The sequence below is a fragment of the Stenotrophomonas sp. STEN240 genome (assembly GCF_056756175.1).
On record NZ_JBRRBO010000020.1, the window covers coordinates 1 to 57,671 of the forward strand.

At 64.0% G+C, this 57,671-nt stretch carries 44 protein-coding genes (1 of these 44 running past the window's edge); 5 read left to right on the forward strand and 39 right to left on the reverse strand.

Translation table 11 applies throughout. The annotated features are described in order from the left end of the window. Positions 1-231 precede the first annotated feature (231 nt). The 5 genes from ribD to glyA all read right to left on the reverse strand — a co-directional run bounded on the left by ribD (position 232) and on the right by glyA (position 4,885). Positions 232-1,341 carry a bifunctional diaminohydroxyphosphoribosylaminopyrimidine deaminase/5-amino-6-(5-phosphoribosylamino)uracil reductase RibD gene (ribD, locus tag ACVOKO_RS10780; RefSeq protein ID WP_346498912.1) on the reverse strand — a complete coding sequence of 370 codons (1,110 nt, stop codon included), beginning with the start codon at positions 1,339-1,341 and terminating at the stop codon, positions 232-234. A 95-nt stretch (positions 1,342-1,436) separates the two neighbouring features. Then, on the reverse strand, positions 1,437-1,904 hold the full coding sequence (locus tag ACVOKO_RS10785) for a GNAT family N-acetyltransferase (protein WP_346498913.1): 468 nt from the start codon (positions 1,902-1,904) through the stop codon (positions 1,437-1,439). Between the two features lie 48 nt (positions 1,905-1,952). Then, complete coding sequence (locus ACVOKO_RS10790) at positions 1,953-2,864, reverse strand: hypothetical protein (protein WP_346498914.1); 912 nt, start codon at positions 2,862-2,864, stop codon at positions 1,953-1,955. 78 nt (positions 2,865-2,942) lie between these two features. Beyond that, a complete protein-coding gene (gene nrdR, locus ACVOKO_RS10795; RefSeq protein WP_062169334.1) occupies positions 2,943-3,476 on the reverse strand; it encodes a transcriptional regulator NrdR in 534 nt (177 codons plus the stop codon). A 155-nt stretch (positions 3,477-3,631) separates the two neighbouring features. After that, positions 3,632-4,885 carry a serine hydroxymethyltransferase gene (glyA, locus tag ACVOKO_RS10800; protein ID WP_062169336.1) on the reverse strand — a complete coding sequence of 418 codons (1,254 nt, stop codon included), beginning with the start codon at positions 4,883-4,885 and terminating at the stop codon, positions 3,632-3,634. Between the two features lie 241 nt (positions 4,886-5,126). Here glyA and ACVOKO_RS10805 point away from each other — a divergent pair, with 241 nt between their 5' ends. Both ACVOKO_RS10805 and ACVOKO_RS10810 read left to right on the forward strand, forming a co-directional pair. Further along, positions 5,127-6,815, forward strand: coding sequence for a ShlB/FhaC/HecB family hemolysin secretion/activation protein (locus ACVOKO_RS10805; RefSeq protein ID WP_346498915.1), 1,689 nt, complete (start codon positions 5,127-5,129; stop codon positions 6,813-6,815). A gap of 11 nt (positions 6,816-6,826) precedes the next feature. Continuing rightward, positions 6,827-12,412 carry an MBG domain-containing protein gene (locus ACVOKO_RS10810; RefSeq protein ID WP_346498916.1) on the forward strand — a complete coding sequence of 1,862 codons (5,586 nt, stop codon included), beginning with the start codon at positions 6,827-6,829 and terminating at the stop codon, positions 12,410-12,412. 72 nt (positions 12,413-12,484) lie between these two features. On the opposite strand, the gene ACVOKO_RS10815 is transcribed toward ACVOKO_RS10810, so the two are convergent. Continuing rightward, positions 12,485-12,958 (reverse strand): RcnB family protein, encoded by a 474-nt coding sequence (locus ACVOKO_RS10815; RefSeq protein WP_062169343.1) that lies wholly within the window; start codon positions 12,956-12,958, stop codon positions 12,485-12,487. Between the two features lie 219 nt (positions 12,959-13,177). On the opposite strand from ACVOKO_RS10815, the gene ettA reads away from it, so the two are divergent. Next, positions 13,178-14,842 carry an energy-dependent translational throttle protein EttA gene (gene ettA / locus ACVOKO_RS10820; RefSeq protein WP_346498917.1) on the forward strand — a complete coding sequence of 555 codons (1,665 nt, stop codon included), beginning with the start codon at positions 13,178-13,180 and terminating at the stop codon, positions 14,840-14,842. A 350-nt stretch (positions 14,843-15,192) separates the two neighbouring features. Further along, on the forward strand, positions 15,193-16,509 hold the full coding sequence (locus tag ACVOKO_RS10825) for an NCS2 family permease (protein WP_346498918.1): 1,317 nt from the start codon (positions 15,193-15,195) through the stop codon (positions 16,507-16,509). A gap of 22 nt (positions 16,510-16,531) precedes the next feature. Here the strand turns inward: ACVOKO_RS10825 and ACVOKO_RS10830 are convergent, their stop codons facing one another. From ACVOKO_RS10830 to ACVOKO_RS10855, 6 genes are all read right to left on the reverse strand, one after another. Then, positions 16,532-17,221, reverse strand: coding sequence for a DUF3667 domain-containing protein (locus ACVOKO_RS10830; RefSeq protein WP_346498919.1), 690 nt, complete (start codon positions 17,219-17,221; stop codon positions 16,532-16,534). 229 nt (positions 17,222-17,450) lie between these two features. Next, a complete protein-coding gene (locus tag ACVOKO_RS10835) occupies positions 17,451-18,482 on the reverse strand; it encodes a fimbrial protein (protein ID WP_346498920.1) in 1,032 nt (343 codons plus the stop codon). 723 nt (positions 18,483-19,205) lie between these two features. Then, positions 19,206-20,255 carry a fimbrial protein gene (locus tag ACVOKO_RS10840; protein ID WP_346498921.1) on the reverse strand — a complete coding sequence of 350 codons (1,050 nt, stop codon included), beginning with the start codon at positions 20,253-20,255 and terminating at the stop codon, positions 19,206-19,208. After that, entirely contained in the window at positions 20,246-22,939 is a 2,694-nt protein-coding gene (locus ACVOKO_RS10845) for a fimbria/pilus outer membrane usher protein (protein WP_346498922.1), read from the reverse strand. Before ACVOKO_RS10845 ends, ACVOKO_RS10840 begins: the two co-directional genes overlap by 10 nt. A gap of 24 nt (positions 22,940-22,963) precedes the next feature. Then, on the reverse strand, positions 22,964-23,644 hold the full coding sequence (locus tag ACVOKO_RS10850) for a fimbrial biogenesis chaperone (RefSeq protein WP_346498923.1): 681 nt from the start codon (positions 23,642-23,644) through the stop codon (positions 22,964-22,966). 118 nt (positions 23,645-23,762) lie between these two features. After that, positions 23,763-24,302, reverse strand: a complete 540-nt coding sequence (locus ACVOKO_RS10855; RefSeq protein WP_346498924.1) for a fimbrial protein — start codon at positions 24,300-24,302, stop codon at positions 23,763-23,765. 423 nt (positions 24,303-24,725) lie between these two features. Between ACVOKO_RS10855 and ACVOKO_RS10860 the strand changes: the two genes are divergently transcribed. Continuing rightward, entirely contained in the window at positions 24,726-25,088 is a 363-nt protein-coding gene (locus tag ACVOKO_RS10860; RefSeq protein WP_346498925.1) for a hypothetical protein, read from the forward strand. Positions 25,089-25,254: 166 nt separating this feature from the next. Here ACVOKO_RS10860 and ACVOKO_RS10865 read toward each other — a convergent pair whose 3' ends face one another. From ACVOKO_RS10865 to ACVOKO_RS10995, 27 genes are all read right to left on the reverse strand, one after another. Further along, positions 25,255-26,691 carry a lipid II flippase MurJ gene (locus ACVOKO_RS10865; protein ID WP_346498926.1) on the reverse strand — a complete coding sequence of 479 codons (1,437 nt, stop codon included), beginning with the start codon at positions 26,689-26,691 and terminating at the stop codon, positions 25,255-25,257. Positions 26,692-26,693: 2 nt separating this feature from the next. Continuing rightward, complete coding sequence (locus tag ACVOKO_RS10870; protein ID WP_346498927.1) at positions 26,694-27,515, reverse strand: acyltransferase; 822 nt, start codon at positions 27,513-27,515, stop codon at positions 26,694-26,696. After that, a complete protein-coding gene (locus ACVOKO_RS10875) occupies positions 27,512-28,909 on the reverse strand; it encodes an O-antigen ligase family protein (protein ID WP_346498928.1) in 1,398 nt (465 codons plus the stop codon). Before ACVOKO_RS10875 ends, ACVOKO_RS10870 begins: the two co-directional genes overlap by 4 nt. Beyond that, entirely contained in the window at positions 28,906-30,009 is a 1,104-nt protein-coding gene (locus ACVOKO_RS10880; RefSeq protein WP_346498929.1) for a glycosyltransferase family 4 protein, read from the reverse strand. Before ACVOKO_RS10880 ends, ACVOKO_RS10875 begins: the two co-directional genes overlap by 4 nt. After that, positions 30,000-31,202 carry a glycosyltransferase family 4 protein gene (locus tag ACVOKO_RS10885; RefSeq protein ID WP_346498930.1) on the reverse strand — a complete coding sequence of 401 codons (1,203 nt, stop codon included), beginning with the start codon at positions 31,200-31,202 and terminating at the stop codon, positions 30,000-30,002. Before ACVOKO_RS10885 ends, ACVOKO_RS10880 begins: the two co-directional genes overlap by 10 nt. Beyond that, positions 31,202-32,551, reverse strand: a complete 1,350-nt coding sequence (locus ACVOKO_RS10890; RefSeq protein ID WP_346498931.1) for a beta-galactosidase — start codon at positions 32,549-32,551, stop codon at positions 31,202-31,204. The genes ACVOKO_RS10885 and ACVOKO_RS10890 overlap by 1 nt, the downstream gene beginning before the upstream one ends. Continuing rightward, positions 32,548-33,714: a glycosyltransferase gene (locus ACVOKO_RS10895; protein ID WP_346498932.1), complete on the reverse strand. Its 1,167-nt coding sequence runs from the start codon at positions 33,712-33,714 to the stop codon at positions 32,548-32,550. Before ACVOKO_RS10895 ends, ACVOKO_RS10890 begins: the two co-directional genes overlap by 4 nt. Next, entirely contained in the window at positions 33,715-35,697 is a 1,983-nt protein-coding gene (locus ACVOKO_RS10900) for a GumC family protein (protein ID WP_346498933.1), read from the reverse strand. Continuing rightward, positions 35,694-36,479 (reverse strand): polysaccharide biosynthesis/export family protein, encoded by a 786-nt coding sequence (locus ACVOKO_RS10905; RefSeq protein WP_346498934.1) that lies wholly within the window; start codon positions 36,477-36,479, stop codon positions 35,694-35,696. Before ACVOKO_RS10905 ends, ACVOKO_RS10900 begins: the two co-directional genes overlap by 4 nt. After that, on the reverse strand, positions 36,476-37,402 hold the full coding sequence (locus tag ACVOKO_RS10910; RefSeq protein WP_346498935.1) for a glycosyltransferase family 2 protein: 927 nt from the start codon (positions 37,400-37,402) through the stop codon (positions 36,476-36,478). The genes ACVOKO_RS10905 and ACVOKO_RS10910 overlap by 4 nt, the downstream gene beginning before the upstream one ends. Further along, positions 37,402-38,772 (reverse strand): undecaprenyl-phosphate glucose phosphotransferase, encoded by a 1,371-nt coding sequence (locus tag ACVOKO_RS10915; RefSeq protein ID WP_346498936.1) that lies wholly within the window; start codon positions 38,770-38,772, stop codon positions 37,402-37,404. Before ACVOKO_RS10915 ends, ACVOKO_RS10910 begins: the two co-directional genes overlap by 1 nt. A 355-nt stretch (positions 38,773-39,127) precedes the next feature. Continuing rightward, on the reverse strand, positions 39,128-40,297 hold the full coding sequence (gene pncB, locus ACVOKO_RS10920; protein ID WP_346498937.1) for a nicotinate phosphoribosyltransferase: 1,170 nt from the start codon (positions 40,295-40,297) through the stop codon (positions 39,128-39,130). Positions 40,298-40,537: 240 nt separating this feature from the next. After that, complete coding sequence (locus ACVOKO_RS10925) at positions 40,538-41,371, reverse strand: glycosyltransferase family 2 protein (protein ID WP_346498938.1); 834 nt, start codon at positions 41,369-41,371, stop codon at positions 40,538-40,540. Between the two features lie 2 nt (positions 41,372-41,373). Then, the gene (locus ACVOKO_RS10930) at positions 41,374-42,231 is read right to left on the reverse strand and encodes a glycosyltransferase family 2 protein (RefSeq protein WP_346498939.1); all 858 of its coding nucleotides are present in this window, start codon (positions 42,229-42,231) and stop codon (positions 41,374-41,376) included. A gap of 2 nt (positions 42,232-42,233) precedes the next feature. Beyond that, positions 42,234-44,474 (reverse strand): type II secretion system secretin GspD, encoded by a 2,241-nt coding sequence (gene gspD / locus ACVOKO_RS10935; RefSeq protein ID WP_346498940.1) that lies wholly within the window; start codon positions 44,472-44,474, stop codon positions 42,234-42,236. A 9-nt stretch (positions 44,475-44,483) separates the two neighbouring features. Continuing rightward, a complete protein-coding gene (locus ACVOKO_RS10940; protein ID WP_346498941.1) occupies positions 44,484-45,164 on the reverse strand; it encodes a hypothetical protein in 681 nt (226 codons plus the stop codon). After that, positions 45,154-45,762: a type II secretion system protein GspM gene (gene gspM / locus ACVOKO_RS10945; RefSeq protein ID WP_346498942.1), complete on the reverse strand. Its 609-nt coding sequence runs from the start codon at positions 45,760-45,762 to the stop codon at positions 45,154-45,156. The genes ACVOKO_RS10940 and gspM overlap by 11 nt, the downstream gene beginning before the upstream one ends. Then, positions 45,737-46,864 (reverse strand): PilN domain-containing protein, encoded by a 1,128-nt coding sequence (locus ACVOKO_RS10950; protein ID WP_346498943.1) that lies wholly within the window; start codon positions 46,862-46,864, stop codon positions 45,737-45,739. Before ACVOKO_RS10950 ends, gspM begins: the two co-directional genes overlap by 26 nt. After that, on the reverse strand, positions 46,861-47,715 hold the full coding sequence (locus ACVOKO_RS10955; RefSeq protein ID WP_346498944.1) for a type II secretion system minor pseudopilin: 855 nt from the start codon (positions 47,713-47,715) through the stop codon (positions 46,861-46,863). The genes ACVOKO_RS10950 and ACVOKO_RS10955 overlap by 4 nt, the downstream gene beginning before the upstream one ends. Continuing rightward, positions 47,712-48,353 (reverse strand): prepilin-type N-terminal cleavage/methylation domain-containing protein, encoded by a 642-nt coding sequence (locus tag ACVOKO_RS10960; protein WP_346498945.1) that lies wholly within the window; start codon positions 48,351-48,353, stop codon positions 47,712-47,714. Before ACVOKO_RS10960 ends, ACVOKO_RS10955 begins: the two co-directional genes overlap by 4 nt. After that, positions 48,350-48,742: a type II secretion system protein XpsI gene (gene xpsI / locus ACVOKO_RS10965; RefSeq protein WP_346498946.1), complete on the reverse strand. Its 393-nt coding sequence runs from the start codon at positions 48,740-48,742 to the stop codon at positions 48,350-48,352. Before xpsI ends, ACVOKO_RS10960 begins: the two co-directional genes overlap by 4 nt. Beyond that, entirely contained in the window at positions 48,739-49,185 is a 447-nt protein-coding gene (gene xpsH, locus ACVOKO_RS10970) for a type II secretion system protein XpsH (protein WP_346498947.1), read from the reverse strand. The genes xpsI and xpsH overlap by 4 nt, the downstream gene beginning before the upstream one ends. A 71-nt stretch (positions 49,186-49,256) precedes the next feature. Continuing rightward, a complete protein-coding gene (gene gspG / locus ACVOKO_RS10975; RefSeq protein ID WP_346498948.1) occupies positions 49,257-49,685 on the reverse strand; it encodes a type II secretion system major pseudopilin GspG in 429 nt (142 codons plus the stop codon). A gap of 32 nt (positions 49,686-49,717) precedes the next feature. Continuing rightward, positions 49,718-50,935, reverse strand: coding sequence for a type II secretion system protein XpsF (gene xpsF / locus ACVOKO_RS10980; protein WP_346498949.1), 1,218 nt, complete (start codon positions 50,933-50,935; stop codon positions 49,718-49,720). Between the two features lie 31 nt (positions 50,936-50,966). After that, positions 50,967-52,694, reverse strand: a complete 1,728-nt coding sequence (gspE, locus tag ACVOKO_RS10985) for a type II secretion system ATPase GspE (protein ID WP_346498950.1) — start codon at positions 52,692-52,694, stop codon at positions 50,967-50,969. Positions 52,695-52,818: 124 nt separating this feature from the next. Beyond that, the gene (locus tag ACVOKO_RS10990) at positions 52,819-54,702 is read right to left on the reverse strand and encodes a S8 family serine peptidase (protein WP_346498951.1); all 1,884 of its coding nucleotides are present in this window, start codon (positions 54,700-54,702) and stop codon (positions 52,819-52,821) included. Positions 54,703-54,858: 156 nt separating this feature from the next. Continuing rightward, on the reverse strand, positions 54,859-57,671 hold the 3' portion of the coding sequence (locus ACVOKO_RS10995) for an ESPR-type extended signal peptide-containing protein (protein ID WP_346498952.1). It continues 6,580 nt past the right edge of the window; the window shows 2,813 of its 9,393 coding nt (coding positions 6,581-9,393); the start codon falls outside the window, past its right edge; it ends in the stop codon at positions 54,859-54,861.

Here is a 57,671-nt window from a genome sequence, read left to right on the forward strand (position 1 = left end):
GCCATGCTCGGCAAGGCGTTCCCGGTACGGCTCCTGCCGAGCATGGCTCGGCACTACAGGTGCGCTGGCCGTTCCCACTGACGGCTGCAGCTGCAGACAGTGGCCCTTACAGGAGCGGTGCTTTCCAGCCGCACTGCGGTGCTTCATCCGTGTAGTACCGAGCCATGCTCGGCAAGGCGTTCCCGGTAAGGCCCCTGCCGAGCATGGCTCGGCACTACGGGTGCGCTGCGCTCAGCGGGGCGACGCCGTCCCTAATGAGGGCCGCAGCAGCAGACGCAGGTCTTTGCCGAGCATGCGTGCGTCATGCACCTCCAGCGGCAGGGCTTGGGCCATATGCTCAATGCCCAGGCCCGCCAACAACGGCCGCGCGCCATCGCCCATCAACAAGGGCGCCATGTACAGCAACAGTTCGTCAACCAATCCGGCCTTGAGCAAAGCGCCGCACAGGGTTGGCCCCGCTTCGACATGCACCTCGTTGATCCCGCGCGTGGCCAGCATCGCCATCACCTCGGCCAGATCAAGCCGGCCATCGCCCTGCACACCCACGCCGGCGAATTCGGCATCCTCCAGCGCGGGCACCGGCACCGACGGATCATGCAGATACAAGGTGGCCGCCTCGCCTTCGCGCACACGTTTGCAGTCCAAGGTGCGCAGCCGTGCGTCCAGCACTACCCGCAATGGCGGTAGAAATTCGCCGGCCTGCGGGCGTGCGGTCAGCAGCGGATCGTCCGCCAACACCGTTGCCGCGCCGGTCAGGATCGCGCCCGCGCGGGCACGCCACTGCTGCACGTCGGCACGTGCCGCCTCACCCGTGATCCACTTGGATTCGCCGTTGGCCATTGCCGTGCGTCCATCCAGGCTGCTGGCCAGTTTCACCCGCACAAACGGGCGGGCACGCTCGATGCGCGATAGAAACCCATGATTGAGCTCACGCGCCTGCGCCGCCATCAAACCCACCTCGACGTGGATGCCAGCCTGGCGCAGCAGCGCGAAGCCGCCGCCATCCACGTCAGGGAAGGGATCGGCCATCGCCGCCACCACCCGGCCCACACCAGCATCGATCAGCGCCAGCGCGCAGGGCGGCGTGCGGCCGTAGTGCGCGCAGGGTTCCAAAGTGACGTAAGCAGTAGCACCGCGCGCGTGCTCACCGGCCTGGCGCAACGCAAACACTTCGGCATGCGGGCCGCCAGCGCGCTGATGCCAGCCCTCGCCCACCACTTCATCGCCGTGGGCAATGACGCAGCCCACCATCGGATTCGGGCGGGTGGTCCAGGCCGCGCGTTCGGCCAGGCGCAGCGCGCGGGCCATCAGCAGGTGATCGGTGGCGGTGAACTGACTCATCGGTAAAACCTCATTGCGAATGCGCTGCCGGTTTGGGCAGTAGTAGTGCGCCAAGTGTATGCGCACCGCCGCCGGCACCCGTATTTCCCGGCAGATCAGGGGGAACCGGTATCCATTGCCATCACCGTGATCGCCAACGGACCCAATTGCAGCTCGGCATGCACACGCCAACCCAGGCTGCGGTACCACGCCACCATCGGCGTTTCGCAGTACAGATACAGCAAGGGCACGCCCAGCGCCGCCGCCTGCGCCACGCAGTGCGCTACCAGCGCTGCGCCGACGCCTTTGCCACGCGCGGCTTGATCTACATACAGCGACGCCAACCACGGCGACCAGCCCCGTATCTGTTCGTGATCGTCATGCAACAGGCTGACCGAGCCCAGCCAGCCGCTGTCATCTTCGGCCAGCCAGGTACAGGGAATGCCGTCGCGCTGCTGCGCACGCAGCTCGGCTTCGGCCTGGGCCAGCGTCCAGTTGGGCAGCAGCGTGCCGAAGGCCTGCACGTGGGCAAGGGCGATTGCCGGCAGCAGTTCGCGCCGGTCCTGCAGATTGATGATCTTCATCGAATTCAACTCACGCAGCCACGTTCGGTGGTCTGCCTATTCAAAAATCTAGTCGTTCACACGCTGGAACACGCCAATGCCCAAGGCATCAAAACGCACGCCACCCTCCGCCTGCTCCAACAGCAAGCCCATCGTTGGCGATTCGCACATACCTACCGCGCAACCGTCAAACAGCACCTGGTAGCCAGGCCGCAGCGGCGGTTGCAAAGGCAGGCGCAGGGGCGCATCCATGCCTGGGAAGTGCAAGCGCAGGCCAGTCACCACCTGCCCCGGTGCCGGTGATGGGAAGCGATAGGCGTTTCCCCCAGACAACTTGCCTTCAGCGGCCAGCTCGCCCTGGGCCAGCTCCAACACAACCTGCACGCCGTCGCTGGCCACGCCGCTCATTGGATCGAGCAGATCAACGTATAGCGGCCTGCCCGCTACGTGCGTGTCTGCAAGTTGCGCCTGCAGTTCCTCGAGCTCGTCGTGATCGCTGCTTTCAGCCGGGTCCGGATGCGCCTGTTTCAAGTCGGCAAGCAGCTGCTGCAACTGCGCGCGCTCGGCCGACCTTGCTTCATAAGGAACCAGCTGCACGGCGTCGGCTAGGTCATCGCGCGGATGCAGCAACAACATGCCGTCCTCCAGCGACCATTGCCCTTTCGAGCTGCGCGGCAAGGGAGACATGGCCAACTGCAGCGCATAGTTCCCGTCGCGGCCCAGCTCCAGAACCGAGCCTGCAAATCCCTCTTCGACGATGCGATAGCGCCCTGCCAGCGCCTCTGGCGTACAGGTCTCTCCCACACAGGAAGGTGGCCTGCGCCGAGCTTGATCCAGCGTGGAAACAGCGTCGGCGGCCTGCTGCGCAGCCTGCCGGGCGCGCTCAGCCACATCCAACAGCTTGGACAACTGCTGCTCCTGGTCCTGCGTCTGCGTCTGCGCCTGCGCCTGTGCAGTCAATGTCAGACACAACGCAGCCACAAACAGTCCATTGCGTGAAAACCGCTTTCCCGTTGATCGCATCGTCGTTTCGGCCTCCATACCGAGCCAACGCACAGGTCAGCGCTTGCCGTTCTTGCCTGCCCGCGCCTCTTCCACCCGCGCACGGTCCAGCAGCGGCAGCTGACCCTCATCATTGGAATGATCACGCTCCAGCTTTTCGATCTCGTCGCGGAAATCCGCCACATCCTCGAAGCTGCGGTAGACCGAGGCAAAGCGTACATAGCCGACATGGTCGAGTTTGCGCAGCTCGTCCATCACGAAGCCGCCGACCTTGATCGAGGGCACTTCGCGCTCGCCGCACATGCGCAGCTGGTGCACCACGGCGCGTACCGCCGCCTCGATGCGCTCTTCCGATACCGGCCGCTTCTGCAGCGCGCGGTCAAAGCCCACCCGCAGCTTGCGCGCATCGAAGGCCTCGCGGCCGCCGTCACTTTTGACGATCACCGGCAGCTTGAGTTCGATGGTTTCCAGCGTGCTGAAACGCTCGCCACAGGCTTCGCAGCCACGCCGGCGGCGGATGGTGGCGCCATCTTCGGAAACACGTGAGTCGATCACGCGGGTATCGGTGTGCTGGCAGAACGGGCAATGCATGTTTCAAGCCTTGGACATCAGGCGCCGCGCATGCGACGTGGAAAACCTGTAACGCAGATACAACAAACCCCGGGCCGGGGCAAGCGCCCAACCCGGGGTAATGCGGTCAGCTCAGGCTGGAACGGGCGCCGCAATACGCTGGCACCCGCCACCGATCAGCCATAAACCGGGTACTTGCGGCACTGCTCGCTGACCGCATCACGCACGCGGGCGATGACGGCTTCGTCGGCCGGAGCGTCCAGCACGTCGGCAATCCAGCCCGCCAGCGCCACGCAATCGGCTTCCTGGTAACCGCGGGTGGTGATGGCCGGGGTGCCCAGGCGCAGGCCCGAGGTCACGAACGGCGAACGCGGGTCGTTCGGCACCGAGTTCTTGTTGACGGTGATGTGGGCCTTGCCGAGTGCGGCTTCCGCGTCCTTGCCGGACACATCCTTGCCAATCATGTCCACCAGCATCAGATGGTTCTGGGTGCCGCCGGAGACGATCTTGTAACCGCGTGCGATCAGCGTGGTCGCCATTGCCTGCGCGTTCTTCACCACCTGCTGCTGGTAGGCCTTGAATTCCGGCTCCAGCGCTTCTTTGAAGGCCACGGCCTTGGCGGCGATGACGTGCATCAGCGGACCGCCCTGGATGCCCGGGAACACGATCGACTGCAGCTTCTTCTCGATCTCTTCGCCAGCGCCCTTGGCGATGATGATGCCGCCACGCGGACCACGCAGGGTCTTGTGGGTGGTCGAGGTCACCACGTGGGCGTGATCGATCGGGCTTGGGTACACGCCAGCAGCGACCAGACCGGCGACGTGCGCCATGTCCACGAACAGGTAGGCACCGACCTTGTCGGCGATGGCGCGGAAGCGCGCCCAGTCGACAATCTGCGAATAGGCGGAGAAACCAGCCACCACCATCTTCGGCTTGTGCTCCAGCGCCAGGCGCTCGACTTCGTCATAGTCGATCAGGCCGGCCTCGTCCACGCCGTACTGGATGGCGTTGAAGATCTTGCCCGAAGCATTGACCTTGGCGCCGTGGGTCAGGTGACCGCCGTGGGCCAGGCTCATGCCCAGGATGGTGTCGCCCGGCTGCAACAGCGCGAAGTACACGGCCTGGTTGGCCTGCGAGCCGCTGTGCGGCTGCACGTTGGCGTAATCGGCGCCGAACAGCTGCTTGAGGCGATCCAGGGCCAGCTTCTCAGCGATGTCCACGTACTCGCAGCCACCGTAGTAGCGCTTGCCCGGGTAACCCTCGGCGTACTTGTTGGTCAGCTGGCTGCCCTGCGCCTCCATCACCATCGGGCTGGCGTAGTTCTCGCTGGCAATCAGCTCGACATGGTCTTCCTGACGCTGGCACTCATCGGCAATGGCCTTGGCCAACTCGGGATCGTAGGACTCGATACGGGCTTCACGCGGGAACATCACAGCTCCTGGTACGGGGGCGAGGGAGCTTCCGATTGTAGCCGTTCCAGCCACAAGACCGTCTGTTCATCGCTATGAACGAGCAGCGTCCAGCACGGATCAACATGTGACGTGAGTCACACATTAAATCGGTTACCTGATTTCCGTGATCGTCCCGCTGCGGTTCTTACGGTTAACAGAGTGAGCTAGCTGCTTTTCCAGCCGCCAGCCCTCCCGTTGAACTGTAAGGAATACCCAGCTGATGCACCGCCCTGGCCGCCACACCTGCCATCGTCCCGCCTATTCCCTGCGCGCAAGCGCCGCCCTGCTCGCCTGCGCGCTGGCGCTGGTCCTGGCCCAGGCAGCATCCGCTACAGCCGCCGAACCCGCTGCAGCGGCCGTCGCCACCGTGCAGGTCGCAAGAGTCAGCGTGGAAGGGGTTGGCGAACACCCGGCCAGCAGCATCAGCCACGCCTCGATCGAGGCCGTTGCCAACCAGGCCCTGCATGACATCAGTCCGACCCTGCCGGCGGCACTGAGCTTCCCGCAGATCGAGCAGATCACCGCCCGCATCACCCAGGCCTACCGGGATGCCGGCTTCCTGGTGTCGGTGGCCTATATCCCGCCGCAGCAGATCGGCGACAGCCAGACCCTGACCCTGAAGGTCATCGAAGGCCGGGTCGGCCGGGTGCTGGTGCAGGGCAGCCAGCGCTACCGCGACGACCAGCTCAATGCCAGCAGCCTGGGCTTGATTGGCCGACCGCTGCGCCAGGCCGAGCTGGAACGCGCCCTGCTCTACGCCCGCGACCTGCCCGGCGTGTCGGTCACCTCGGTGCTGCAACCCGGTCAGAACGAAGGCGAGACCGACATCGTGCTGGTCGCCAAGGACAGCGCCCATCCCTACGAGATCACCGCCGGGTTGAACAATTACGGCACCGACAGCACCGGCAAGTACCGCGCCGAAGTCGCGGTGAGTGCGTTCAACGCGCTTGGTGCAGGCGATGTGCTTGCCGCCAGCCTCGGTTACGGGCTGGACCCCGCCGACAGCTGGCAAGCGGCGCTGTCGCTGAGCGTGCCGTCTGCGCAGGTAGATGGCCTGAGCGCGATTGCCGGCATCAGCCGCAGCGAGATGGAGATCAACAGCGGGCCGTTCGCGGCGATGCGCCTGACCGGCCCGACCACCCTGTTCTACGCCGGAGGTGACTGGAAGTTCATCCAGCGCAACGACCTGCAGGTGCAGGCATCGGCACGCTGGATCCACGAGGAATCCGAACTGGAAGGGCTGGGCATGCTGCTGTCGCGGCACAGCTTCGATGTACTCGATGCCGGCATCAGCCTGCGTCACACCGACCGCCGCTGGCGCGGCATGAACCTGGCACAGGTATCGCTGCGCAAGTCGGTCAACGACGAATCCTCGCCGTTCAACTGGTTGTACACCGCGCACGCACCGTACTTCTGGGTAGCGCGTACGAGCGTGGCGCGATTGCAGGCCTTGCCCGGCAACCAGCGCCTGCTGCTGCGCGGCAGCGCGCAGTTCACCGAAGATGCACTGACCCCGCTGGAGCAGTTCAGCGTTGGCGGGCCTACCAGCGTGCGCGCCTATCCGCTGTCCAATGCACTGGGTGACCGCGGCGTGCAGGCCACGTTCGAATACCAGGTCAGCGCACCGGGCTTCGCCGACACGCCCTCGCCCTTCGATGGCCGGCGTTGGGGCGACCTGGTCGATATGAATCTGTTCTACGACTGGGGCCGCACTTCGCCGGCGCCGGACAACCGCCGCCTGGGAGTGCTGCCGATCACCCTGGAAGGCGCCGGTGTAGGCCTTGGCCTGCGGCTGCCATGGAAGCCGGAGCTGCGTCTGGACATGAGCGCGGCCAAGCCCACCGGCAGCTACAGCGGCAGTGACCAACGCAGCACCCAGTACTGGGCGCGCATCAGCAGCACTTTCTGAGGAATCCAACCATGAATCGCATTTATCGCCTTGTGTACAACCACGCCCTGGGCCTGATGCAGGTAGCCTCGGAAATCGGTGCCAGCGCGGGCCGCGGCCGCAGCAGCTTGGCCACCTCACAGCGCACCGTGCGGCTGGCACCGCTGGCAGGCGCACTGCTGCTGGCTACCTGCTTGCAGGCCGCCGCGCAGTCGCTGCCGCAGAACGGCCAGATCATCGCCGGCAGCGCATCGATCAACTCCAGCGGCAACGTGCTGAACGTCAGCCAGAGCACGCAGAGCGCGCTGATCCAGTGGCAGAACTTCAACATCGGCGCGGGTAACCAGGTCAACTTCAACCTGCCCAGCTCACAGGCGGTATCGATCAACCAGATCACCGGTGGCACGGCCAGCATCATTGCCGGCCAGATGAGGTCCAACGGCCAGGTATTCCTGCTCAATCCGTCGGGCATCGCTTTCACCAGCGGTGCCAGCGTCAACGTTGGCGGCCTGCTGGCGAGCACGTTGAATGTCGGCACGCCGTCACTGCCCGTTGATGGCGGCCCGCTGCCACCGATGTTCCAGCTGGCTGGAGGCGGTACCGGTGCGATGATCAGCAACAGCAACGCGACCCTCCTCGCCACCAACGGTGGCATCAGCCTGGTCGGTGGCGCGGTCAGCAACAACGGAGTGATCAGCGCCCCCAACGGCAGCATCGATCTGGTTGCGGCCGGCGGTGTCCTGGTCACCCCCCAGGCCTCATCGACGGGCTACCTGCGGTTGTCGTTTGCCACCACCGCCGCCAGCACGGCCGCTGCCATCGGCATCAACGATACCGGCACCTTGACCGCCCGCAGCATCGGCATGAACGCGATGGTCAGTCCGGGACTGGCCAGCCACGGCATCAATACCAGCGGCACCATCACTGCCAATGCCATCGACGCCGGCGATGGCGTACTGACCATCCGCAGCAACGCGCCCGTGCTGAGCAGCGCAACGATCACTGCCGCCACGGCCGACATCGCGGGCTCCAGCATCGATATTGCCGGTGGCAGCATCTCTGCTAACGGGGCGCGGTTGACGGCCAACACCGGCAACGTGAACGTGAGCGGCACGGTGGACGCGGACATGATCGAGCTGACCGCTGGCACTGTCAGCCAAGGCAGCAGCGGCGCCCTGCAGGGCGCCGTGAAGCTGGACGTGCAGGGCACGGCCGGTCTCGGCGGCGTGGACAACCGCATCGGCGCAATCGCCGGCACCGTCGGCGGAGACCTGACCCTGGTCACCCGCAGCGCGCTGTCCAACAACGGCGCGCTGCAGGTCACCGGCAGCACCCGTGTGACCGCGGCCGACGCCGGCGTGCGCAGGGACATCACCCTCGGCAATACCGGCAACCGCTTTGGCGGCCTGCTCTTCGCGATGGGCAACGACATCGTGCTCGATACCAGCGGGACCCTGGCACTGGGGGGCATCGATGCCCGCAGCCTGGATGCGAACGGCGCCGCCATCACCCTTGCCGGCACCCTGCTGACCACGGGTGACCAGTTGTATCGCGCGCCGCTGAGGCTGGTCGCTAACAGCAGCGTGACCGCCGCCAACAGCCATTTCGCCGGCAGCGTCGATGGTGCCTATCAGCTCAACGTTATTACCTCGCAGGCCACCACATTCGCAGGGGCGATCGGCTCGATCACACCGCTGCAGGCACTCAATGTCGCTGCCGGAGGCGGCACCTTGCTGGCCGGCAACGTGAGCGCAGCCAACGACATCGTCTTCAGCGGTCCGCTGCGGCTGGATGCCGACATCGGCGTGACCAGCACCAATGGCAAAGTCAGCCTCAATGGTGCCGTCGACAGCAACGGGGCCAACCGCGCGCTGACCCTGTCTGCGTTCACAGGGATCGCGCTCGGCGGGCCGCTGGGCGCGACCTCGGCACTGAAGTCGCTGCAGGCCAACGCCGGCGTGATTGAACTGGGCAATGACATCAGCAGCAGCGGCAACATCGGGCTCGACGGGTCGGTGCACCTGACCGGCAACGCGCGCCTGCACAGCAGTGGCGGCGCCATCAGCAGCGGCGGCATCAGCAGCGGCACTTCCCCAAGCAACCCCGATGGCTACGACCTGGGGCTGAAAGCGCAAAGCACCCTCCTGCTCAGGGGAAGCATCGCTGCACGCAACATCGACATCGATACGCTGCTCTTCAGCGGCTTGGGCATCACCAGCAAGGGTGCGCTGCGCATCGTCACTGCGCTCCCGCTGATCCAGGGCGGCGCTTACCTTGTCGGGGGCACCGCCACCTTTGGTTCCATCGGCGACATCCAACTCACCAACCCAGGCAACCGCTTTGGCGGCGTCGTCTCCCTGGATGGCGTGAATGCCACAGTGAATGCACAGGATCTGCAGCTGGGCAACGTACGACTCGGTAATGCGCTGCGGCTCGAACTCGGTGGGTCACTCAGCCAGGCGGCCAACACCACGCTGGACGTGGAGGGCATCACCACCCTGATCGCCGGCGATGCGATCACCTTGAACGGCAACGCCAACCGCTTTGGCGGCAGCGTGTCGGTAAGCGGAAAGGAGGTACAGATCCAGGCCAACGATCTGCTGGCGTTCTCCAGCATTACCGCGACCAGCCTGCAGGCCACCGCCGCCCGCCTGCACCTGCCCACTGCGGTCCGCACGCTGGGCCTGCAGCGCTACGACGGCGCGGTCACGCTGCTGGGCGATACCCGCCTGGCCAGCGATGTCGGCCAGATCTTCTTCAATGGCAGCATCGATGGCGCCCATGCATTCACCATCGAGCGTGCACTAGATGTGATATTCAACAGCACCCTCGGGGGCAGCACTGCACTGGCCAGCCTCGACACGAGCGGAGTGTCCACTACGCGTCTTGGCGGCGACATCAGCAGCAGCGGCACGATCGCATTGGGCGGCCTGTCGCTGTTGTCGACGCGCGACTACAACATTGCCAGCAGCGCCGGCGATGTGCGTATAGGCGGTGCGATCAACGGTACGGCCGATGGCGAGAGCTCGCTGAGCCTGCGTGCCGCTGGCGCGTTGGACCTGCAGGGCGACGCCGGCACCAACAGCGCGGCACGACTGAACGATCTGACCCTGCGCGGTACCAGCGTTGCAACACGGGCACTGCAGACCCGCGGCAAGCTCGATATCGGCAGCGGCTCCGGGTTCGCCCAGGGCGGCACGCTGACGGTGGGCGGCGATGCCGTCTTCAGTGCTGGCAACGGTGGCAATCTGGTGCTCGACAATGCCGCCAACAGCTTCGGTGGCAAGGTGGCGCTGCAGGGCAACCAGGCCACTCTCCGCGCGCAATCGTCGCTGGCACTGGACAGCGTCAACCTCACCCAGCTGACGGCCTACGGCAACGGCTCGTTGTCGCTGGCCAACGCCACTGTCCTCGGCAACGCCAGCCTCGACGCCGATGCGCTGCTGTTCAACAACGCCAACATCAGCGGCGTACTCACCGCTACCACGCGCACCGGCAACATCAGCCAGGGCAGCGGCACGCTGGCGTTCGGCGCCAACAGCACACTCAGCGCCAGCAATGACATCGTGCTGGGCAACACCGGCAACCAGTTCGGCAGCGGCCTGCGTGCCATTGGCCGCGACGTGACGCTGACCAGCACAGGCGCGCTGGACATCGCCCAACTGCTGGCCCGCGATGCAAGCCTTGCCGGCAACGGCGTGCAGCTGCGGGGCGGCACCCTCAGTCGTGACCTGACGGTGGACAGCAGCAGCACCATCACCCAGACCGGCGCGCTGGACGTGGTCCGCAACAGCCGCTTCGATGCCGACGGCGACATCGCGCTGACCGACAGCGGCAACCGTTTCCTCGGCAGCATCGCGATCGATGGCAACGACATCACCCTCGTCAGCGCCGGCGGCCTGCAACTGGCGGACGTGCGTGCACGCGGCTCGCTGAACCTGCGCGCCACCACGGGCGACATCCGGCAAAACGCAGCTGTGCTGATCGATGGCAACAGCCAACTACATGCAGGCGGCGCCATCAACCTGGAGCAATCAGGAAACCACTTTGGTGGTCGCCTGGACATCGATGCGGGCAGCGCTCGTATTGCCAGCGCCGATGCACTGCACCTGGGAACCATCACCACCACCGGTGATCTGCGCGTAAGCGCCGACGCAGGCCTGCGCCTGGGCGGACTGATCAACGCCGGCAATGTCGACCTCGCCACGGCTGGCATCTTCGACAACCGTATCGGGAGTAATGCGATCTCCGTTGCACCGAACGGCCGCTGGCACGTCAACCTTCTTTCACCCTCCCTGGGCCATGTCTTCGGCGCACTCGACAGCGCCAATACCGCGTTGTGGAATACACCCGCGTTCACCGCCCCGACCAACAGCGGCAACCGCTATGTGTTTGCCTGGCAGCCGACACTGACCATCCGCGCCAACAACCTGCGCAAGATCTATGGCGACGATCTCGACCTGCGAAGTGCGTTCACCGTTGAAGGCGCCATGGCTGGAGTCAGCGGGGCATACCTGGCTGATTCGGTGAGCAATCTGCTTTCCGGCGCGCCGCTGCTGAGTTCAACGGGCGCAGCAGCAATGGCAGGTGTCTCCGCAGCACCGTACAACATCGACATCAGCGCAGGCTCGCTGGATGCCGGTTCCAGCGGCTATGCGCTTGCATTCGCGCAAGGCTCGCTGCAGGTGGACCCGAGGTCGCTGACCATCACTGCCAACAACGGCGGCAAGATTTACGGTCAGATTGGTGGCTTCAACGGCTTCAACGCTTTTGGCCTGGTCAACTTCGATACTCTCACCGGTGTGGACCTGGCCAGCCTTGGCAACGCAGCCACCGCCAATGTCGGCAACTACGCGATCAGCGCCAGCAATGCCGTTGGTACCGGCCTGTCCAATTACGACATCCGTTACGTCGACGGCAGCCTGTCGATCGGCAAGGCCGGCCTGACCATCACCGCAGGCAATGGCGGCAAGACTTATGGCCAGAGCGGTGGCTTCAATGGCTTCAGCGGCACTGGACTGCTCAACAACGACAGCATTTCCGGCCTGGACCTGAGCAGCAACGGCAGCGTAGCGACGGCCAACGTCGGCAACTACAGCATCACCGCCAGCAATGCCGTTGGTACCGGCCTGTCCAATTACGACATCCGCTATGTCGATGGCAACCTGTCGATCGGCAAGGCCGGGTTGGTCATCACCGCCAACAACACCAGCAAGCGCATCGGCCAGGTGCTGGCCCTGGATGATTTCCGCAGCAACGGGCTGCTCAACGGCGACAGCATCGACAGTGTTTCGCTGTCCAGCGCCGGCAACAACGCCAACGCGCAGCCCGGCATGTACGCCATCCTCGCCGGTGATGCGCAGGGCGCCCGCCTGGGCAACTACGACATCAGCTACCAGGACGGCAGCCTGCAGGTGGTAGGGGTATCGGCGGATACCGCCGCTGAAATGGCCCGCGCCGTGGTTGCCAGCCGCAATGATGCAGCGCCGGTGTCGCTACCCAACCTCCTGCCACCGTTGCTGCCTGCCGCCTCCTCCAGTGGCACCAGCATCCTGTTGCCGGAGGGCAGTTGCACACAGGCAAGGGGAATGGGCTGCGTGAGTCTGCAACCGGAGTGATCCCGGGCCTCTGAAACCGAAAAGGCGCATCCGAAGATGCGCCTTTTCTTTTCAGCTACCGCCGGCTACTGCTCAACGGTTGAACACGACATCGGCAATGATGCCGGTGGCGATGGCCACCATCAGCATGTTGCCGCGGTCATCGCGGATCCAGCGGTGGCCGTGTGGCGGACGACGCACGTGGTAACGGTCGTAGTCGTTGACCACGTAGACCGGGCCGCCGTAGTAGTTGCTGTAGCGGTGACCACGCTCGAAACCATAGGGGCGATAGACCACGCGCGGCGGCGGGGCGTAATAGCGGCGGTCGTTGTAGCGGGCGTCGCGGTAGCCCTCGCGGTAGCCGTTGCTGTAATGGCGGCGGTCATCACGGCGGTCGTGGCGGTCATGCCCGTGCCCCCTGCCGCGGTCATGGCCACGGCCACGGTCATCCCAGCCATGGCGGCCACGGTCGTGGTCATCGCGGTCACCTGCCGCAAAGGCCGGGGCGGTGGCACCAAATGCCAGCAGGGTGGTCATCGCTGCGACAGCTAAGCGGTTCATCTTCATGGGTGGCCCTCACTGGGTTGGTGGACAGTTCCCATCATGCTCACTTCGCCTGAACGAATTCCGGCTGGAAACGGTTACGGCCTTTCCCATTCATAAACCGGCAAGGGCAGCTGGCGGTCAGCCGGGCATGGCGGGGTCCCTGTTATAATGGATGATTCCCTTTTGTCTTGGGCCCAGTCCGCTACCGGACCGGGCGCAGGCGTGCGCTACGGAGACGTCATGTCCTCGCAATACATCTACACCATGAACCGCGTCAGCAAGGTGGTCCCGCCCAAGCGGCAGATCATCAAGGACATCTCGCTGTCGTTCTTCCCCGGTGCCAAGATCGGCCTGCTGGGCCTGAACGGCTCCGGCAAGTCCACCGTGCTGAAGATCATGGCCGGCGTGGACACCGATTTCGAGGGCGAAGCCCGCCCGCAGGCCGGCATCAAGGTCGGCTACCTGGCCCAGGAGCCGGAATTGAACCCGGAGCACACCGTGCGCCAGGCCGTGGAAGAAGGCGTGGGCGACGTGCTGCAGGCACAGGCCGCGCTGGAAGCCGTGTACGCCGCCTACGCTGAAGAAGGCGCCGATTTCGACGCGCTGGCCAAGGAACAGGAGCGCCTGGAGGCCATTCTGGCCGCCGGTGACGCACACACCGTGGAACAGCAGCTGGACATCGCTGCCGATGCACTGCGCCTGCCGCCGTGGGAGGCCGTGATCGGCAACCTGTCCGGTGGTGAAAAGCGCCGCGTTGCACTGTGCCGCCTGCTGCTGCAGAAGCCGGACATGCTGCTGCTCGACGAACCAACCAACCACCTGGACGCCGAGTCCGTCGAATGGCTGGAGCAGTTCCTGCACCGCTATACCGGCACCGTGGTCGCCGTTACCCATGATCGCTACTTCCTGGACAACGCCGCCGAGTGGATCCTGGAACTTGACCGCGGTCGCGGTATTCCGTGGAAGGGCAACTACACCCAGTGGTTGGAGCAGAAGGACGAGCGCCTGAAGCAGGAAGACAACCAGGAAAAGGCTCGCCAGAAGGCGATCCAGAAGGAACTGGAATGGTCGCGCCAGAATGCCAAGGGTGGCCGCACCAAGGGCAAGGCGCGTCTGGCCCGCCTGGACGAACTGCAGAGCGTTGATTACCAGCGCCGCAACGAGACCAACGAGCTGTTCATCCCACCGGGTGAGCGCCTTGGCAACTCGGTGATGGAGTTCAAGAACGTCTCCAAGAAGTTCGGCGACCGCCTGTTGATCGACAACCTGTCGATGATCATCCCGCCGGGTGCCATCGTCGGCATCATCGGCCCGAACGGTGCCGGTAAGTCGACCCTGTTCAAGATGATCACCGGTCTTGAGAAGCCGGACTCCGGCGAGATCGTGACCGGCCCGACCGTGCAGCTGTCCTACGTGGACCAGAGCCGCGACGCGCTGGTGGGCAACCACAACGTATTCCAGGAAATTGCTGGCGGCCTGGACATCCTCAACATCAACGGTGTCGAGATCCAGTCGCGTGCCTACATCGGCCGCTTCAACTTCAAGGGCCAGGACCAGCAGAAGATGGTTGGCTCGCTGTCCGGTGGTGAGCGTGGCCGCCTGCACATGGCCAAGACCCTGCTGCAGGGTGGCAACGTGCTGCTGCTCGATGAACCGTCCAACGATCTGGACATCGAAACCCTGCGTGCATTGGAAGATGCGTTGCTGGAGTTCCCGGGCAACACCTTCGTCATTTCGCATGACCGTTGGTTCCTGGATCGCATCGCCACGCACATCATCGCCTTCGAAGGCGACTCGCACGTGGAGTTCTTCCAGGGCAACTACCGCGAATACGAGGACGACAAGAAGCGTCGCCTCGGCGATGACGCCGGTCCCAAGCGCCTGCGTTTCAAGGCACTGAAGTAATACCCGACAGACGGCCGCTCAACGCGGCCGTCTGCTTTTGGCGACGGCGCAGGACAGCACGCCCTTCGCTTTGAAGCCCCTCTCCCGCCTGCGGGAGAGGGGTTGGGGTGAGGGCAAGCTCTGCGCGGGAAACCTGCATCGCTTGCTTTGGTTAAAAAAGCTGGAAGCGCCGAAGAGCGGGTGAAGCTCCCCTCATCCGCCCCTCCGGGGCACCTTCTCCCGCGGGCGGGAGAAGGGATCGCAAAGCCCTGCTCCATCACGCATCACAGGCAAGCGCAGAGTCCTGCTCCCGCCTCCGGCCCCCTCTCCACACAGCGAGAGGAACAGCCTGCAATCCACGGAATTCCCCCATGTCCCTGCTCGACCGCATCTTCAAGCTGCAACAACACGGCACCAGCGTCCGCACCGAAGTGCTGGCCGGCATCACCACCTTCCTGACGATGTCCTACATCGTCTTCGTCAACCCGGAAATCCTCGGCACCACCGGCATGGATCCGGGCGCGGTGTTCGTGGCGACCTGCCTGGCGGCGGCGATTGGTTCGGCGGTGATGGCGCTGGCCGCCAACTACCCGGTCGGCATGGCGCCGGGCATGGGCTTGAATGCGTTCTTCGCCTTTACTGTGGTCGGTGCGGCTGGCCTGCCGTGGCAGCAGGCGCTGGCGGCGGTCTTCATTTCAGGCATCGTGTTCTGGGTGTTGTCACTGACCGGCATCCGCGCCTGGCTGGTGGCGGGCATTCCCGCCTCGCTGCGTTCGGCGATTGTCGCGGGCATCGGCTTGTTCCTGGCCATCATCGCGCTGCAGAAGTCGAACGTGATCGTCGCCAACCAGGACACCATGCTGACCTTGGGGCCGCTCAACACCGCCCCGCCCCTGCTCGCCCTGGCCGGCTTCCTGCTGATCGCCGTCCTCGAGGCACGCAAGATACGTGGCGCCATCCTGATCGGCATCCTGGCCGTCACCGGCGTGGGCTGGGCCATCGGTTCGGTGCAATACCAAGGCATCGTCTCGCTGCCGCCCAGCCTGGCGCCGACCTTCCTGCAGCTGGATCTGCCCGGCCTGCTGCACCACGACGGCGGTGCGCCACTGGCGGTGTTGCTGCAGGTCGTGCTGGTATTCGTGCTGGTGGAAGTGTTCGATGCGACCGGCACGCTTTACGGCGTACTCGGCCGCGCCGGCCTGTTGAAACTGGAAGACGGTAAGAAGCGCTTCAGCCGCGCCCTGCTCGCTGACAGCAGCGCCATCGTCGCTGGCTCGCTGCTGGGCACCAGCTCCACCACCGCCTTTGCCGAAAGCGCCTCCGGCGTGCAGGTAGGCGGCCGCACCGGGCTCACTGCACTGGTGGTCGCCGCGCTGTTCCTGGCCGCGTTGCTGTTTTCGCCACTGGCGGCGATGGTGCCGTCCTATGCCACCGCACCCGCCCTGCTGTTCGTCGCTGGGCTGATGCTGCGCGAACTGGTGGAAGTGAAGTGGGATGACCTGACCGAGTCGGTACCCGCAGCGCTGTGTGCGCTGGCAATGCCGTTCACCTACTCCATCGCCAATGGCCTGGCCTTCGGCTTCATCGCTTACGCAGCGCTCAAGGCCGGCACCGGCCGCTGGCGCGAAGTCCACCCGGCCGTGTGGCTGGTGGCCGGGCTGTTCGTGCTGCGCTATGCGTTGGAGTGATTGAAGCGCCAGCGTTGGCGGGTCAACCAAGCGCCATCACCGTGATGGTGACAGCGAACACCAGCATCGCGCTGACCACCGAAAACAACGCCAGCGCCAACAGGCTGCGCCACACGGTCGACCATGTCGGCCGGTGCTGGAAGAACTGCACCAGCGAAACCACGCTGTAGAGCATGCCCAGCATGCCAGCCAGCATCTGGGTATTCGGCACCCAGCGGTGCAGCAATACCAGCACCGACCAGATGACAAAGGCCTGCACCGTGAGCAACGTGGTTATCACCAGCCACTCGGGATAATTCAGTTTGCTGTAACGACTGAAGACCAAGCGGAACGCCAGCGCTTCGATAGGCAACAACATCAGCGTGAACGCCGCGAAGTGTGACTCGATCCAGGCAGCAACCGTGCGCGATGCGGCCATGAACCGCAGCACCTCCGCCGGCAACGCCTGGCCGGCAAACATTACATCGGGTGCACCGCTATCCAAGATGCTGTTGCCGGTAACCAAACGATTCAACAGCAGCACCACCGCCGTCATCATCGTGATCAGCAGCAGTGGCTTGACCTGGTTGCCGCGCCGCCCTTGGATGTAATCACGCAACAGGTGACCCGGCCGGCCCATCAGTTGCTTGAGCGAATACAGGATGCCGCGGTCCATGTGCAGCACGCTGTGCTCCAGCTCATGGCCAAGGAAATGCCAATCGATGCGATGCACCGGGGTAGGCTGACCACAGTTCGGGCAGTACTTCTGATCGGGACCGCCGGCTGCGCGACCACAATTGATACAACTGGTATCCGCGTGCATCCCCATGCACTGCCCTCTTGATGGCAAGGCAGCATTCTAGAACGGGGCAGACAGGTTCCGCCACGGCCGCGTAGGCACTGGGCCGCACTCTCCCCAGGACGCCCGGCCACAACCGCCGCCGGGCGTCCCCACAGCATGGCTAGTTGTATTGAATGGTGAACGTCGCCGCACCGTTGGCCTTGCCTGGCGTTACTCTGCCGGCGCGGGTTTGTATGTAACGCGCGCGCAACAGCAAGTGCATCGTGCTCAGCCCGGCCACACTTGTGCCGAGTTCAATGTTCTTGGAGAACTGCACCGGCTTTTCACTGCTACCAACCCGCTGTACCAGTTCGATCCCGACCCCACCAGCAGCATTGGCAATCGCCGACAACGGCAGCACACCCGGCAGGTTGGAACCATCCTGGGTGGCATCCAGGCGCACGCCTATCCGGTTCTGATACTGGGCAAGATTGCTGCCTTGGCAATCCAGCGCAATATCGAAGTCGCGGCTTGTCGCACGCGAGCCAACCCCGGTGAAGCTGCTGGCGGGCACCGCGCCAAATTCGACCACGATGTTGCGGCTGCCCGCTTGCACCGAACAGGTGGGGTTGACGACCGTGGTACCCGAACCCTTGAAAGTGGATACCAGCACCGGTTTGAGCGGCCCATCGCCATTGAGGTAATACGTGGTGAATCTCCCATTGGGTGCAATCAGGCCGGAGCCCGTTACCGCCGCAGTCTTGATCAACTCAACCCGGAAGGTGCCACCAGTCAAGGTTACGGCGCTGCTGCCGTTCAACGGCAGATCATGCGGATAGAACGTCTGGATACTTCCAGAGTCGCGGTAGACACGGATACCTACACCCGCCACATCGGTCGCATACACATTGGGAAATCCCGCAGCGGGCGCCTGCTGGGCCGCGTTGACATAACGCCCAATCGCGCTGCCAGAGCCGGAGCATTGCGCAACACGATCACGCTGGTTGATTGTCACCACCAGCTCTTTGATAACGCTACCCACTGGCACAGTGGGCATGATCACCACTTGCCCCATATCCATCTGCACGTCCTGCGCAACGAAAGCGCCGGCGCCCAGCGTACACATTGCATGCGCCTCTGGCCCCAGCCATACCGCCACAACAGCAAGCAATGCTGCCCACAGAACGCGGGCATGCCCATGAATCGACGACATACTGCCTCCATCGTTATGAAAGCCGGCCGTACAACAACTACTGCGCCAGCGGTTGATAAGCGATGCCGCAACGTCAACGGCGACTGGCACCTGGCGCAACTCGCAGGTGAGAAGTCGGTTGTTTTATTTCGCACAGGCCTGCGCCGCCTCCGCTGTACATGCAGCGCGGCCGAACATGCTCACAGGTATTTCGTGCGAGCGCAGGCTGCAATTGAATGCAGTGCGATCCGACGCGTGGCGTCAGCTGCAGTTGAAGATCAAATTAGAATCGCGGAACCAACCACTGTTGCAGCAGGAACGATACAGTTCCTCATTGCCACGGCGCCCCGCCAATTTCCAGCAGGTAAGTTGGGGATTCAGTTCAGACAGCCAGCACCTTGATCGGCATAACCAAGCACATAGGCAAGCACCTCCGTTTGCTATTTTGATCGAACGCAATCAGGCGTATCGACTATAACATTGATGTCGGATTCAACACACGACACCACGATTTGTTACCACTAAATCATGCACCGGCAAGTAAATAACTGAATTAAATAACCCACGCCATGCATTTTCCACGCTACCAGGCCCACAAGCCATTACAGCTGCAACAGCAGCCGCGCCATCGAGTTACGCGGCGGCCACAGAAGCAAGCCTACACTTCCTTTGCACAGTCAAAGGGGGCAACAAACAGCAGTCGCACGTAAAAAAACATGCAGGGGAGGGGTACACGAGTAACGCTCAGTTGTACTGAATGGTAAACGTCGCCATGCCCCCCGCCCTACCGGGCCCCACCGCACCCGCACTGGTCTGGATATAGCGGGCTCTCAATGGCAAAACCAACGTTCCGGCATTCATTGCCCCGCTGGCAAGAACAACGGTCTCGCCAAAGCGCAGCGGCCGCTCACCTTGCGCTCCACGTTGAACCATCTGAATCGCTATACCGGAGGCCGCGTCCGTAGACGCAGTCAATGCCATTACACCCGGCATGCTTGAAGCATCCTGCAGAGCATCCACGCGCACGCCGACGGTGGAACCCGCCACACTGGAGCTTTGACAATCAAGCTCAATATTGAAATCGCGATTGCCAGCAACAGCACCCACTCCGGAAAATACACTCCGGGACACGGCACCAAAATTCACCGCGATATTCTGGCTACCGGCGCTGGGCACGCAGGTGGGGGGTTTAATGGTCGCCCCACCGGCTCTCAGGGTCACTGCCAATAAGGGGGAAAATGAATCCACACCATCGAGGATTAGGCCCGCGAGCAAGCCAGGACCGGCGATCGGGCCGCTACCAACAACAGCATTGACCTTTATCAACTCTACTACCAGATTTGAACTCGGTATCCCGAATGACGCCAATGCCCCGTACCTCATCTCCACCGGATAGTAATGCGTACTTGTTCCTCCCCCGTTAGCCGCAACTGTCTGCCTAATCCTGATTCCGATCCCGGGAACGGCAGTGGTTAGAACGCCCTCACCAAAGCCGGGCACGCCGCTCAAAATTCCACCTTGAAAAAGCGCAAGTTTTGCGTACCCTCCAGATAAATCGCAACGGAAACTCGTCGAGGCCTTCGATGTGACGGGAAAGGTCCGCGTAAGAATCACGCCGCCGACCTGAAGATTCGACGGGACGCTAACTTCGCCAAGATTCAAATCGATGGTTTGAGCGACAAAACTTGGTGAACTTATTTTGCAGAGTGCAAATGCTGGCTGTACAAAACAAAATCCTAGCACCGCAGGCATGGCCACCCCCAGCAACCGCATCGGGCAATGTATCAACGACATACCGTCTCCACTGAAGTGATTCCCAACTGTTCCTGGCCGGTAGCCGCAGCTACCTGGTACTGCAACAAGCAACGTTGCGACGCGTGCGACCCCCACTCCACCCGCAGCAGGCCACTATCGCGCTCGGTGCGCACATAAAGACGCCCGCCTTGCCCGACAAGACCAACAAGTTGCCCGTCGTCGTCCTTGACCGCAGCACCAAGCGGCAACGACTGCCCGCCAGCACCGCGCACACTGATCAGCAACGCCCTGCCGCTCCGGGTCTGGAAGCGCAAAAGGCTGATCGCACCCGCGTAAGGCGCTACCGATTGGCTACTGGACTCCAGTTCGACATCACGCGACATGTCGGCCGGATCAAGGGTGATGGCATTGAGGCGGTATGGCGAGACATACGGAACCACCGCATAGCCCCGACTATCCACGCGCAGACCCAGAGCATTGGTCAGCCGGGCGTCAGTCGCGCCAAGGGCATGCACCAGCACCATGGTATCGCCACGATACGGTGTAAAAGTTACGCCTCCGCTGTGCACCAATGCATTTCCACTGGCGCTAAGCGACAACTGGCGGAAGTCATCGGAGTAACCGTAGGCACCATTGACGGTCGCATAGCGGCCTCGATAGCCCGCCGAGGCCATCACACTGGTGCGGCCATCGCGGATGTCGGTCAGAGTCAGCCCATAATCCACATTGTAGTCAGCACCTGCAGACCCACTGATGCCGATGCGGCTACTCTCATAGCCGCCGTTGCGGCCCCTTGCACCACCGTCGCGCATGCCGATGTCCGCATTGAACGCCATCGACCGACTACGCCTGCCCAGCGGCATGCTCATGCTCAGCAAGTATTGGGTATCACGGACTGCAGGCAGGCCTTCTTCTGTGCGAACCGCCGAGAAGCCAAAGTTCACCGCGCGCCAAGCGTTGTTGTAGCCAACTTGGTATTGCACGCTGTTGCTGGGTACATCGTAGAAGTCGCGCACCGACCCAGTCACATATAGCGAGCCCCAACCCTTGGCCAGCGGCTGGTTCAAGGTCAACTGGAACTGGCTGCGTTGCTTGCCATAACGCTGCGCGCCGAAGCCGCGCGAAATCGAATCACGATGGCTCAACGCGTCCTGCAGGGTGTAATAGCCACGGGTTGAGTACCGATAAGCTGCCAGTGTCACATTGGTGCCCAACGTACCAATCAGATTGCTATAGCTCAGCCGCATGCTCGAGCCCACCGTATCTTGGCCGCGCTGGAACCGCGAGCGCGCGTGCGTCATATCAAGCGACAGCGCACCGACAGGTGTGGCCAGGCCCGCGCCATACAGCAACGCGGCGTAGTTATCACTAAGTAGCCCGCCGCCGTACAACGTCAAGCGATTACCCATGCCGCGCTGATAGGTACCTTGCGCAAGCCAGGGTTCATCCAACAGATTGTCATTGCGTACTTGGCCAATCGTGAACGCATAACGAGACATGCCTGGCCGCAACATCTGCGCAACCGCGCCGAACGGGACCTTGAAGGACCGGATGCGACCATCAGCCTCAATGACACTGACATCCAAATCACCGCCATAGCCTGTGGGATACAGATCCTCAATGATGAAGTTGCCAGGCGAGACTGTGCTGGAATAGATCAACTGTTGGTTCTGGCGAATTTCCACACGGGCGTTTGTCTCGGCGATGCCGCGTATCACCGGAGCGTAGCCACGAAGAGAATCCGGCAGCATGCGATCGTCAGTAGCCAGGCTGATACCGCGATAGCCAACCGAATCGAACAGTTCACCACTGGTATAGGCCTCACCAACGGTGAGTTCCCCTCCCACCTCTGCGAATCCTCGCTGGGCATAAGTCGCAATGCGCTGCCAATGACTGCCCGAACCCTCGTTCCAGGTAAGGTTGGAGTCCTGACGCAGCTGCCAGCCACCCAGATTCAACCCCATGTTCAGACCTAGGTAGGCGCTCCGACTGCGCTGAGCCAGCGCACCGCGTGTTTGCCCGTCCACCATATTGAAGCTATAGCCGACGAAGCCTGCATTTATGCCACGGTCCCATAGTGCAGGATTAACATAGCCGCGCGCTTCGCGCCGTAAATTCACCTGCGGAATGCTCAAGTCATAGCGCAGATTTCCACTGTCATAAATGCCAAACCCATTGGGTATGCGCTCCTGCACCTGGTAGCAGGCACCTGCAGTGTTCGCGTCTGCGGAAGCCACCAGCAGCTGCTCGGTATCTACACCAAGTTCCTCAAGCAGCGCGATGTCCAGGCAAGCGCCTACCTCTCCTTTTCCATTTGCGCGGAACGGCAGATCACGGCGCCCCTTCCAGCTGCCGTTGACGTAAATGTCCACTCGATAGTCGCCCGCCACCATCGGATTTCCGTTGGTGAAGGCGGACAGATCGACCTTCGCACCCGAGCCGGAAAGAAAGTTCGAGTCGAACTGCGCCGCTTCCGGAGCAGCAGGCCTGCCAGGCCCGCCGTTCACCAATAGAGCCTGCTCACCGAGATTGGCGCTTGGCTCAGGACTGGGCGCCGGCGCTGCCAACAAAGACAACGGCATCGCTACGCCTGCCGCAAGCACGAACCCCGGCAACAGGCGGACCTTGGCTCGCGCCGTACCGTCAATGGATCTCCGAATTGATGACGACAAACTGCACTCAATCACACCGAGTTCCTTGAGAACGATTGCTACCGCGAACATGCTCAATCCTTCGAGCCGATGTGCTTAATGACCAACCATTACGTTGGCGATGCTCTCCGCCCTGCCGCCGTAGTCGTTGATGGTGACGAAGCTCACCTGATTCATGGACTCATCGGTGTCAAACACCAACTTCTGATTCGGCCCAACCATCGCGCCTTTGCCTTCAATCACTCTGCCAGTGCTGGTCGCACCCGCGCGCACTTCAGCCAGCGTCACGTGATAAGGCGTTGGGTTGTCGATGCGCAGCTTTCCGCCTGACCAACTCCAACGCAGCTTCGCTGGTGCACTGTTTGCGTCTTGCGGCAAACCCTTCGGCCGATAGAACAGCTTGATCCGCGAACGAAATGCAACCTGCAGATAGTTCTGCTCTTCGCCGGTATCCTTCGGCGAGGGCGCCACGTCCAATACGTTCAGCCAAAACAGTGACTCGCGATCCGTCGGCAAGTCGGCGCCGGTAAAAATTACTCGCAACGCCTGACTGCGCCCGGCTTCGACACGCGCTATGGGCGGCGTCAGCAAAAAAGGGGCGTCACTGTTTTCCGCTGTCTGCTCGGGATTTCCTCCATCAATCCATGCCTGCACCAGCGAGGGCGTATCACCCACATTGCTCACCTGGACAGTAATCTCCCGCACCTGCGATGGATAAATGACCCGCGTTCCGCTGATTACCACGCCCGCCATGCTGGGCGGACAAAACGACACCATCAACGCTGCGCCAAGCAGTGTTTTTTTTGAAAAGTGATTTCATCGCCGCCACTGATTCCATGCGCGCAAAAATCCCTCGACCGGGCGCACTGCCGGTCGAGGGTCCCGACAACTACACTTAGTTGTAGATGATCGTGTACTTCACGCTACTGGTGACTTCACCCGGAGTTGCTACACCTTGGGCGTAGTACTCAACGGCGTAGTTCAGGTTTGCCGATCCATCCGCAGCAACCGTCACCCACTGCGAGCCAGCCTGCACCTGGCCTGCTCCCGCCGCAGTCACCGGCAGTACGTCGTTGGTGCTACCCAACAACTGCAGTTGCACGTTGGTTGCCGGGTTGGCAGCAGCGGTATTGTTCAAACGACCGCTGCTGGCGTCAATGGTGGCGCCCGGCTCAAAGTAAGCCGCAACGTTGCCCGCATCACACTGGGTCAGATTGATCGAGAACGGAGTGCGGCCGGCAACCTGTCCACTGGCGGCCAAGGCGCTGGCACCCACGGTCGGCAGCGTTACGGTGAAATCGTTACCCTGCGGCGTAGAAACGGTGCAGGTCTTGTCGGTGATCTCGCCATTGAAGGTAATGGTGCCATCAGCGGCGCTGGCGATGAGCGGGACTGCAGCCAGTACGAGTACTGCCATGATGTTGACGTTGCGCATTGCGTTTACCTTGCCCTATTGATTGAAGTGAGTGCGGAGGGAACAAGCGATTCCAAAGCGATACCCCACTGTCGATATCCTGGTGAGAACGCGGCGACCGCTTGTCAGGTCCGGGGCAAACGTTAGCAATTATTAATGTGATGACCTTCACGAAAATTGCGAATTGACTTGGCCCCTTTACACAGACGCGCATGCCAGCAACTTCCGCATATCGCTTCGCGGGATAGACCCATCCAAATTCACTACCTGGTCCCCTTAAAACTGAGAACAGTGCTTTGGGAAATGGGCTGCGATCGAGGGAATAAACCGCCTTGATGAAAGTCACCTTCGCTGCGTGATCGCCTCCTGCAGAACTGCAATTTGCGTCTTCTGCATCGCCATGGGCGGGCGCTTACTGAAGGCCCCACAGCGCGGAGCACCACCATGAACCGTTCTTTCCTGCTTGGCGTGGCACTTGCTCCTATCAGCGCGCTGGCCCAGCCCAGTGAGGGCACTGTGCAGTTCAGCGGCCGGATCACCAGCCCGGGCTGCGCGACCGCGCTTGAAGTGGAGGCACAGCAGCTGCGCCTGGATGACTGCCCGCGTGCAACCCAGGGTGCGGCTATCAGCGTGGAAACCCTGGATACCGGCAGCAACGTACCGGTCGGCTCGGCCACCTCTCCGCAAGCCGCAACCACCTTGATGGCGCCGTTGCCGCAGGCCCAGCAACGGCTGTTCTCAACCAAGTACAGGTTGGCTGCACAGTCGGCGCAAAGCGGCTATCTGGTAAGAATTACCTACCTGTAACCCGTCCGCTTGAAACGAGCCACGACGCCGAGCGCACCGTGGCTGCTGTCAGTTGGCCATTCAAGCCCCGAAGCGATATCCGGCACAGCCAGCTGGGTATGCAGGACGCACTGCCCAAGCCCGGCGCATGCGCATCAACGTGATCGATTCAAGCGGCCAACTCAAGTCAGCCTGGGGAGACAAGCGTCGGCGCCCGTGCGATGCGTAGACACCAGCTCCCCAGCAACAGGAGCCATACGAACGCGTATAACGAAGCAGCGGAGATCTGCAGCCATACTCCCGGTACAAGCAAGAACAGCGGCCACGCCCCCGCCAGTGCAAGCATCGCCAGCACTGGCAATCGCCGCATCAATGGATCGCCCAGCAGCGCATAGCGGCGCAGGAACAGCAGGGCAGTCAACAGACACCCGGCCAACGCAGCCCATGCGATGCCGGCGATCCCCGTCACCGCCGGCACCAACGCCAGTGCCAAGGCATTGACCGCGCTGCCCATCAACTCATAGCGCATCGGCAAGACAGTGTTACCGATGGCATAGGCATAACGCGCGAGCAAAGCATTCCAAGCGCCGAAAACAATCACGCATGCGAACCAGGCCAGCAACATCGGCAACGGCCCTTGCTGCATGCCGGAGGGCAGCAGCAACTCCACCAGTGACGGCGCGCTGCCAATCATGCCGGCCGCAGCAGGAATGGTCATTGCAGCCGTCAGCAGCAAGCCCAACCGCAATGCAGCCCGCCGCGCGGCAAGGTCTTCACCCAACTGCGCCATGCGCGCCAGCACCACCTGGTTGAGACTCATCAGCGCGACCAACGGCAGGTTGACCAGCTTGCGCGCCAGGTTGACCAGGGTGATGGCACCTTCGCCGAGGAAAGAGGCGCAGATGCGCTCCAGCAGCACAAGCCCCTGGCTGGCCCCGGCGCTGGCAAGCAACGGCCCGAGCCTGGCATACAGTTCAGCAGCATCGCGCCGTTGCCAGCACCAGCGCCAAGGCCGCCAGCCACCGCGCCACAGCAACGGCAGCACCGACAACAACATCAGTACGGCACCGGCAACGAACGCCCACGACAGGCTGCGCTCATCGCTTGCCCCACGCTGCTGCAGCAACAACAGCACCGGCGGCAGGTTGTAGAGAAACGAGCCGAGGCCGGCCACCAGAAATCGTTGTTGCGCCTGCCCCACCGCCGCTGCCAACGCATGCAGCAGCAGCATCGGTATCACGCAGGACAGCACCAGCAGACTGGATGCAGCAGTATGCTGCGCGGCAGGCGCCAGCCCCGGGCCTATCAACCTGACCCATAGACCAGCAGCCAACGCCAATACCACGCTGATCAGAATGCCGATCAGCAACACACTCGCCACCTGGGTGGACACCCACCCGCTGCGGCGCTCCACATCCAGCTGTTGATACAACGGCAGCGCGGCCGACGACAGCAGGCCGGCAGCCAAGGTCATGCGGATGGCTTCGGGCAGGAACTGCGCCACCAGAAAACCATCGGTACGTGCACCTGCGCCCCAGGCATCGACCAGCAGCCATTCGCGGCCGAAGCCGAGCGCAAGCCCGGCTACCGTCACCACCGTCAACCAGAGCGTAGTGCGGAACATGCTCAGTGCAGCAGCGTCAGGATGTTCTTGCCACCCACCCGATAGGACAGGTTGTGCGGCCGCTCACCCATTGGCTTGGCACCGGTGCCGCCGATGATCTTGTAGGGCGGCACTTCCTTGGCCACCACCGTGTTGGCGGTGATCACACAGCCGCGCCCAAGGTGCGCGCCATGCGCGACCAGCGCGCGGCTGGCGATCCACACATAGTCATCGATGATGATGGGCGCGGAAACCGACCAGAACTCCGGTGCGGTCAGGTCATGCGAGCCGGCAATGATCAGCACGTGCGAAGCGATGGCGACATGGTCACCGATGCGCAGGCCGGCGCGGGCGTCGATCTGGCAGTGCCAGGCAATCACGCTGTCCTTGCCGATCACCAGATTGTTGACACCCAGCACTTCGGTATTGCGCCATATCGTGGAACCCTCACCGATCTTCGCGCCGCCCAGGCGCAACCAGGTCAGCCGCACCCAATGGAACGGCACCTTGTTGATGGCGATGTTGTAGATCTGCTCCCACAAGCGCAGGGAGCGGTCCTTGAACGTCGGCCAGTTGATGCCATAGCGTGGCACCAGCTGCGCCGGAACCTCGGTCTTCAGCACATGGTAGAGCTGCCTGCCCAGTGGATGCTGCAGCTGCGATTCGATATCCACCGAGCAGATCGATACCCGCACCTGATCACCGCTGGCTTCCTCGAATGCGCCCTCGTTGGCCAACAGCCATTCGTAGGCTTCGCCCAGCGCGGCCGGAGCAACCTGCATGCGGGCGGCGTAGTCGGCCAGCCGTGCACGCAGATCCATGGAATGAAAAATCCGGTGTTTCATTGCTGCTTCCTCAAACTCGACAAAGGCTGGCCAGGGGTACCGGAGGAAACCGCGGCCGCGCTCTGCAACCCCAGACCCATCAGCAGCCAGAACAAGGCCACCAGCACCATGGTGAAACTGTAATAGTGATCGATCAGTCCGGTCAGCAAGGCCGCTACCAGGCCGGTGGTGCAGCCCATCCACAGCCCATTACGCCTATCCACCGTAAGCACCTTGCCGCGCGGCCGCACCTGTTGCCACCAGCGCCAGGTCACCACGCAATACAGCACCATGCCCAGCGCTCCCAGTTTGTACATGTAGTACAGCCAAAGATTGGAGATGCCGAGCAGGCCACTGCCCGGCACTGGCGGTTCAGTGCGGAAGCCGATTCCCAAGGGGTAGCGTGCCACCGCCTCGGGGAAACGCTTGTACTCATCCACACGTACCTCGGTGCTGGCATTGTCCGATGAGAACATCGTCGCCAGACGGTCCTGCAGCGGCGCATAGGTCAGCGCCAGCACCCCACCAAGGATGATGCCGGCCATGACCATCGCACGCGCATAGGGAACCCGCAGCCAGGACAGCCACAGCAGTACCAGGCCGATGGCCAGGATGGCACCACGTGAGCTGCTCAACAGCAACGCCGCACCACCGAGCACGGCCACCGCCGCACCCAGTGCGCGCCGCCAGCCGTGCTGATAGAGGCCGTAGAAGGCCGCCAGTGGCACGAACATCGCCATCGCGCCGCCGGTCAGGTTGGGGTGAACCCAGGGCGAGCCCAGGCGCGCGTTCTCGGCACTGAAAATATCCAGCAACGCCTCCGGGTGCGCGTAATGCATCTTCTCGAGTACCGGGATCATGTCCAGCGCGCTGCGTGATTTGACGAACATCCCCAACGACAGCAACAACATCGCCAGGTTGCCCAGCAACAGCATCACCATCAATTGTTCGCGTTGCTTTTCCTGCGACAGCATCAGCGGTGCCAGCAACAGCAGCGACAGGTTGGCCAACCAGCGCACCCAATTTACTGGTCCATTGCCATCGGCCACCACCATCACCTGACCAACCAGGAACGGCAGCACACTGAACACCATCAACAACAGCAGGCCGCGCTCGACGCTGCCCCACTGCGGCCGCTCCAGCCGCTGGAAGAACAACTGCAGCGCCACGCCCGCCCAGGTCAGCCCAAGCATCGCCTCGGCCAAGGTGAAACGGAAACCCACCTGCAACGTGCTGAACGGCATGAAGGTGGCCACCAGCGCGAACAGCGACAGCCCTACCATCGGCCAACGCAGCACCACCAGCGCCGCCGGCAGTCCCGCCAAGACCACGAAAAACTTGGACGGCGGCAGGAACAGCAGCAGGCTGCCGAACAGCAGGCCGCACAGCACGGCGACAGTAGTGCCCAGCCTCATCGCCATGCCTCCTGCAGCAGCTGTGCCACCCGTTGTTGGTAGGGCCCGGCGCTGTAGCGCCGTGCTGACATCATCAGCGCGCCAGGGGTTTCCTGCTCACCGCGCCCCGATGCCGCCGCCAGCAGCGCACTATTCAGTTGAACCACGTCCCGCGGATCAAACCGCAGCGCCTGCGCCGGCGTGATCTCATCCAGCGCACTGCCAGTGGCGACCGCAACCGGTGTGCCGCAACTCAATGCCTCGATCACCGGCAAGCCGAATCCTTCGGCGGTCGCCGGGTGCAGCAGGCGTTCGGCATCGTGATACAGCCGCGACAGCTGCGCGTCACTCAGCCCGCTGCGCCAGTGCAGGCCTGCCAGCGCCGACAGGTGCGCAGGTACATCGGCAGGGTCACCGATCAGTACAAGATCCGGCAGCGCGTGGCCATCACCACGCAGCGCGTTCCACTGCTGCAGCAGGAACGGGATGTTCTTGCGTGGCTCGCGGGTACCCACTACCAGCCAGTAGCGCGCTGGCAACGCCGGATCGGACGCCGGACTGGGTGCCGCCAACGGCAGTACCGCATTAGGCAGGACCGAGGTGCGTTCCGCCGCACGCGGATACAACCGTGCAAGCGCAGCAGCGCTGAACTGCGACGGTGTCCAGATCGCGTCGGCGCCGCGCACCGCGTGCCCGATAAGAAAACGGTCCATGCCGCCATAGACACGCCCGTGCAGCCAGCTGGCATGACGGCCGGGCAAGGTCAGCTGGAACACGTCGTGCAGCAACAGTACCTGCCTGCGCAATGTCGGCGGACGGCGCAGCGGCAAACCACTGTTGGCGGTGGCGATATACAGATCGACACCATGCGCCCGCAGTGCTCCCGGCAGGAAGCCCAGTTCGAAGGCCAGGCGCGAACGCGGCCGATGCAGGCCGTTGCTGGCCGTCGCCGCAGGTGGGCAGATGGCCAGCTGCCGGTGCGGATGCCCTTCCGGCGCCATGCTGAAACGCAGCAGCTCGCACCCTTCGGCCAGCAGCGCCTGCTCAAGGGCCAGCACCTGACGGGCAATGCCCGAATGCGGTGCGGCGGTGACCGGCCGGTAATCGATGCCTATGCGCATGTCAGCCCGGCGTACACCGCCTCCAGCTGGTCTGCGGAACGCTGCCAATCGTGCTGCGCGCGTACATAGTCACGGCCCGCCTCGCCGGTGCTGTGTGCCAGCTGTGCACTTGCCAACAACTGCAAGGCCGCAGCAACCAGTGCCTCCGCGTCCACACCGCCCTGGTAGTGCGTGCCACGCTGCACATCCAGCCCGGACACCGCCTGCGGCGTAGCGACCACCGGCAGGCCCGCCGCCATCGCCTCCAGTACCTTGAGCTTGGAACCGCCCCCATCGCGCAGCGCCGCCAGGAACAGGCTGCAGCTGGCCTGCACCGGCTGCAGGCTGGGTACAAACCCAAGCCACTCGATGCGTGGATCCGGCCAGCGCTCGGCCCATTGCGCCGGCAATGCGTAGCCGCAGAGGCACAACCGTACTTGCGGCTCCGCCGCCCATATCGCCGGCATGATGTCGTCCAGCAGCCACTCCACCGCATCGATGTTGGGCGCGTACTCGAAGTTGCCTACGAACAAAATCCGCCGTGCGGCATGATCAGCCACCACCTCGGAGAACGCCCCGGTATCGGTACCGTTGACTACCACCGCGACAGGTTGGCGGCTGTACGCCGCCAGCACCCGGGCATCGTCCCCGGTCATCGCCACCACCTTGCGCGCAGCAGCAACAACCCGGCGTTCCCAACGCTGGTAACGCCAACGGTCCAGTCGCGCCAATGGCCTGAATACTGCCGGCAGACGACTGTAGGTCACCTCTGCCAGCGTGGATTCGACATTGTGTTCGCTGAGCAGGAAACCGCCTTGATGCTTGCGCAGTGGGCCGCGGCACGGCTCGAACATATAGGAGTGTTCCAACTGCACCACATCCCAGGGTTGCTGCAGCAACTGCTCCAATGCGCGGCTGAACGCCGGCGCGTAGCCGTTGACCGAGGCCAGCAGCGGCGCTGGCGACAGCAGCCCAGCGAGCATCGTCTTCATTGAGCGCAGCGGCCGCCGCTCAAGCACGAGCAGACGTTCCAGCAGCGGCTCCAACTGCGCCTGGGTCGCGGCATCCAGCGGCACTTTGCTTTGCACCAGCAGGGTAATGCGATGGCCGCGCGCGGCCAGGCAGCGCAGCAGATGGTACTGCCGCAGTTTGCCGCCGCTGGTGGTTGGCCATGGCAGATACGGCAGGATCCACAGGATATGCAGCGGCCGCATCACCACTCCAATACCGACAGCGATGTCGACACCGGTACCTGCACCGCGTCACCACTGCCCAGTTGCTTGCGCGCGCCTGTCAGCACGTCGTGCAGCACCGCCTGGTTGAGGCCGTTGACCTGGACCTGCCCGGGCTGCGCCGCCCAGAACATCCATAGCCGGCGGCCGTCCGGGCGCTGCCAACCAATGCTGATCAAACCCGGCGCAGCGCCATTGAATGCCGGCGCCTTGCCCGGTACCAGGCGCGGCCCGGTGATCTGCAGCAGCCGCTGCACCGCGCTGTATACCGGCTTGGCATCACCTGCCTCGTCGAGCAGACCGTAGCGGCGGTCGCGCGCACCTGCGCGCTGATCCAGGTCACTCAGGGCAAACAGGAAAATCTTGTCGTAATCCAGTGCGCTCATCAGCGCCAAACGTCGGGTGACGAAGTCCGCCTGCCCCTGCGCACCGATGATGGGCTGCTCTTCCTTTGGGCCGGCATAGCTCGACCAACCCCATTCGTCGGCCCAGATCTCGCCCGCACCGGCGGCCCTCAAGGACGCGTTGCCCTGACGGGCGCGCTGCACGAAGTCCATCGCGTGCGCATCGTCGCCCTCCGGATACAGCGAATACGGGTGGTAGGCGGTGATCACGTCCAGGGAAAACAAGCCGCCCTTGGCTAGCGCTTCCACCATCAATGCGCCGTTACGGGTAGGCATCTGGCTGAAATAGCCCATGCCGCCCAGTACGATCTTCCGGCCCGGGGCTTCACGGCGCATTGCCTGCACGGTGGTCAGCAGCAACTGTCCATAAGCGGCAGGGTCCTCGCGGGGTTGCCAGAATGCGGGCAGGTTGGGTTCGTTCCACACCTGCCAGGCCACCACCTTGGGATAACGCTGCGCCAGTTGCACCATAGCGCGCGCATACAGCGCAGGATCCTTCGGCGGATACTGGTCGGGATTGGGGCTGCCCGCCGGCGCCGAGGTGGCATGCGGTGCCGAGCCGACCAGGTACACCTCGGCCTGCAGACCGCGCCGCTCCATTTCCGCCATCAGTGGATCAAGCACATCCCAGCGGAACTGGCCTTGGCGTGGCTCGATGGTGTCCCAGTGCAGATCCACCCGCACCCAATGCAGGCCCAGGGCCTGTAGCTGATCCATCTGCTTGCGGTAGCGCGCCGGCTCGAACCACAGGAAGTGCGCATTGACGCCCAGATAGTCCGCCCACACCACCGGCCGCGGCGGGACCAGCTCCAGTCCGGCCCGCTCGCCTTTGGCGCAGGCGCTGACGCCCCACAGCAGCGCGCCAACCAACAGCGCTGAGCCAAGTATCCGCGTCAGACGTACCTTGAACACGCCCGCTTCCTTCATCGTCTGCGCTCCACTACCGATGCGAACAGCGCCGCAAACTCATCTGCAATCGTCTGCCACTGCCGTTGCTTACCCAGCGCCGATGCCGCCACCGCCCACTGGCGTGCCAGCGATGGCGCATCCAGCAGTGCAACAATCCGCTGCGCCAGCGCGTGGCTTTGGCCCTGGGCAAAGACCACCCCGTTGCCGTATGAAACCTCTTCGGCAAACGCGCGCGCATCGGAGGCTATCACCCCACGCCCGCTTGCATTGGCCCACGACAGCGCACCACTGGTCCCGCGCAGCTTGCCAAGCAGCGCCAGCTTCCGCGAATCGCGATAAGGCAGCACCATCGCGTGGTGCGCCTGCACGCAATCAAGTATTCCCTCGGCGGGCAGATCGAGCTGCCACGCGATCCGCTCTGCGATACCAAGGCCGGTGGCGAGTTCGCGCAGCTGTGACAGATAGTTGCCACGGCTGCCAAAGGCCAGCTCAGGTGACGAGCCACCGGCCATGGTCAACACCAGCCGCGCCTGCGGCCGAGTGCGGAAAACCTCGGCTACGGCTTCGAATAGATCTTCGATGCCCTTGCCCGGGTAGATGAAGCCGAAATACAGCAACCGCACGACTTCGTCCGGAGGCAGCTCCGCCTGGGCGAATACCGGATTGCCATGCGCGATGAAGTGAACCTTGTCTGCCGCGCTCCGCATCCGCTCCCGCAGGCAGGTGGCGCCGGTGCGGGTCAAGGCCACCATCGCATCAAGACCGGCGGCCACGTTGCGTTCGCGTGCGAGCGTGCTGCGGTCCTGTGCCAACGCAAGCAGCTGCGGCAGCGGACGCGGCCACGTCGCCACGCGGCGTAAAACGCCGCGCGCAGGGTCCGGCGAGCGCCACACCAGGCGTTCGGGATCATGCACGGTGGCGCTGGTCGCCAGCTGCGGCCAGCGCACACGCAGCTGCTCGAGCGCAACGAACTCCGGCCCACGGCCGCCGCCCAGCTGTGCATGGACGATGTCCACGCCCTGCCAGAAATCCGCATCGTGGGTATCCCAACCCTCCCCGTCGCGGTGCGGTGGCACGCACACGTCCACGCCGACGCCACGCAGCGCCTGCATCCACGCCTGGGCATAGTCGGCAATACCGTTCTGCAATGGTGGCAGTGGCGCGAGCAGGGCGACTCTCACTCAATACGCCCCAAGCCAGCGACTGATGGGCTTCCAGAACTTGGCGGGGATCTCGAACACGCGTCGGTTGAGCACGATGCCATCGACCCGTCCCAGTGCGTCGCGCAGCAGCGCCAAGGCACTTTCCACTGCGGGTACGGTGGTGCTGCGTGCCTGCACGACCAGGATGATGCGGTCGCAGCCGCGCAACGCTATCAGCGCATGCTCGTCGCTCAACGGCGGCGCCTGCACGATCAACATCTCACCGGGCTGGACCGGCAGTGCCCCCTCGCGCACCGTATAACCCTGCTGCCTGAGCACGATGGCCAGGCGCGAGGCGATGAAGCTGACACCCTCGCCGGAACGACCTGACGTCACGCCCAGAGACAGCCCGCGCTCGGCAATCTGCTCCAACGGCAGCCGGCAGTAGATGCGATACAGCGCCGCACGCAGTGCTTGCGACCCCTCCTGGTCGCGCGCTATCTCCGGCACCGTGGCCAACAACGGCACGTTGAAGGTTTTCTCGATGCGACCGCCGTCGTGGATGCGCTGATCCAGCAGATACAGCACGAACACCACCACCAAGGCCACAACCAACGCCACCGGCAGGGTCAGCAGCAACATCAACATGCTTTTCGGGAAAACCCGCGACGGGGTGAAACTCGATTCGCCGACCAAGGCTACATTGCTGAGCCGATTGCGATTCAAATCACGGATCACGCGCGCGCGCAGCAGATAGTCCGAATACTGCGCGAAGGTCTTCTCGGCCGAACCCAGCTCCAGGCTGAGCCGCGACAATGACGGCTCGGCCGACATCACTTCCTCGCGTGCGGCCTGCAGCTGCTTGAGCTGTTCGTCGATCTCGGCGATGTTGGCATCGATCTTGGCAACATTGATGCGTGCGTCCTGCATGTCCTGGCGCAGGCGCGTGCCAAGGGCGTTGGGGGCCATGTTGCGCGAACGCACCACGTTGTCATTGACCGCGGCGATCTCCGCTTCGAGGCCGGCAATGCTTTCATCCAGCGCCCGCACCGGCGGCGCGCCATCCTTGAAGTTGCGCAGCAGATCCAGGCGCTGCTGCTTCAGGCCATTCAACTTCAGCTTCAGGTCTTCGCGGGCGGGATTGAGGCTGATCTCACGCTCGGTCATCACTTCACCGGCGACGGCCGGCAGCTGCCGTCCGGCCGCACCGAGTATCCCCCGCAGCGCTTCACGCTCGGCCTGCAGCTCGCGGCGCTGGCGATAGAGCTTCTGCAGCTGATCGGTCACATCTTCAATGCGCTGTTCGACACTGGTGGCATCGATCACCCGCAGGCGATCACGCAACTGCTGTTTCAGCTTGATGATGGTGTCGTTGAGCTCGGTGTTCTGCTGCTGGTAGAAATCAAACAACGCATCGCCGCCCGCAGCATTTGCGCGCTCATCGAAATACGCATCCACCCAGGCCCGCGAGATGCCCTGCGCCACCTGCGGGTCGCCCCAGGTCACGCGCATCTCCATCACGTTCGAGCCCGGGTCATGGCTTACCGCCAGCCGTTTTGCCAGACGTGCCGCCAGACGGTCTTCGGGCGGCGCCTTGTCCATCAGACCCACGCCCACGAACATGTCGCGGACAAGTTCCTTGCACCACGCGGCCGCCTTTCCAAGCTGGAACTTGAAACGCGCCCAGCCGCCCTGCGGTGGTACCGACGACATGGCCAGATAGGCCTTGGCAACCTTCAGCATGACCGGCGCACTGGTCGCCATTTTTTCCTCATCCAGCAGCGGATCACGCTGCGGGCTCTGCTGCACGAAGCCGGACTCCGGGCCCGGCTGCACCGGCAGCTGCACGCTGGCACTCTGGGTAGGCTTGACCAGCAGCCGCGCATCGGAAACGTAGCGATTGGGCAGCAGGAAGGCACCGGCAACCACCACCGCGATCGTGACCAGCAATGTCAGCCGGAACTCACGCGTGAAGATGAAAAGAAGACGCAGCGCGTCACGAAGACTACGGACCTCGATCACGGCACGCTCCCGTCTGGGTTGTTGATCCGATAGGACGGCTCGTTTATCTGATAATTCGCCGATGCGCCGAACCCGCGGAACATCAGCAGCTGGCCCACATACATGTCCACCCGCTGGATCGCATTGCCGATGCGCGAACTGGGCACGAACACCAGATCACCGCGCTGCAACTGCACCCCCGCCTTGCCGTTGGTGGCAGGGCTCAGCAGCTGGGCGTAGTCGAAGAAGTACACCTGCTGCACACCATCGTCGTCCTGGCGGACCAGCGCCACATGGTGACTGTCCGCGGTTGGCAGCACGCCGCCGGTGGCAGTGATGGCCTGTGGCACGGTCACCGCCGACATCAGATCGAACGCGCCCGGGTTGCGCACCGCGCCACCCACATACACCCGGCTACCGGGTGCCTCCGCGATATTGATGGTCACCCGCGGCTCACGGTAGATCGCATCCAACCGCTGGCTGATCTCTTCGCCGATCGCCTCGGGGCTGCGCCCACCGGCCTTGACGATACCAATGAAGGGATAGGCGATGGTGCCGTCGGGGCGGACCCGGTAAAGCGTCGCCTCGTCCTTCTCCGCAGGTGTCTGTGCGTCGCGTACGATCCGCAGCACGTCACCGACATGCACCTTGAGCACCGGCTTGGGCAGCTGCTCCGGGCTGAAATTGCTGATCTGGCGCTCACCGATGACCTTGCTGGCGGGCAGTTGCACAACGTTGGACATCGCACACGCCGTCACCAGCAGGGTGAGCAGCGCCGGCAGCACCAATCGCAGGGATTTCATGATTTGCTCCAATAGCCGGTAAACATTCCGATGCGTCGCTTCAGGCGCAGCGGCAGATGCCGCTCCATATGCCCAAGACGATAGCCGATGAATTTTGCAGCGGTGCGCAGCAGCGCGCCCGGCACGGCAGCCAGTGCCCCGGCGTGGCGCAGCGCCTGCAGTTCGGAACGGACAAAACGCCCGCCCTCGCCGCCTGCCCCACCAAAGTTCTGCCGTATCCAGCGTTCGCGCGAATAGAAAACGCCAATGTCGAAGTAGCGCTTGAGCTCTTCCACGATGGTGTAGTCGTGCGAGTGCCAGGCCTCGGCCGCAGCCGCGTAATTGACCGCGTGGCCGGCCAGCAGCATCCGCGCCGCGATATGTGTGTCCTCGGTGCCGATCACGTCCTGCGGGAAGCCACCAATAGCTGCCAGCAGATCGGCGCGATAAGCGCAGAACGCATCGGAGCTGAAACAGGTCTTGATGCCCAGTTCGGCAGCGTCACTGCTGCGCTTGATGCGGCCCTGCGGCGGATAGTTGAAGGCACGCGCATGCCGCGCCAGAACGCCGGCATCCGGGTGGGGCAGCTGGCGCCCATAGGCCACGCCCACATCGTCGGCGGCATACACGCCATCCACCAGCGCCTGCAGCGCGTTCGGTGGCACCGGTATCGCGTCCTGGGTCATGTAGATCAGCACATCGGCGTCGACCATACCGGCTGCAAGGCGGCGTGTACCGCCGTGATTGAAGTCGCGGGGATCAATCTCCACCACCCGCGCCCCGTATTCGCGCCAGCGCGCGACGCTGCCGTCACTGGAGGCGCTGTCGATGATCAGCAACTCGTCCGGCTGCAGCGACTGTGCACGCAACGCCGGCAGCATCCGCGCCATATGTGGCTCACCGTTGCGCACGGGAATGATCAAGGCAACACGTGGGCGGGCCATCAATATGCCGCCTTCATCGACAGCACCGCCGGCAGCGTACGCAGCAGGATGAAGGCATCCAGGCCAAGCGACCAGTTCTCGATATAGGCAAGATCGTATTCGACACGCTTCTGCAGCTTCTCGACGGTATCGGTCTCACCACGGTAACCATGTACCTGCGCAAGGCCGGTGATGCCGGGCTTCACCTTGTGCCGGGCCACATAGTTGGCGACGGCCTCCTCGAACAACACGTCTGCAGCCTTGGTCGCCGTGGCATGCGGCCGCGGGCCCACCATCGACATGCTGCCGGCCAGCACATTGAACAGCTGCGGCAACTCATCGATGCTGCTTTTGCGAATGAAGCGGCCCACGCGGGTGACGCGCGGATCGCCGGCGCGGGTCTGGGTCTGCGCATCCATGTCACGCTGATCGTGAAACATGGAGCGGAACTTGTAGACCTCGATCAACTGGTGGTTGTAGCCATAGCGCCGCTGCCGGAACAGAACCGGGCCGCGTGAATCGAGCTTGATCGCAACCGACACCAGCAGCATCAGTGGTGACAGCAGCAACAGCGCCAGGCTGGCCAGGATGATGTCCTCGGCTCTTTTATAGGCGGGTGCCCAGCCCTTCAACGGCGGCTCCGACACCACCAGCATCGGCACATCGGAGATGTCCGCCACGCGCGGCAAGGCAAAATTGAAGGCCTGCATCTCCGGCACCAGGAAGACCTGCACCGGCATCTTCCTGAGCAGCTCCACATAATGATGATTGCGCCCTTCTGCCACCGCTGGCAGCGCCATCAGCACCTGGTCCACCTCGTTGTTGCGGATCAGCTGCTCAAGCAAGGTGAAGTTGCCAATCAGCTGTGGGCGTAGGTGCGAGCTGATCCGCTCCGGGCTGCGGTCATCGATGAACCCCAGCAGGCCACTGGCGATATCCACGTTCTGCTGCATGTGCTGCGCGAGTCGCGCGCCGTTCTCCGTAGCGCCCAGAATCACCGAACGGCCGACGAAATGGCCAGCACGGATGCGTCGCTGGAAGAACGCCAGCATCAACAGCCGCCCGAGCACCAGCAGCAACAGTGTCGTCAGATACCAGAGCAGCGCCATCTTCACCGGCAGATAGGCAATCACCCGGAACACCGTATGCAGCATCAGCACCAGGCCGAAGCTTGCCGACCAGGCCACGATCGTCGAGCGGATCAATACCCGGTTGCTGAACATCTCCCGCCCGTACATGCCAAAGGCGGTGAACACCAGCAGGGTCAGCAGGCCTGCCAGCAAGGCCAGCACGCCATAGGTGCGTATCAAGGCGCCGTTATGCACGCCCATCAGCAACAGCACCAGCGCCGCAGGCGAAACCGCCGCGCAGAAGTGGAAAATACGTGCCATCAGACGCGACCAGCGCATCACTATCGGACGTGTATTTGCAAACAACGCATCTGAGAACGGTAAGCGCATTACGACGTCAGACACCTGTGCTGATCAAAAACAAGCAGGCGCACACCTTCCAAACCTGACGAACTCGCATTCGAAGCGATGCCGCCGGTTTGACCCTGTGAGCCACCTGCCCCCTGCAGACAACCTTCCGGCGCATCAAACGACGAGCACGGTGTACCTGGCCACCTGTTCCATGGCCGCTACAATAACGTGACAGCACTCACGTTTATAGGGGTACAGACGCGACGATCAGCTTCGTTAAGGAATCAATCGCAGTTGTCAAGACCGGGTGACAGTAATTTGACGCTTACTGAAGCTCGAAAACCTGCCGCAAATACGACAGATAGCCCGGATCATCACACATGCTCTTACCCGGCGAATCACTGAGCTTGGCGACCGGTTGGCCGTTGCAGCGAACCATCTTGATGACGATGTTCAGCGGCGTCGGGCCCAGGTCATTGGTCAGATGGGTGCCAACACCGAAGGCGACCTGGCAGCGGCCACGGAAGTAGTCGTACAGCTGCATCACTTTTTCGATGTTCAGCCCGTCGCTGAACACCAACACCTTGCTGGTCGGGTCGACGCGGTTGGCCTTGAAGTGGGCCAGCATGCGATCACCCCACGCGACCGGGTCGCCGGAATCATGGCGCACGCCATCGAACAGCTTGCAGAAATACATGTCGAAGTCGCGCAGGAAAGCTTCCATGCCGACCACGTCGGACAGGGCAATGCCCAGGTCACCGCGATACTCTCGCGCCCACGACTCCAGCGCCGCCACCTGCGAGTCACGCAGCCGTGGGCCCAATGCCTGGAAGGCCTGCAGATACTCATGCGCCATCGTGCCGTGCGGGGTCATGCCGTACATGCGCGCGAAGTGCACGTTGCTGGTGCCGACAAACTGCGAGCCCAAGGCATCACGCAGCATCGGCAACATCATGGCGTGCCACTTGCGCGAATAGCGGCGACGCGAACCGTAATCGGCGATGCGGCAGTTTTCAAAGCCCGGTGTATCGCGCAACAGCGCGGTCTTGACCTGCAGGCGACGCTCGCCTTCGGCGAAATCGGGCGAGGTGGTATTGCGGAACCACACCTCGTTGATGATCGCCAGCAGCGGCACTTCAAACATGATGGTGTGCAGCCACGGGCCGGTGATATCCAGCTCGATCTCGCCCGGCACGGTCGCCGACGCCTGCAGACTGATGTATTTGCGATCCAGATGGAACAAACCGAGGAAGTCGGCGAAGTCCGGCTTCACGAAACGCAGCCGGCGCATGTATTCCAGCTCATCGGCGGTGAAGCGCAGGCTGCACAGATGATCGATTTCGGCGTTGATCTCGTCCAGATAGGCGGCCAGATCAATCCCCGGCGTGCGGCATTTGAACCGGTACTGGACGATGGCGCCCGGGTACTGGTGCAGTACCGCCTGCATCATCGTGAATTTGTAGAGATCGGTGTCGAGCAGGGATTGAATGATCATGCCCCGCATTATGCGCTGGCAGGCGGCTCCCGTTCAGCCGAGCGCCAGGGCTTGTTCATGCTCTGTGGCGGGCGCAGGCGCTAGGGCGATGGAGTTTGCACGAAGAGCACCCCTCCCCAGCCCTCCCCTGCGCCTTGCGCAAGGGAGGGAGCGATGCATGCTTCTGCCCCTCCCTTTGGCGCAGCCAAGGGGAGGGTTGGGGAGGGGTGCTTTGAATGCCCCACCGCTCAAATTCCAGCCCTACTTCAACAACAAGCGCGGCACCTGCAGCAGCGCGTGTGCCCAGATCGCGCACCACACCCCTGCCCGCACCAATACGCCGCGCTGCGCCGCTTCGAACTTGCGGAAGTAGCGCCACAGCCCGCGATGCTTGTGCCATTCCACGAAGAACGGCCGCGAGCGGCTGGACACACCGCGCACATGCAGCACCTTCAAGTCATTGGCAATGGCCACCACCGCGCCGGCCTGACGCGCGCGACGGCACAGGTCCAGGTCTTCGGCATGCAGGCGGTAACCCTCATCCCAGCCATGCAGGCGATCAAACAAGCCGCGCGGCATCAGCAACAAGGCACCGGACAAGGCCTGCACCTGCTGCAGCGGCATGCAGGGGTCTGCCGCCACGGACAGACGCGAACCGGCACCGGGCTTGCGCAGCATCGCCGCGAAATCCGGATCGCGGCGGCGTACCGCCGGGTCGGCGATGCCGTTCTCGTCCACCTGCTCCACGCCCAGCAGGCAATCGCCCAGCGGCCGGCCAAGATCACGCAGCTGCGCCAGGGTCTGCGGCTCCACCATCAAATCCGGATTGACGAAGGCCAGCCACGGCGCATGGCATTCGCGCGCGCCCTGGTTGCAGGCGGTTGCAAAGCCGGGGTTGTCCGGATTGGCGATGAAACGCACGCGGCTGTCGGCCAGCGCATGGCGCTGCGCGATCGCCAGCGAGCCATCACGCGATTCGTTGTCGACCACGCGGATCTCGGCCACATCCTTGGCCGCGCGCAAGCGCTGCAGGCATTCATCCAAGGTGCTGGCACTTTGGTAACTGACCACCACCACCGCAATTGAATCGCTCACACCTACTCCGGGCCTGGAAGGGAACCACAGGCGTCGAACAGGTCGGGCTGGGCTTGCGGCATTATCGCCTGCTCGCACAACTGCTGCAGCTGCTGGCGGTGCGCGTGCAGCGGGTCATTCATCAGGAAAGCCGCAAGCCGCGCGGTCCATACCGGCCAGCGGTTGGCCAGCACTTCCATATCACCTTCGGCCGGGCGGCCTTCGCTCTGGCGGCCGACGAAGGCGTTGTCACACAGCACATTGCGCCAGCCCAGGCCGCTCATGCGTAGGCTCAGGTCCACCAGTGCCGCATACCATGAGCCATAGCTGTGAATGTCCAAGCCACCGGCGCGGCGGCGCGCACTGCCGCGTATCAACACCGCGTGGGTCACCGCCGAAGGCAGCTCCGGTTGCAGCAACGGCATCGCCGCCAATGCCTGCGCCAGGCGCGCCGCATCGGCAGGCAAGGGATTGAGTTCGCCTGCGCGTGGCCACGACACTGCTTCGCCGGCATTGCTCCAGGGCGTAGCGGTGGCGATGGAGGCATCGCGTGCCAGACACTCGCTGAGCTGCTGCAGCCAACCGGCCATTGGCAATGCATCCGGCGCCAATACCGCCACATCGGCGTCGCCGCAGGCCTGCAGCATCTGATCCAGATGTGCGGCTTCGCCAATCGGGCGTGGCCGGCGGGTGTATTCGGCCTGCAGCCGGGTGCTGGCCAGCCAATGCTCGATCACCGCCTGCCCGCGCGGCCCGCTCTGGCCATCATCAGCCAGCCACACCGGCGTACCCGCCGGCGTGTGTCGTTCCAATGCGGCAAGGCAGGCATCCAGCGCCGCATCATCCACGCCCACCGGTAACAGAATGACCGGCAGGGCCATGCTTAACGGCCTGCCTTGGGCTTGTCGATCGGGTCCAGCGCGCGGAAGCGGCTGCCGTACTCGTCGGTGAGGTTGCGTGCTTCCTGCGGGTTGCGGACGATGGTGGGCGTGATCAGCACGATCACTTCGTTGCGACGGTGGTTCTGGGTCTTCTGCCCGAACAGGCTGCCGACCACCGGCAAGCGGCTCAGGAACGGCAGGCCGGACGAACCATCGGTGCTGCTGTCATCGATCAGCCCGGCCAGCATCACCGTGTCACCGGTGCTTACCGCCGCCTCGGTCTGCATGCGGCGGGTATTGATGCGGTAGTTGTCGTTCTTGTCCGGCTGCCCTTCCGGCGCGCTGATCTCCTGCACGATGTCCAGGAACACCATGCCGTCGCGGGTAACGCGTGGGCGCACCTTGAGGATGTTGCCGGTTTCCATGTACTGCACGGTGGAATATGCGTTGTCGCCAATGGTCGAGATCGAGGTGGAATTGACCGGGATGCGGCTGCCCACATTCAACGTTGCCACTGCGTTGTTGCGCACGAACAGCGACGGCGTCTGCAGCAGGCGGACGTTGGTGACTTCATCCAGCGCGGTGATGATGGCGGCGGCATTCTTGCCGAGGAAGGTCCAGGCCATGCCGCTGCCGGTGACCTTGCCAGCGATGTCACCCCAGATGCCGCGGCCCAGCGCGCTGGGCAGGCCAGCACCGGACATGCCGATGTTGCCCGGGCTGGCGCCCGGTGCGCCATTCACCGCCTGCTCGAAGAACCAGTTCACGCCATAGCTGAGCTTGCCGTTCAAGGCGACTTCGGCCACCTGCGCTTCGATATGCACCTGCAGCGGCATTACATCGAGTTTTTCCACCACTTCCTGGATCGAGCGCCAGGCCTGCGGGGTGGAGCGCACCAGCAGGGTATTGGTTTCCTCCACCGCCGAAACACCGACGCGGTCACCTTCCACTTCCAGGGTGACGCTGCCGTTGCCCGAGGTCTGCTGCGGCAGCTGCATCGTTTCGCCCATACCGCCACCGCTGCTGCCGGAAAGGCCCGAACCCGCGCCACCGGCCGAACCGATGTCGCTGGGCTTGAGCCCATCGTTCTGGCCATAGCCGCCGTCCTGCCCACGCCCGCCCAGCGTCACCGGGCTGGCACCCGGCGCCAGCGAGGTGCCGCTGTCACCCTGGCTGCGCGAGCCGCTGCTGCCGAACACCTCGGCCAGACGGTCGGCCAGGTCCTTGGCCTTGATGTACTTCAGCTCGTACGAAAACAGACGGGCGTTGCCGCCGGCGCTGTCGATGCGGTCCAGCCATTGCTGGATCTGGTCCAGGTAGCGTGCCTGCGGGGTGATCACCAGTACCGCGTTGGCGTTGTCCAATGGCATGAAACGGAACATGCCCGCACTGGGCGTCTTGCTGTTCTCGCCGAATACTTTTTCAAGATCGTTGGCCACCTGCGAGGCACGCCCGGACTGGATCGGGAACACGCCCACCGACATGCCCGACAGCCAATCCACGTCGAAGATCTCGACCGTGCGCAGGTAGTTTTCCAGCTCGGTGCGGGTGCCGCCCAAGGTGATGACATTGCGTGAACCATCAACGCCGACGATGGCATTGGGCCGCGCATAGGGCTCGAGCACCTTCTTCATCTCGGCAGCCGAGATGTATTGCAGCGGCACCACCCGCACCTCGTAACCGCGCGCGGCGGCGGCCGGGGCGGTGCTGGGCGCCACCGTGCCGGCCAGCGACTGATCGGCCGGCACCACGTTGTAGCGGCCGCCGCTGTAGATCAGGCGGGCATTGTTCCAGCCCAGCACCATCTCCAGCAGGTTCAACGCCTGTGCCGGCGACACCGGCTTGGGCGTGGCCAGCGTCACCGTGCCCTGCACGGTCGGTGCGATCACGTAGTTCTGGCCGAGCATGTCGCCAAGAATGGCCTTGGTGACCGCCTGTACCGATTCGCCCTCGAAATTGAACACCGCGGTGCCATTGCCCGCCGCGCTCAAGGCCGGTGCCGGTGCCGACGCCGCTGCGCGGTTGATCACCGTACCGTTGCCGCGGCGGATCACCGCCCGGCCCTGGTTGTCATCGGGCCGGGGGGCTTCCTCCGCGCTCAAGGCGCTGGTACGCGCGGGCTCGCCGGGGGCCGGCGCACGGGTATCGGGCGCCGGATTACGGCGGACTTCCGGCGGCGGCGTGGTAGCGCAGCTGCTCAGGGCGCCGATCAGCAGGGTGACTGCAACTATGCGTGACGTCATACGTTCACTCTACGGGTTCTGGCTGCCGGAGCGGCCGTTCTGATTCTGTTGTGCCTGCCGACGGCGGGCCTGGATGCGATCACGGATCGCCTTGATCTGATCGGCCGATGGCGACGCAGGATCTGCGGCCGTCGGCGGTGGCGGCGGCAGCGGCACACTGGCGGCCGCCGGTATTGCCACGTTGCCCGGCGCTGCGGCCGCATCCAGTGGCGGCTTGGGCCCGCCGCTGAACACCTGCAGTTCCAGATTGAGGGTGCCGGCCGGGCCACTGACCACGGCGCTGCGCGGCTGCAGCGACAGCAGCTGCCAACCGTCCCGCGGCTCGCCACCCAGGCGCAGCCGCAGCGACTTGCCCTGCTCGGTAGTCAGCGTGGCCATGTCCAGCCCCGGCGTCATCAATACCCCGGTCAAACGCACACTGGCGGCAGCGGGCTCGCCGGCCTCGCCAATGAAGAACGGGTGCGGCCGCCGGTCACTGGCGAACAGCGGCCGGTTCAAGGCCTCGGTGTTGTCGACAACGGCCAGCTGCGCAACCTGCGGCACTGCTGGCAGGGCCGGCGCCTCCAGCGTGGCGGTGCTGTTGCCGATGCGGCTGCCCAGGCCAAACAGGCACGCAGCCCAGACCAGCAGCGCCCAGCCGGCAAAGGTGGCCAGCAGCCAGGTTCTCAGCCCTGCCACGTCATTGCGCATTGCCCACCTCCGTAGCGGGTGGAACAACACCCGGCCGCAGGTAACCGCTGAGTTCGAAGCTCACATCCAGACCACCGCCGCCTTCGCCCGGACCTGCGGCAAGAATGTCCAAGCGGTCAACGCGCAGCTGCGGCGCGCCGGTTTCCAGGGTCTGCAATACGCTCATCCACTCGTTCATGCCGCAACGCAGCCGCGCCTGTACCGCGACCCGCACAAACCGGCCGGTGCTGTCGGCCGGCAACGGCGAACGGTCACTGATGGCGCAGCTGCGTTGATCCGGGCTGGCCAGGCGCGCAGCTTCCTCCAGCCGCTGGACCAGCTTGGAAGTAGCCAGTTCAACCGAGCCTTCGGCCATGAAACCCGGTTGGTCGGCCAGCACCTGCTGCGCCTGCTGCAGCCGCTGTGCAACCTGCGGGGCTTGCCGCAACTGCAGGTCGATGCGCTGCTCGCGTTCCTGCAAGGCCGCGATCTCGGCGTCCACCGCCCGCATCGGAGCGGTCCACAAAGGCTGCACCAGCAACAGATAGACCATGCCCAGCACGGCCAACAACAGGCCCAGCGCCAACCAGCGGTCACGGCGTGCGGGGTGCGGTGCCATCGGCAGCCTCCTGGGTGGGTGCACGCAGTTCTGCGGTCAAGGTGAAACGCTCGCGGCTGCCGCCGTTACCGGTCTGCAACACGCCGGTCAGCGACGGCGTCTTCCACAGGCTGGAGCCTTCCAGCGTGGATACCAGCGAAGACGCGCTGCTGCTCATGCCGATCAACTGCATCCGCCCTGCCTCGATCGACAGCTTCTCCAACGAGGTGGCGTCATCCAGGCGCTGGCTGAGTTCGTTGATGACCTGCGTCGCCGAAGGCTGCGCTGCACGTTGCTCGGCAAAGAACTGCTGGCCATCCACCAGATCCTGCAACTGCTGCCGCTGCGCCGCCACAACGCGCGCGCGCGTGGCCGCGGCATCCACCCGCGCCGACAGCTGCGCGGCAGCCGCACGGCGGTTGTCCAATAGTTGCCAGGCGGCCAACACCAGCATCACCAGCCCTGCCACCAACAGGATGCGGTTGAGCCTGCGCATCGGATCGTGCCGTTGCCGGCGCATTGCTACCGGCAACAGGTTCACCGCCAACGGCTGTGCGTCGGCAGCGAGCACATCGACGCCATCGAGCTGTTGCTGCCAGGCCTCGGCCGGGCTCAACAAGGCATCGATCCGCTGCCGCGGCACCACCACCAGTTCGGTATCCAGCTGACCATCGCCACGGCGCTGCAGCAGGCGCACGTCGTAGTACACCTGCGCGGCGGTGAACGGTGTCTGCCGATCTATCTCGAAACCCAGCACCTCGCGCAGGCGTGGCTCAGCGGCAGCCGGCATGCGCAGCGGCTTGCGCAATACCGCGCTGGCCGGCAGCAGCCCGAAGCGCGGCAAACTCGCCACACGCGGCGGCAAGGCAGCATCCAGCGCAGCCGGCGTGCAATCGCGTGGCAAGGCCTGCAGCAATTGGCGCTGGCCGTTGTGCAGCAGCGATACCGCCAGCTGCTCGTCCGCCACCTGCAACAGCAGGCGTGCATCGGACACGCCCAGCAAGGCCTGCCAGCGGGCGGGCAGCCACGACAGCAGCGCCTGGCTCCACCAGGCCCAGAAGCTGCCAGCGCCCGGCATGATGCGTCCACCTGCCTGCCCTAGTCGTTCGCGCAACCCCGTCATCTCGTCATCGCTCCCTGTTCCCACTGCAGCACCGTATACGGTGCACCGGCCACACCACCGGGATTCAGACGCACCACCGCGCGGGTTGCTGCTTGTCGCTCGCCCACCAACTGCACGCTGCTGGTCACACTATAAGTGCCGCTGTCGCCACCGCCAGCCGAAGTTTCACCCATCCCGGCGTTGCCGTCCTCCCGCTCACGCTGGGCCATGATCAGCGCCGCATCCATGCCCATCGCGGTCAGCACGGTGGCCGGGGCAAAACGCGGATTGGGCCGGCCGTTACCGTACACCGTCAGCAGCGGCGCCAGCTGTGCATAAAGTGCCGGATCCATGCCGAGTACGCGCTGCAGCTCGCTGACACTGTCGAACGGCGCGTTCTTGGCACCGTACGGCAAGCCGGCGGACCGATAGTCGGCAGTCTCCGCGCCACCGGCAATCTGCAGCAGTTCATCCGGGTCGCGCCAATCGACAATGGCACCAGCCAGCCTTGCGGCCTTGTCCGGTGCCAGCTCGAAGCCGCGCAGCAAGGCCTGCAGCAGGTTCAGATCGGCCTTGTTCAAATCGACCTTGCCGGTCTCATCCACAATGCGCAGCTCCACCACCCGGTCATCAAACCGCCAGCGATACGGTCGCCCATCGGCACGCCAACTGGGCTGGGTCGGGGTGGCGCGCATCCGCGACAACGCGTAGTCGATACCGGCATGGGCAATCTGTTCCCCGCCGGCCACGTCGCCGGTCACCCGGCCCTGCAGGTGTTCCACGCGTGCGGTCATCGCAAACGCAGCAATGGTGGTGGCCAGCAACGCCACCACCCACAAGACCAGCACCAACGCTGCGCCACGGGCCTTCATCGCCAACTCCCGGCAGCAGCGGATTGCGGCAGGGCGACCACCAATGGCGGCCATGCCGGGCCATGCGCCGGGGTGATTTCGATGGCGACCAGCGCTGGCATGCGCCCGGCTGCGTCCCAGCTGTCCTGCCAACGCCCCATCGCGCCGCTGCTGGGGTCGATACCGCGATAGCGCAGCTTCACCTGTTTGAGATCATCGGCCAGCAGCTCGCTGCCGCGCGGCGGGTCTTCTTCCAGCAGCTGCCCGCCCTGCAACAGGGTCAAGCCCAGCCGCAGCTGTTGGCCAGCACCACTGCCGCTGACTTCCAGGGTATGCAGATAGGGACCACCGCGGCCCAGGTAGTCGGGCACGTTGGCGACAAAGCGCATTTGCTGCGCAGTACCGGTGAACACCGCAGCAACGCCGGCCGGTGCATCGCGTTGCAGCGGCAAGGGCATGGCCGACACCAGCCGCCGGCGCAGAAAGCCTTCGACCGCGCGCATGCGCTCATTGCCGCTGGCGATGGCTTCACCACGGCTGCTGATGGCCAGCGTCGAACGCACCGCGGCAAATGCCAGCGCCATGCCGGCAGCCAGCAATACCGTGGCCAGCAATACTTCGATCAGAGTAAAACCGCGCGGCCGCGCTGGACGCCTCATGGCGCGGCCTCCAGCGGTGCATTGCCGCGCAAGCGCAGCGTGCGCCAGTGCAACTGCTCCTGCGCGCTCTCGCCCCAACGCACCTGCAGGTCCAGCAACCACAGCCGTGCCTGTTGCTGGCGCGGCTCCATATACGGCGAAACCTGCAGGCTCCATTGATAGCGGCCCTGCTCCCACTCCCCTTGTTGACGCCCTGCACGCAGTGGCGCTTCCACCCCGGCAACGGCCAACAACGACTGTGCATGCAGCGCGGCGCGGCCGTAGCCGTCAGCAAGGCTGACCTGGCGTGCGGCACCGGACAGGCTGCCCAGCAGCAGGGTCATCGCCAAGGCAAGCAGGGCAAAAGCGACGATCACTTCGATCAGGGAATAACCGCGTTGGCGCCTCATCCGGCGCCCTCGCGCGGCGGACCGGCTTTGACTTCGCCGGTTATCCAAGCCACATCGATCCGCCACACCGCCTTGCCGGCGCGCAGCTCGATGCGCCCGCCGCTGGATGCGCCATCCTCGAAGAAACGCACCACGCCTTCATCGCGCCGCTGTTGCAGCTGCCCGGCACCGGTGAACTGCACGTTGACGTTTTCCGGCAGCTCACCATGGTGACCGTCCGCGCCCTGCCATCTGCCGGTGCGCGGCGTGATCTGGAACTGCTGGGGAACGCCGGTACTGATTGCACGGGTGCGTGCGAAGCGCAGTTCGGCCGCCAGGGTTTTGCCGGCCGAACGCAGGCGCACGCCTTCCATGCCGCCGTTCATCGCCATTGCCGCCATCATCGCCAGTGCGGCGACCAGTGCCAGCACCAGCACCATTTCCAGCAGCGACATGCCGCGCATGGCCTTACGCCGTGCAGATACAACACGCGTGGCATGGAGCGGAAGCGGGAGGCGCGGCGGCAGCATCAGGCCTATTCGTAACGGATGTCGGCGTTGTAGCTCTCGCCACCGGGCTGGCCGTCGGCGCCAAGGCTGAGCAGATCGAACGGGCGCCCTTCACCCGGCACGCGGTACTGCACCGGGTTGCCCCAGGGATCGTTGAATTCGGCTGGCTTGGCGTACGGCCCCAACCAGCCGGCCACACCGCTGGGCTGGCTGGAAAGATCTTCCAGCTTGGCCGGCAGGCGGCCGGTATCGAGTTTGTAGTTCTCCACCTTGCTGGCAAGGGTCTGGATCTGGGTCTTGCCCAGGTTGGCCTTGCCACGGTCGGCGCCGCCCAGCACGCGGCTGCCCACCAAGGTGAGCACCGCACCGATCAGCACGATGACGATGATGATTTCCAGCAAGCTCATGCCGGCCTGGCGGGCACGTGATGCTGGTTGTTTCAGGGTTCGCCTCATTGCTTTGTTTCCTTGTCTGCGACAGTTACGGGTTAACCGATGGCGTTGGTCAGGTCATACAAGGGCACCAGCACCGCAACGATGACCATGCCCACCACCGACGCCAACAACAATGTGATCACCGGCACCAACGCCGCCAACATACGGTCGATGGCACGCGCGCTTTCCTGCTCGAAGGTGTCGGCGGTTTTCAGCAGCATGGTATCCAGCGTGCCGGATTCCTCACCCACCTGGATCATCTGCAGGGCCAGGCGTGGGAAGCGGCCACCGCGGCTCAGCGACGAGGCCAGCCCGGCACCATTTTTCACTGCCTCGGCAGCTTCGCCGACGTCGCCGATCAACGCGCGGTTGCCCAGCACGTTGCGGGCAATGCCCAACCCGGACAGCAGCGGCACGCCGTTGCGCAGCAACGTGCCCAAGGTACGGGCCAGGCGCGCGGTTTCGAGTTTTGCAACCAGGCCGCCGGCCATCGGCCGCTTCAACAGCCAGCTGTCAAAGCCGAGCCGGAACACCGGATCGCGACGCTTGCGCTCGCCCCACAGCAGCAGCAAGGCCGGCACCACGATGAATACCAGCCAGCCTTTGCGCACCAGCAGGCCGGCTTCCAGCACCAGCCGCGTGAACCACGGCAAGGTGACGTCCAGGCTCTGGTACATCAAGGCGAACTGCGGCACCACGTAGCCAAGCAGGAACAGCAGGGCCAGGCCCACGACCACCAGCAGGATGGCCGGGTAGATCAAGGCGTTGATCACCCTGCCCTTCAATTCCTGGCTGCGTTCCAGATAGTCGGCCAGGCGCTGCAGGGTTTCATGCAGGCTGCCGCCGGCCTCACCGGCACGCACCATGTTCACGTACAGGCGCGAGAACAGACCATGCTGGCGCTCCAGCGCCTGCGACAGCGGTGCACCGCCGCGCACGCTGTCGCGGATATCGCCGATCACCCGTTGCGAACGGGCGTCTTCGGGCGTTTCCATCAGGATCGACAACGCACGGTCCAAGGGCTGGCCTGCACCGAGCAGGGTCGCCAGCTGCTGGGTGAACTGGACCAGCGTGGCACCAGCGAACGGACGCTGCCGCCATTGTTTCCAACTGCCACCTTCAAAAGCGGAACCGGTGGCCGGACGGGCCTCGACCGGCAGATGCCCCTGCTCCTGCAGGCGGGTGATCACCTCGGCCTCGCTGGCCGCGTCCATCTGCCCTTCCAACAGTTCGCCACGGGCATCCAATGCCTTGTAACGGTAGCGCGCCATCAACAGCATCCGTCCGGTTGAAGGCGATGGCTCATGCGTCCTCCGTTACCCGCAACACTTCTTCCAGTGTTGTCTGGCCACGCAAGGCCTTGGCGATGCCGTCTTCGTACATGGTGCGCATGCCTGCCTTGCGGGCAAGCTGTTCAATCTCACCCATGCCGGCCTTGCGCATCACTGCGTTGCGCAAGCTGTCGTCCATCACCAGGAACTCAACGATGGTGGTGCGGCCAAGGTAGCCGGTGGGCGCCTGCGCCGATGGCTGCGCGCGGTAAAGATGGATATCGCCCTGCGGCTGGAAACGCCGCAGCCCGAAGCGTTCGATCTCCTCCTCCGAGGCGCGGTAGCGCAATGCATGCGTAGGCTCCAGCCGGCGCACCAGGCGCTGGGCAAGGATGCCGTTGATGGTGGAGGTGAGCAGGTAGTCTTCCACCCCCATGTCGAGCAGACGGGTGATGCCGCCGGCGGCATTGTTGGTATGCAGGGTGGATAACACCAGGTGACCGGTCAGCGCGGACTGGATGGCGATGCGCGCGGTTTCCAGATCGCGCATTTCGCCGATCATGATGATGTCCGGGTCCTGGCGGACGATGCTGCGCAGGGCGTTGGCGAAATCCAGCCCGATCTGTGGCTTGGCCTGGATCTGGTTGATGCCTTCCAGCTGGTATTCGACCGGGTCTTCAACGGTGATGATCTTGACCTTGTCGGTATTGAGCTGGCTCAACGCCGTGTACAGCGTAGTGGTCTTGCCGGAACCGGTGGGCCCGGTGACCAGCAGGATGCCGTGCGGCTGTTCCAGCACCTTGCGGAACTGCGGCAGGAACGCCTCGTCAAAGCCCAGCCGCTGGAAATCGAACACCACCGCCTCGCGGTCCAGTAGGCGCATCACGACGCTTTCGCCATGCGCGGTGGGCATGCTGCTGACGCGCAGATCCAGCTCCTTGCCCTGTACCCGCAGCATGATGCGGCCGTCCTGCGGCAGGCGGCGCTCGGCGATGTTGAGCTTGGCCATGATCTTGATGCGGCTGATGACCGCGGCGGTGAGATTGACCGGCGGGCTTTCGCCATCGACCAGCACACCATCGATGCGGTAACGCACCTTCAAGCGGCTTTCGAACGGCTCGACATGGATGTCCGATGCACGCAGTTCCACCGCGCGTTGGATCAACAGGTTGACCAGGCGGATGACCGGCGCTTCGGACGCCTGGTCGCGCAGGTGTTCGATGTCATCGACGGGCGCCATTTCACCATCGGCGGTTTCCAGGATGGTGCCCATCGCACTGCGGCCCTGCCCGTACCAGCGCTCGATCAGCTCATCCACCTCACTGCGCACGCCCACTACCGGGGTGACTTCGCAGCCGGTGGCCAAGCGGATCGCATCGCGTGCATAGCCTTCCTGCGGGTCGGCCATCCATAGCAGGATGCGGCCGCGCTGCTCGCCCAGCGGCAGCACCAGGAATTGCTTGAGGAAACGCAGCGGCACCGGCTCGACGCCTTCCACCAGCTCGGGCGGGTGCTCGGGCAACTCACGTGCTGCGATCAGACGCAGTTCCAATACTTTTGCACAGGCCTCGGCGTGATCGCGTTCGGATACCAGCCCCAGACGCGCCAGCAACACCAGCAGCTCACCGCCGGACTCGCGCTGCAACTGGCGGGCGCGCTGCAGGTCGGCGTCTTTCAGCCGGCCCTGGGCCAGCAGCTCGTTGATGACAAGCTCAGCAGGGGATGGCGCAAGTTGGGTGTCGTGGGCTACCGCGTTCACGCAATCCTCCTGTGTTGGCCGAACTTTAACAGTTCATGCTGTCAGGACGTGCACATGAACACGCATTCCATGCAAAAAAGAACCCCGGCAATGCCGGGGTTCCAGGTGGCTGCAACGGTCAGAATTACTGGCGTGCAACCAGGCTCACGCCGCTGTAGGCGTTGGCTCCCACCAGGGTGACGTAGTAGGTACCGGCCTGGGCCTTGTTGAAGCGCACCGTCTCGCTGTTGCCAGCGCGGGTGGACTTGGCATCGGACTGGCTGGCGCTCGGCACCTCATTGAAGCTGACGTACATCGAGACGTCACCGCTGCCACCGTAGGTCATGAAGGTCAGCACCTTGCCGGCCTCGGCCTCGAAGCTGTACACCACTTCGCTGCCGCTGCTGCCAGCCAGGCCGGTCACCGCCACCTTGTTGACCAGCGGTGTGGCGTCCGGGCCGCACTGCTCGACATTCGGATCACACGGCGGCTCGGTCGCCTTCACCAATGCGGCATTGATGTTGAGGATGCCCGCGCCGATCGGGGTGGAAGCCGGGATCGCCACCGGGAACGGTGTGGCGGTGCTCTTGAGCAGGTCGCGCATCTGGTTCAGGGTCAGCGGCGTATCAACCACGCTCTGCACCATGGCCACTGCAGCGGCCACATGCGGCGATGCCATCGATGTGCCACCCATGCCGCCCAGGATCCAGTTGCCCGCTTCCGGGCTCTGGTCGGCGCCATTGATCACCTGCCAGATATAGCCGTTCGGGTTGCCATCGCCGCCACCGCCGCCGCCCGGCGCCGACAGGTCCACGCGCGCACCATAGTTGGAGTAGTAGGCACGGCCACCGGCAATACCGGTGGCGCCAACGCTGATCACGTTGTTGCACGAGGACATCGTGTAAGTGGCAGCGTTGGCGTTGTCATTGCCTGCCGCCACCACCACGATGGCACCCTTGCTGTTGGCCAGATCAATGGCTTCCTGGTACTCGGTCGGGCAGCTCGAGGGGGAGCCACTGCCCAGGCTCATGTTGATCACTTCAGCAGGATTGGTGTTGAGCGGCAGCCCCGGCACCTCGCCACCTGCGGCCCAGATGATGCCGTCGGAGATGTCGCTACCAAAACCACCGCAGGAACCGAGCACGCGGATCGGCATCACTTTGGCCTTGTAGGCCAGGCCTGCCAGGCCCTTGCCGTTGTTGGTCTCCTGGGCGACGGTGCCGGACACGTGGCTGCCGTGCCAGGAACTGACGTCGGCCGCATGCGAGCCACCGGTAGCCCAACCGGTGCAGTAGTTGGCTTCGATCCAGTCGCCAAGATCCCAGCCACCGGCAACCCGGTCGTCGGTGGCGCGGCGCGAGACGCGCTTGTCGCTGATCATGTCGTAACCGGGGATGACGTTGTTCTGCAGATCCGGGTTGTCCTGCACGATGCCGGTATCAATCACCGCCACCACCACGCCCTCACCCTGCGAGAGATCCCATGCCTGCGGTGCGCGCACGCCGGAGGTCGCATTGAAGAAATTCCACTGGTATTGCGCGTAGTTCGGATCGGTCGGGGTCATTGCAGGCGCTACATCAACCATGCGCTGGTACATGCGATCGATGCTGGCGCTCTCAACCGCAGGATTGGCCTTGAGCTCGCGGACAAAATCCGCCGCTTCCTGCGCATTGAGCGCACGCGAGGTCTTGACCACGCTCCAACCCGGCGCGCCCATGCGACGCAGCAGTGACGCCTGTACCGCCGGCTGCGCGGCGGCGCGTGCGGTCTTGGCGACGGCGCGATCCAGACCGGCGCGCGATGCCGCTGCACCCAGGCCACGGTTGGCGGTTGCGCTGTCGCGCAGCTCGCTCGCACCGGCACGGTACTTGACCACGAAGCGGTAAGCGCCGCTGTTGTCCACAGCCGACGAACTCATGCCAACTACTTTTGCAGGTCCAATTTCTGCAGCAGATGCGGCGGGTACGCCGATCGAAGCCATCAGTACGGCACCGGCAATCGCCAAACCAAGCTGGGTCTTCTTCTTCATGTCGGATCTCTCGTCTTAATAGAACAGGGATGGAACCTCAACGCTGCACTGCTACGCCGTCCTGGCTTGCAGCAGGTGCGCTGCGGGGGCAGCACAGCCACTGACCATGAACCTGGCCGCCCCCGCCGCAGCAGGCGGGGGCGTCTGACTATCGCCTTACCAACCGAAACCGGCGCCCACGCCCACCGAGCTGTCATCACTGGTGAATGCACCGCCAAGGGTGACGGTGGCACGCTCACTGATCGCCCGCTGGTAGCCCAACGACAGTGCCGATTCGCCGCCCTGGTAACCCACACCCACGCCCACCCGGTTCTGGGTGCGCACGCCGGCGGCACTGGTGGCCATGTTCAACATGGCCGCACTCATCGCGCCCTGACGGTCAAGACGGCGATCGACGTGGCGCAGACGCTTGTCGATATCACCGCGGAACACGTCGAAGCTGTCGGCCATGCTGCGGAACTTGGTATCGGTATAGCTGTTGGCCGAGGTGATGCCGCTATCCAGCTGGCCCTTGTTGACCGCATCCGTCGCCAGTGTGCCGGCAGCGACACTGGTGATCTGGCGCTCGGCACCCACGCTGCCTACCGATACGGTATTGGCACGGTCAGCCACCGAGCCCTGGCCCAGGGCAACCGCACCGTTTGCGGTGACGCTGGAGCCTTGGCCAATCGCCGTACCCGAGGCAACACTGACCGTTGCCCCTTCGCCCATTGCAACCGCATTGGTAGCTGCCGCGGTGATATGCGTATTGGCACCCACCGCCGTGCTGCCGTCGGCGTCGACACGGGAATTGCTGCCGATGGCGGTGTCATTGGGGCCATGTGCGTAGCTGCCATTGCCAACCGCGCTACCGGCAACATTATTGGCCTTGGCCTGATCGCCCAGGGCTACACCATTGGTACTGGCAACAGCGGGACCGCTCTCTCCGCGTGGGCCATTGCCGTTGCCGTTGCCATTGCCATTGCCATTGCCATTGCCGTTGCCGTTGCCGTTGCCGTTGCCGTTTCCGTTTCCATTGTTGGCGATGCGGCTGTTGATGGAAGTGACCTGCCCATCCAGTGCCGACAACGCGGCGCCCACGTTGTTGTAGCTGGCACCCTGGATGACATAGGTCGGGGCGACAAACATCCCCTGCATGCCGATGCCTGCACCGCCGCCAAGGAAGCTGGCCATATTGCCCAGCGACTGGAACAGCTGGCCACCGTTGATCGCCTGCATGCTGCCTGCGGCGATGGCACCGGCGGCCACATTGCCCACGGTCGTCCCCTGCGCACCGCCAAGGGTCAAGCTGTCACGGCTGGCATCGTCGTAGGTCACCGCATTGGCAGTGACACCTTCGATGCTGCCGATACGGCCATCGATATCGGTGACGCGGGTTTCAACCGCACCGACGCGCTGGTTGGTGACATGCAGCTGACCGCCGGTCACCGCATCGCTGCTGCCTTCGGCGATACGCCCGGCACCCACATTGACGATGCGACGGGTAGCAGGCCCGTTGGTGCCATTGCCGCCACCCACCGACACCACGTTCGCTTCCACCGCACGCGAGCCAGCACCCAAGGCCACCGAGTTGGCACCGGATACACCCGCACCGGCACCGATGGCCACGCTGTTGATCCCATTGCTGGCGAAGGCGCCGTAGCCGATCGCCACACCGTTGGTGGCAGTGATCGAGGTCTGCCGACCGAGCGCGGTGCTGTTGGCTGCGCGAGCCGATGCATCGGCACCCACGGCGGTCGCACCGGTCGCGTTTGCGGTACTGGCCGCACCCAAGGCGGTACTGCGCTCGGCACTGGCAACAGCCGCCGAACCCGAGGCCACCGCATTGTTGCCGCTGGCCGTGGCTACACCGTCCCCGCTTGCCTGGAAGTACTTGTTGGTCTCGCCAGCGACGTCGGCCACAGCATCCAGCTGCGACTTGTTGACCGCATCGGTATCTTCGGTACCCGCAGCGACGTTGGTGATCTGGCGCTCCGCCCCGACATCGCCTACCGATACGCTGTTGGCGCGACTGGCCACCGAACCTGCACCCAAGGCCACCGAATTGGCCGAGCCGGCTTCAGCACCACTGCCCACGGCAGTGGACCGCTGTCCGAATGCCCAGGCATTGGCACCCACTGCAGTGGCATCGTCACCGAACGCCCAGCTGCCGCTACCGATCGCCACCGCATTGGCGGCACCGATACCGAAGAAGCCAAAGCCGGTCTCGGCTGCATCACCGATTGCCAGGCTGCCCTCGCCCAGTGCAGATGCATTGCGACCCACGGCGACGTTGCCGTCTTCATAGGCCGCTGCGTTGTAGCCCACTGCGGTGGTACCGGCCCCTTCGGCATAGCTCTGCGAACCCGTCGCGGTGCTGTAGTTGCCCAATGCGTTGGCCACTGCACCATTTGCCGTGGACTGATCGCCCTTGGCATAGGCACCTACACCGCTTGCGGTAGATGCAAAGCCTTCGGCATTGGCGCTGGCACCCAGCGCGGTACCGCCGACGCCAGCGCTGGTGGCGCCGGTCTGCACCGGTTCACCGCCCACGTTGATCAGCGGGTCGCCATTTTCATCCACTGCATTGCCGCCTACTGCCACCGCGCCCGGGCCTATGGCCTGTGCGTTCTGGCCGAAGGCCGCTGCGTTCTGGCCGCTGGCCAGGGCGTTCATGCCGACGGCGGTTGCGCCATCAGCAATCGCGTTGGCACCGCTGCCGTACGCCGAGGAACCGTTGCCGATGGCATTGCTTGCCTCACCGGAAGCGGTTGCATTGTCACCTTCGGCATAGGCACCGGCATCGCTGTCGTCACTGCCGGTGGCCTTGAAGTACTTGGCGGTGGTCTGCCCTTCAGCCGCCACGGCCGCTACCTCATCCAACTGGTCCTTGTTCACCGCATCAGTGCCTTCGGTACCCGCAGCGACGTTGGTGATCTGGCGCTCAGCCCCGACATCGCCCACCGATACGCTGTTGGCGCGACTGGCCA

What these genes read in the sequence shown, in the direction of transcription:
- ribD (WP_346498912.1), bottom strand. Translation starts at nt 1,341, where the DNA reads ATGAGTCAGTTCACCGCCACCGATCACCTGCTGATGGCCCGCGCGCTG.
- ACVOKO_RS10785 (WP_346498913.1), bottom strand. Translation starts at nt 1,904, where the DNA reads ATGAAGATCATCAATCTGCAGGACCGGCGCGAACTGCTGCCGGCAATC.
- nrdR (WP_062169334.1), bottom strand. Translation starts at nt 3,476, where the DNA reads ATGCATTGCCCGTTCTGCCAGCACACCGATACCCGCGTGATCGACTCA.
- glyA (WP_062169336.1), bottom strand. Translation starts at nt 4,885, where the DNA reads ATGTTCCCGCGTGAAGCCCGTATCGAGTCCTACGATCCCGAGTTGGCC.
- ACVOKO_RS10805 (WP_346498915.1), top strand. Translation starts at nt 5,127, where the DNA reads ATGCACCGCCCTGGCCGCCACACCTGCCATCGTCCCGCCTATTCCCTG.
- ACVOKO_RS10810 (WP_346498916.1), top strand. Translation starts at nt 6,827, where the DNA reads ATGAATCGCATTTATCGCCTTGTGTACAACCACGCCCTGGGCCTGATG.
- ACVOKO_RS10815 (WP_062169343.1), bottom strand. Translation starts at nt 12,958, where the DNA reads ATGAAGATGAACCGCTTAGCTGTCGCAGCGATGACCACCCTGCTGGCA.
- ettA (WP_346498917.1), top strand. Translation starts at nt 13,178, where the DNA reads ATGTCCTCGCAATACATCTACACCATGAACCGCGTCAGCAAGGTGGTC.
- ACVOKO_RS10825 (WP_346498918.1), top strand. Translation starts at nt 15,193, where the DNA reads ATGTCCCTGCTCGACCGCATCTTCAAGCTGCAACAACACGGCACCAGC.
- ACVOKO_RS10835 (WP_346498920.1), bottom strand. Translation starts at nt 18,482, where the DNA reads ATGTCGTCGATTCATGGGCATGCCCGCGTTCTGTGGGCAGCATTGCTT.
- ACVOKO_RS10840 (WP_346498921.1), bottom strand. Translation starts at nt 20,255, where the DNA reads ATGTCGTTGATACATTGCCCGATGCGGTTGCTGGGGGTGGCCATGCCT.
- ACVOKO_RS10845 (WP_346498922.1), bottom strand. Translation starts at nt 22,939, where the DNA reads ATGTTCGCGGTAGCAATCGTTCTCAAGGAACTCGGTGTGATTGAGTGC.
- ACVOKO_RS10850 (WP_346498923.1), bottom strand. Translation starts at nt 23,644, where the DNA reads ATGGTGTCGTTTTGTCCGCCCAGCATGGCGGGCGTGGTAATCAGCGGA.
- ACVOKO_RS10855 (WP_346498924.1), bottom strand. Translation starts at nt 24,302, where the DNA reads ATGCGCAACGTCAACATCATGGCAGTACTCGTACTGGCTGCAGTCCCG.
- ACVOKO_RS10860 (WP_346498925.1), top strand. Translation starts at nt 24,726, where the DNA reads ATGAACCGTTCTTTCCTGCTTGGCGTGGCACTTGCTCCTATCAGCGCG.
- ACVOKO_RS10865 (WP_346498926.1), bottom strand. Translation starts at nt 26,691, where the DNA reads ATGTTCCGCACTACGCTCTGGTTGACGGTGGTGACGGTAGCCGGGCTT.
- ACVOKO_RS10870 (WP_346498927.1), bottom strand. Translation starts at nt 27,515, where the DNA reads ATGAAACACCGGATTTTTCATTCCATGGATCTGCGTGCACGGCTGGCC.
- ACVOKO_RS10875 (WP_346498928.1), bottom strand. Translation starts at nt 28,909, where the DNA reads ATGAGGCTGGGCACTACTGTCGCCGTGCTGTGCGGCCTGCTGTTCGGC.
- ACVOKO_RS10880 (WP_346498929.1), bottom strand. Translation starts at nt 30,009, where the DNA reads ATGCGCATAGGCATCGATTACCGGCCGGTCACCGCCGCACCGCATTCG.
- ACVOKO_RS10885 (WP_346498930.1), bottom strand. Translation starts at nt 31,202, where the DNA reads ATGCGGCCGCTGCATATCCTGTGGATCCTGCCGTATCTGCCATGGCCA.
- ACVOKO_RS10890 (WP_346498931.1), bottom strand. Translation starts at nt 32,551, where the DNA reads ATGAAGGAAGCGGGCGTGTTCAAGGTACGTCTGACGCGGATACTTGGC.
- ACVOKO_RS10905 (WP_346498934.1), bottom strand. Translation starts at nt 36,479, where the DNA reads ATGAAATCCCTGCGATTGGTGCTGCCGGCGCTGCTCACCCTGCTGGTG.
- ACVOKO_RS10910 (WP_346498935.1), bottom strand. Translation starts at nt 37,402, where the DNA reads ATGGCCCGCCCACGTGTTGCCTTGATCATTCCCGTGCGCAACGGTGAG.
- ACVOKO_RS10915 (WP_346498936.1), bottom strand. Translation starts at nt 38,772, where the DNA reads ATGGCACGTATTTTCCACTTCTGCGCGGCGGTTTCGCCTGCGGCGCTG.
- pncB (WP_346498937.1), bottom strand. Translation starts at nt 40,297, where the DNA reads ATGATCATTCAATCCCTGCTCGACACCGATCTCTACAAATTCACGATG.
- ACVOKO_RS10930 (WP_346498939.1), bottom strand. Translation starts at nt 42,231, where the DNA reads ATGGCCCTGCCGGTCATTCTGTTACCGGTGGGCGTGGATGATGCGGCG.
- gspD (WP_346498940.1), bottom strand. Translation starts at nt 44,474, where the DNA reads ATGACGTCACGCATAGTTGCAGTCACCCTGCTGATCGGCGCCCTGAGC.
- ACVOKO_RS10940 (WP_346498941.1), bottom strand. Translation starts at nt 45,164, where the DNA reads ATGCGCAATGACGTGGCAGGGCTGAGAACCTGGCTGCTGGCCACCTTT.
- gspM (WP_346498942.1), bottom strand. Translation starts at nt 45,762, where the DNA reads ATGGCACCGCACCCCGCACGCCGTGACCGCTGGTTGGCGCTGGGCCTG.
- ACVOKO_RS10950 (WP_346498943.1), bottom strand. Translation starts at nt 46,864, where the DNA reads ATGACGGGGTTGCGCGAACGACTAGGGCAGGCAGGTGGACGCATCATG.
- ACVOKO_RS10955 (WP_346498944.1), bottom strand. Translation starts at nt 47,715, where the DNA reads ATGAAGGCCCGTGGCGCAGCGTTGGTGCTGGTCTTGTGGGTGGTGGCG.
- ACVOKO_RS10960 (WP_346498945.1), bottom strand. Translation starts at nt 48,353, where the DNA reads ATGAGGCGTCCAGCGCGGCCGCGCGGTTTTACTCTGATCGAAGTATTG.
- xpsI (WP_346498946.1), bottom strand. Translation starts at nt 48,742, where the DNA reads ATGAGGCGCCAACGCGGTTATTCCCTGATCGAAGTGATCGTCGCTTTT.
- xpsH (WP_346498947.1), bottom strand. Translation starts at nt 49,185, where the DNA reads ATGCGCGGCATGTCGCTGCTGGAAATGGTGCTGGTGCTGGCACTGGTC.
- gspG (WP_346498948.1), bottom strand. Translation starts at nt 49,685, where the DNA reads ATGAGGCGAACCCTGAAACAACCAGCATCACGTGCCCGCCAGGCCGGC.
- xpsF (WP_346498949.1), bottom strand. Translation starts at nt 50,935, where the DNA reads ATGGCGCGCTACCGTTACAAGGCATTGGATGCCCGTGGCGAACTGTTG.
- ACVOKO_RS10990 (WP_346498951.1), bottom strand. Translation starts at nt 54,702, where the DNA reads ATGAAGAAGAAGACCCAGCTTGGTTTGGCGATTGCCGGTGCCGTACTG.